The sequence below is a fragment of the Fictibacillus fluitans genome, assembly GCF_030418125.1.
Taxonomy (GTDB): domain Bacteria; phylum Bacillota; class Bacilli; order Bacillales; family Fictibacillaceae; genus Fictibacillus_C; species Fictibacillus_C fluitans.
On record NZ_JAUHTR010000023.1, the window covers coordinates 1 to 54094 of the forward strand.

58 protein-coding genes and 2 tRNA genes are annotated in these 54094 nt (G+C 46.1%); 57 read left to right on the forward strand and 3 right to left on the reverse strand.

Annotated features, from left to right (window positions below; all coding sequences use genetic code 11):
• The first annotated feature begins 533 nt into the window (after positions 1 to 533).
• The 9 genes from QYB97_RS23355 (at position 534) to rsmI (ending at position 7279) form a co-directional block, all read left to right on the forward strand.
• On the forward strand, positions 534 to 731 hold the full coding sequence (locus QYB97_RS23355) for a sigma factor G inhibitor Gin (RefSeq protein ID WP_301168410.1): 198 nt from the start codon (positions 534 to 536) through the stop codon (positions 729 to 731).
• Positions 732 to 835: 104 nt separating this feature from the next.
• Positions 836 to 2275 (forward strand): aminotransferase class I/II-fold pyridoxal phosphate-dependent enzyme, encoded by a 1440-nt coding sequence (locus QYB97_RS23360; RefSeq protein WP_301168411.1) that lies wholly within the window; start codon positions 836 to 838, stop codon positions 2273 to 2275.
• Positions 2275 to 2916, forward strand: a complete 642-nt coding sequence (gene tmk, locus QYB97_RS23365; protein WP_301168412.1) for a dTMP kinase — start codon at positions 2275 to 2277, stop codon at positions 2914 to 2916. The genes QYB97_RS23360 and tmk overlap by 1 nt, the downstream gene beginning before the upstream one ends.
• A gap of 24 nt (positions 2917 to 2940) precedes the next feature.
• On the forward strand, positions 2941 to 3270 hold the full coding sequence (locus QYB97_RS23370; RefSeq protein ID WP_301168413.1) for a cyclic-di-AMP receptor: 330 nt from the start codon (positions 2941 to 2943) through the stop codon (positions 3268 to 3270).
• Between the two features lie 101 nt (positions 3271 to 3371).
• Positions 3372 to 4358 (forward strand): DNA polymerase III subunit delta', encoded by a 987-nt coding sequence (gene holB, locus QYB97_RS23375; protein WP_301168414.1) that lies wholly within the window; start codon positions 3372 to 3374, stop codon positions 4356 to 4358.
• 6 nt (positions 4359 to 4364) lie between these two features.
• Positions 4365 to 5192: a PSP1 domain-containing protein gene (locus QYB97_RS23380; protein WP_301168415.1), complete on the forward strand. Its 828-nt coding sequence runs from the start codon at positions 4365 to 4367 to the stop codon at positions 5190 to 5192.
• Positions 5193 to 5207: 15 nt separating this feature from the next.
• On the forward strand, positions 5208 to 5561 hold the full coding sequence (gene yabA / locus QYB97_RS23385; protein WP_301168416.1) for a DNA replication initiation control protein YabA: 354 nt from the start codon (positions 5208 to 5210) through the stop codon (positions 5559 to 5561).
• Positions 5562 to 5625: 64 nt separating this feature from the next.
• A complete protein-coding gene (locus QYB97_RS23390; RefSeq protein WP_301168417.1) occupies positions 5626 to 6369 on the forward strand; it encodes a tRNA1(Val) (adenine(37)-N6)-methyltransferase in 744 nt (247 codons plus the stop codon).
• Between the two features lie 22 nt (positions 6370 to 6391).
• Positions 6392 to 7279 (forward strand): 16S rRNA (cytidine(1402)-2'-O)-methyltransferase, encoded by an 888-nt coding sequence (gene rsmI / locus QYB97_RS23395; RefSeq protein ID WP_301168418.1) that lies wholly within the window; start codon positions 6392 to 6394, stop codon positions 7277 to 7279.
• Positions 7280 to 7323: 44 nt separating this feature from the next.
• Here rsmI and abrB read toward each other — a convergent pair whose 3' ends face one another.
• Together abrB and QYB97_RS23405 are read right to left on the reverse strand one after the other, a co-directional pair.
• Positions 7324 to 7608 (reverse strand): transition state genes transcriptional regulator AbrB, encoded by a 285-nt coding sequence (gene abrB / locus QYB97_RS23400; protein WP_061975985.1) that lies wholly within the window; start codon positions 7606 to 7608, stop codon positions 7324 to 7326.
• Between the two features lie 224 nt (positions 7609 to 7832).
• Positions 7833 to 8138 (reverse strand): hypothetical protein, encoded by a 306-nt coding sequence (locus QYB97_RS23405; RefSeq protein WP_301168419.1) that lies wholly within the window; start codon positions 8136 to 8138, stop codon positions 7833 to 7835.
• Positions 8139 to 8201: 63 nt separating this feature from the next.
• On the opposite strand from QYB97_RS23405, the gene metG reads away from it, so the two are divergent.
• From metG to spoVT, 19 genes are all read left to right on the forward strand, one after another.
• The gene (metG, locus tag QYB97_RS23410; protein WP_301168420.1) at positions 8202 to 10166 is read left to right on the forward strand and encodes a methionine--tRNA ligase; all 1965 of its coding nucleotides are present in this window, start codon (positions 8202 to 8204) and stop codon (positions 10164 to 10166) included.
• 206 nt (positions 10167 to 10372) lie between these two features.
• Positions 10373 to 11140: a TatD family hydrolase gene (locus QYB97_RS23415; RefSeq protein WP_301168421.1), complete on the forward strand. Its 768-nt coding sequence runs from the start codon at positions 10373 to 10375 to the stop codon at positions 11138 to 11140.
• Between the two features lie 197 nt (positions 11141 to 11337).
• On the forward strand, positions 11338 to 12594 hold the full coding sequence (locus QYB97_RS23420; protein WP_301168422.1) for a resuscitation-promoting factor: 1257 nt from the start codon (positions 11338 to 11340) through the stop codon (positions 12592 to 12594).
• A gap of 129 nt (positions 12595 to 12723) precedes the next feature.
• Entirely contained in the window at positions 12724 to 13281 is a 558-nt protein-coding gene (rnmV, locus tag QYB97_RS23425; RefSeq protein ID WP_301168423.1) for a ribonuclease M5, read from the forward strand.
• Positions 13278 to 14153, forward strand: coding sequence for a 16S rRNA (adenine(1518)-N(6)/adenine(1519)-N(6))-dimethyltransferase RsmA (gene rsmA, locus QYB97_RS23430; protein ID WP_301168461.1), 876 nt, complete (start codon positions 13278 to 13280; stop codon positions 14151 to 14153). The genes rnmV and rsmA overlap by 4 nt, the downstream gene beginning before the upstream one ends.
• A gap of 85 nt (positions 14154 to 14238) precedes the next feature.
• Positions 14239 to 15114 (forward strand): sporulation peptidase YabG, encoded by an 876-nt coding sequence (gene yabG / locus QYB97_RS23435; RefSeq protein ID WP_301168424.1) that lies wholly within the window; start codon positions 14239 to 14241, stop codon positions 15112 to 15114.
• A gap of 241 nt (positions 15115 to 15355) precedes the next feature.
• On the forward strand, positions 15356 to 15616 hold the full coding sequence (gene veg / locus QYB97_RS23440) for a biofilm formation stimulator Veg (protein WP_061975971.1): 261 nt from the start codon (positions 15356 to 15358) through the stop codon (positions 15614 to 15616).
• Between the two features lie 126 nt (positions 15617 to 15742).
• A complete protein-coding gene (locus QYB97_RS23445; RefSeq protein WP_301168425.1) occupies positions 15743 to 15919 on the forward strand; it encodes a small, acid-soluble spore protein, alpha/beta type in 177 nt (58 codons plus the stop codon).
• Between the two features lie 129 nt (positions 15920 to 16048).
• Positions 16049 to 16951, forward strand: a complete 903-nt coding sequence (ispE, locus tag QYB97_RS23450; protein WP_301168426.1) for a 4-(cytidine 5'-diphospho)-2-C-methyl-D-erythritol kinase — start codon at positions 16049 to 16051, stop codon at positions 16949 to 16951.
• A gap of 101 nt (positions 16952 to 17052) precedes the next feature.
• Positions 17053 to 17889 (forward strand): pur operon repressor, encoded by an 837-nt coding sequence (purR, locus tag QYB97_RS23455; RefSeq protein ID WP_301168427.1) that lies wholly within the window; start codon positions 17053 to 17055, stop codon positions 17887 to 17889.
• Positions 17886 to 18263, forward strand: coding sequence for a RidA family protein (locus QYB97_RS23460; protein WP_301168428.1), 378 nt, complete (start codon positions 17886 to 17888; stop codon positions 18261 to 18263). Before purR ends, QYB97_RS23460 begins: the two co-directional genes overlap by 4 nt.
• Positions 18264 to 18429: 166 nt before the next feature.
• Entirely contained in the window at positions 18430 to 18720 is a 291-nt protein-coding gene (gene spoVG / locus QYB97_RS23465; RefSeq protein ID WP_053356264.1) for a septation regulator SpoVG, read from the forward strand.
• A 470-nt stretch (positions 18721 to 19190) separates the two neighbouring features.
• On the forward strand, positions 19191 to 20567 hold the full coding sequence (gene glmU / locus QYB97_RS23470) for a bifunctional UDP-N-acetylglucosamine diphosphorylase/glucosamine-1-phosphate N-acetyltransferase GlmU (RefSeq protein ID WP_301168429.1): 1377 nt from the start codon (positions 19191 to 19193) through the stop codon (positions 20565 to 20567).
• A gap of 53 nt (positions 20568 to 20620) precedes the next feature.
• Positions 20621 to 21574: a ribose-phosphate diphosphokinase gene (locus tag QYB97_RS23475; RefSeq protein WP_301168430.1), complete on the forward strand. Its 954-nt coding sequence runs from the start codon at positions 20621 to 20623 to the stop codon at positions 21572 to 21574.
• 86 nt (positions 21575 to 21660) lie between these two features.
• Positions 21661 to 22329, forward strand: a complete 669-nt coding sequence (locus QYB97_RS23480) for a 50S ribosomal protein L25/general stress protein Ctc (protein WP_301168431.1) — start codon at positions 21661 to 21663, stop codon at positions 22327 to 22329.
• A gap of 146 nt (positions 22330 to 22475) precedes the next feature.
• Entirely contained in the window at positions 22476 to 23036 is a 561-nt protein-coding gene (gene pth / locus QYB97_RS23485) for an aminoacyl-tRNA hydrolase (RefSeq protein WP_301168432.1), read from the forward strand.
• 74 nt (positions 23037 to 23110) lie between these two features.
• Positions 23111 to 23341, forward strand: a complete 231-nt coding sequence (gene fin / locus QYB97_RS23490; protein ID WP_301168433.1) for an anti-sigma-F factor Fin — start codon at positions 23111 to 23113, stop codon at positions 23339 to 23341.
• Between the two features lie 163 nt (positions 23342 to 23504).
• A complete protein-coding gene (gene mfd / locus QYB97_RS23495) occupies positions 23505 to 27038 on the forward strand; it encodes a transcription-repair coupling factor (RefSeq protein WP_301168434.1) in 3534 nt (1177 codons plus the stop codon).
• A gap of 159 nt (positions 27039 to 27197) precedes the next feature.
• On the forward strand, positions 27198 to 27734 hold the full coding sequence (gene spoVT / locus QYB97_RS23500; RefSeq protein WP_301168435.1) for a stage V sporulation protein T: 537 nt from the start codon (positions 27198 to 27200) through the stop codon (positions 27732 to 27734).
• Here the strand turns inward: spoVT and QYB97_RS23505 are convergent.
• On the reverse strand, positions 27731 to 28039 hold the full coding sequence (locus QYB97_RS23505) for a hypothetical protein (protein ID WP_301168436.1): 309 nt from the start codon (positions 28037 to 28039) through the stop codon (positions 27731 to 27733). The genes spoVT and QYB97_RS23505 overlap by 4 nt on opposite strands.
• Positions 28040 to 28120: 81 nt before the next feature.
• Here QYB97_RS23505 and QYB97_RS23510 point away from each other — a divergent pair, with 81 nt between their 5' ends.
• From QYB97_RS23510 to lysS, 29 genes are all read left to right on the forward strand, one after another.
• Positions 28121 to 29710, forward strand: a complete 1590-nt coding sequence (locus QYB97_RS23510; RefSeq protein WP_301168437.1) for a putative polysaccharide biosynthesis protein — start codon at positions 28121 to 28123, stop codon at positions 29708 to 29710.
• A 2-nt stretch (positions 29711 to 29712) separates the two neighbouring features.
• Positions 29713 to 31164 carry a bifunctional methyltransferase/pyrophosphohydrolase YabN gene (yabN, locus tag QYB97_RS23515; RefSeq protein WP_301168438.1) on the forward strand — a complete coding sequence of 484 codons (1452 nt, stop codon included), beginning with the start codon at positions 29713 to 29715 and terminating at the stop codon, positions 31162 to 31164.
• Between the two features lie 113 nt (positions 31165 to 31277).
• Positions 31278 to 31550, forward strand: a complete 273-nt coding sequence (locus QYB97_RS23520; protein WP_061975945.1) for an HU family DNA-binding protein — start codon at positions 31278 to 31280, stop codon at positions 31548 to 31550.
• The gene (locus tag QYB97_RS23525) at positions 31551 to 31832 is read left to right on the forward strand and encodes an RNA-binding S4 domain-containing protein (protein WP_301168439.1); all 282 of its coding nucleotides are present in this window, start codon (positions 31551 to 31553) and stop codon (positions 31830 to 31832) included. It abuts the gene before it with no gap.
• A gap of 87 nt (positions 31833 to 31919) precedes the next feature.
• Positions 31920 to 32225, forward strand: coding sequence for a sporulation protein YabP (gene yabP, locus QYB97_RS23530; protein ID WP_301168440.1), 306 nt, complete (start codon positions 31920 to 31922; stop codon positions 32223 to 32225).
• A complete protein-coding gene (gene yabQ, locus QYB97_RS23535; RefSeq protein ID WP_301168441.1) occupies positions 32222 to 32824 on the forward strand; it encodes a spore cortex biosynthesis protein YabQ in 603 nt (200 codons plus the stop codon). The genes yabP and yabQ overlap by 4 nt, the downstream gene beginning before the upstream one ends.
• A gap of 10 nt (positions 32825 to 32834) precedes the next feature.
• Positions 32835 to 33215: an FtsB family cell division protein gene (locus QYB97_RS23540; RefSeq protein ID WP_301168442.1), complete on the forward strand. Its 381-nt coding sequence runs from the start codon at positions 32835 to 32837 to the stop codon at positions 33213 to 33215.
• A gap of 73 nt (positions 33216 to 33288) precedes the next feature.
• Positions 33289 to 33780: a S1 domain-containing RNA-binding protein gene (locus QYB97_RS23545; protein WP_301168443.1), complete on the forward strand. Its 492-nt coding sequence runs from the start codon at positions 33289 to 33291 to the stop codon at positions 33778 to 33780.
• 433 nt (positions 33781 to 34213) lie between these two features.
• Positions 34214 to 34290, forward strand: a tRNA-Met gene (locus tag QYB97_RS23550).
• A gap of 24 nt (positions 34291 to 34314) precedes the next feature.
• Positions 34315 to 34389, forward strand: a tRNA-Glu gene (locus QYB97_RS23555).
• A 270-nt stretch (positions 34390 to 34659) separates the two neighbouring features.
• A complete protein-coding gene (gene spoIIE / locus QYB97_RS23560) occupies positions 34660 to 37155 on the forward strand; it encodes a stage II sporulation protein E (RefSeq protein WP_301168444.1) in 2496 nt (831 codons plus the stop codon).
• An 83-nt stretch (positions 37156 to 37238) separates the two neighbouring features.
• Positions 37239 to 37985, forward strand: coding sequence for a vWA domain-containing protein (locus QYB97_RS23565; protein ID WP_301168462.1), 747 nt, complete (start codon positions 37239 to 37241; stop codon positions 37983 to 37985).
• Positions 37951 to 38925: a serine/threonine protein kinase gene (locus QYB97_RS23570; RefSeq protein ID WP_301168445.1), complete on the forward strand. Its 975-nt coding sequence runs from the start codon at positions 37951 to 37953 to the stop codon at positions 38923 to 38925. Before QYB97_RS23565 ends, QYB97_RS23570 begins: the two co-directional genes overlap by 35 nt.
• Positions 38926 to 39039: 114 nt before the next feature.
• Complete coding sequence (tilS, locus tag QYB97_RS23575) at positions 39040 to 40440, forward strand: tRNA lysidine(34) synthetase TilS (RefSeq protein ID WP_301168446.1); 1401 nt, start codon at positions 39040 to 39042, stop codon at positions 40438 to 40440.
• A 14-nt stretch (positions 40441 to 40454) separates the two neighbouring features.
• The gene (hpt, locus tag QYB97_RS23580) at positions 40455 to 40994 is read left to right on the forward strand and encodes a hypoxanthine phosphoribosyltransferase (RefSeq protein WP_301168447.1); all 540 of its coding nucleotides are present in this window, start codon (positions 40455 to 40457) and stop codon (positions 40992 to 40994) included.
• A gap of 69 nt (positions 40995 to 41063) precedes the next feature.
• Positions 41064 to 42971 (forward strand): ATP-dependent zinc metalloprotease FtsH, encoded by a 1908-nt coding sequence (gene ftsH / locus QYB97_RS23585; RefSeq protein WP_301168448.1) that lies wholly within the window; start codon positions 41064 to 41066, stop codon positions 42969 to 42971.
• A gap of 62 nt (positions 42972 to 43033) precedes the next feature.
• Positions 43034 to 43810, forward strand: coding sequence for a type III pantothenate kinase (locus QYB97_RS23590; protein ID WP_301168449.1), 777 nt, complete (start codon positions 43034 to 43036; stop codon positions 43808 to 43810).
• Between the two features lie 37 nt (positions 43811 to 43847).
• Positions 43848 to 44729 (forward strand): Hsp33 family molecular chaperone HslO, encoded by an 882-nt coding sequence (gene hslO / locus QYB97_RS23595; RefSeq protein ID WP_301168450.1) that lies wholly within the window; start codon positions 43848 to 43850, stop codon positions 44727 to 44729.
• Positions 44730 to 44838: 109 nt separating this feature from the next.
• Positions 44839 to 45768 carry a cysteine synthase A gene (cysK, locus tag QYB97_RS23600; RefSeq protein WP_301168451.1) on the forward strand — a complete coding sequence of 310 codons (930 nt, stop codon included), beginning with the start codon at positions 44839 to 44841 and terminating at the stop codon, positions 45766 to 45768.
• Positions 45769 to 45971: 203 nt separating this feature from the next.
• Positions 45972 to 47357, forward strand: coding sequence for an anthranilate synthase component I (gene trpE, locus QYB97_RS23605; protein ID WP_301168463.1), 1386 nt, complete (start codon positions 45972 to 45974; stop codon positions 47355 to 47357).
• A gap of 26 nt (positions 47358 to 47383) precedes the next feature.
• The gene (pabA, locus tag QYB97_RS23610; protein ID WP_301168452.1) at positions 47384 to 47980 is read left to right on the forward strand and encodes an aminodeoxychorismate/anthranilate synthase component II; all 597 of its coding nucleotides are present in this window, start codon (positions 47384 to 47386) and stop codon (positions 47978 to 47980) included.
• Positions 47968 to 48828, forward strand: a complete 861-nt coding sequence (gene pabC, locus QYB97_RS23615; RefSeq protein WP_301168453.1) for an aminodeoxychorismate lyase — start codon at positions 47968 to 47970, stop codon at positions 48826 to 48828. The genes pabA and pabC overlap by 13 nt, the downstream gene beginning before the upstream one ends.
• A 14-nt stretch (positions 48829 to 48842) precedes the next feature.
• Entirely contained in the window at positions 48843 to 49706 is an 864-nt protein-coding gene (gene folP / locus QYB97_RS23620) for a dihydropteroate synthase (RefSeq protein WP_301168454.1), read from the forward strand.
• Positions 49699 to 50061, forward strand: coding sequence for a dihydroneopterin aldolase (folB, locus tag QYB97_RS23625; protein ID WP_301168455.1), 363 nt, complete (start codon positions 49699 to 49701; stop codon positions 50059 to 50061). The genes folP and folB overlap by 8 nt, the downstream gene beginning before the upstream one ends.
• The gene (gene folK, locus QYB97_RS23630) at positions 50058 to 50588 is read left to right on the forward strand and encodes a 2-amino-4-hydroxy-6-hydroxymethyldihydropteridine diphosphokinase (RefSeq protein ID WP_301168456.1); all 531 of its coding nucleotides are present in this window, start codon (positions 50058 to 50060) and stop codon (positions 50586 to 50588) included. Before folB ends, folK begins: the two co-directional genes overlap by 4 nt.
• Positions 50540 to 50755, forward strand: coding sequence for a helix-turn-helix domain-containing protein (locus tag QYB97_RS23635; RefSeq protein ID WP_301168457.1), 216 nt, complete (start codon positions 50540 to 50542; stop codon positions 50753 to 50755). The genes folK and QYB97_RS23635 overlap by 49 nt, the downstream gene beginning before the upstream one ends.
• A 15-nt stretch (positions 50756 to 50770) precedes the next feature.
• Positions 50771 to 51766 carry a tRNA dihydrouridine synthase DusB gene (gene dusB / locus QYB97_RS23640; protein WP_301168458.1) on the forward strand — a complete coding sequence of 332 codons (996 nt, stop codon included), beginning with the start codon at positions 50771 to 50773 and terminating at the stop codon, positions 51764 to 51766.
• Between the two features lie 128 nt (positions 51767 to 51894).
• On the forward strand, positions 51895 to 52317 hold the full coding sequence (locus QYB97_RS23645; RefSeq protein WP_301168459.1) for a GreA/GreB family elongation factor: 423 nt from the start codon (positions 51895 to 51897) through the stop codon (positions 52315 to 52317).
• 9 nt (positions 52318 to 52326) lie between these two features.
• On the forward strand, positions 52327 to 53820 hold the full coding sequence (lysS, locus tag QYB97_RS23650; protein ID WP_301168460.1) for a lysine--tRNA ligase: 1494 nt from the start codon (positions 52327 to 52329) through the stop codon (positions 53818 to 53820).
• Positions 53821 to 54094 lie beyond the last annotated feature (274 nt).

Consider the following 54094-nt stretch of genomic DNA (forward strand, 5'->3'; position numbering starts at 1 on the left):
TGAAGCACTGCTGAGAAATCAGCGGTGCTTTTTTGTGTTGCCGAAACGATGAAAATGTCGTGATCTGCAAGTAAATCGTGTCGAACCGCAAGTAATGGAGATAACATCGCAACTATTCGTTGTCGAACCGCAAGTATTCAAGCCTGTACCGCAACTAAACGGTGTCGAACCGCAAGTAACGCAGCGCCAGAGAGATCAAAAAGGCCACGAAGAACCGAATCAGCCCACTCCCCAGCTCCGCCCACACCAAAAACCCCTAATTAGTCCTTTTCCTCTTCGCAAAACCCAAAAAAACTCTCCTCAAAGATCACTACTTATCCCCTTTCTTTCCAAACATCCTAATTCCTCAAAAAAGAACTGATTTTTCAGCTCAACACGAGATATAGGCTTTTATTTTCGAGACAGACACGAACAAATTCTGCTTTACATACATTGAACTAGAGCCCAAGAAGAAAAAAACAAGTTTAGTAAGGTACGAGAGTATAGAGGAACTGCACGTTGGGAAGAATGGAAGTAACGGAGGTGGATGAATAATGGAATCATCAAAACAGCAAGCAGGGGAAATATGCTTGGTTTGTGAAGAAAAGAAACAAACCGGCATTCATATTTTACATCAGTACATTTGTATGGATTGTGAAGAAAAAATAGTTTCTGCGGAGACCAATGATGAATATTATAAACACTATCTGAATCAATTAAGAAAATTGAAACTGGTTAATTCCTCTGTCTAAACAGGCCCCCGCGGGCCTGTTTTCTCTTTGTGGGTAAAGCAGTGGGTATCAAGTTATGCTAAAATAAAGGAAAGTAAACTATTTAAGGATTAAAGGATTAACAGATGGGACAACAACAAACACCATTGTACGATGCCCTCGTGCGGCATCGTCAGCATGCAAAATGGTCTTTTCATGTACCGGGCCACAAGAATGGAACGATTGGATATGAGCGAAATGAGACGTTCTCATCGATGCTACCTTTTGATGTGACAGAACTGACGGGGCTGGATGATCTTCATGAACCGGCAGAAGCGATTCATGAGGCGCAGCAGCTGACCGCTGATTTTTATAATGTGAGGCACAGTTACTTCCTTGTTGGCGGAAGTACAGCAGGGAACCTTGTTATGCTGTTTTCCGCTTTTAAGGAAGGGGATGTTGTCCTCATTCAGCGCAATTGCCATAAGTCTGTGTTAAACGGGCTTGAGCTGGCAGGATTGAAGCCTGTTTTTTTGCCGCCGGAAGTGGATCCGGCAGGGCAATTTGCGACGGGTCTTTCCCTTTCAAGTGTCAAAAAGGCATTGGACAAGTATCCCGATGCTAAAGGAATTCTCCTTACTTCTCCAAATTACTATGGCATGGTTCTGGGGCTCGCAGAGATTATTGAGTATATGCATCAGAAAGAATTGGTCGTGCTGGTGGATGAGGCACATGGTGCTCATTTGGGACACAGCCCATATTTTCCGGATGGTGCCATAAAAGCCGGAGCAGATATGGTTGTGCACTCTGCCCATAAGACTCTGCCTGCCATGACAATGGGCGCTTATCTGCACTCAAACAGTTTTCGAATTGACGAAAACAGGGTAAGACATTATTTACAAGCCCTGCAGTCAAGTTCACCTTCCTATCCCATAATGGCCTCTCTTGATTTGGCCAGAGCATATACCGCAAATCTTTCTTCTAATGATTTTAAACAAATCAAGCTGGATTCAGATCACTTCCGCAATTCATTAAATGAACTTGTCGAACTTTGTGTGCTGGAAGCTTCACCAGGCTGCGAACTGGATCCATTGAAAGTAACTGTGCAGAGTACCAGGGGATTATCAGGATACGAACTTCAGCATATATTTGAGAAAAAAGGAATTTATACCGAGCTTTCCGATCCATCCAATGTATTGTTTGTTCTTCCATTGGGAAAGATTCCGGACTTGGCTGAAATCATTGAAAAGATAAAAGAAGCCGTTTCGGAAGGAATGTTTCACGAGGAACAATTTCGACAAATTTCGTTATCTGTCCCGCCGGGGGAAATAAGCGCTCTTGAGAAAAGTTACAAGGAATTGGCGCAAATGGAGACCGATCTTGTGTTTCTTAAAGAAGCAGAGGGATTGATAGCGGCAGAAGCGATTATTCCGTACCCGCCAGGCATTCCTTTAATTGCCAAAGGGGAACGGATCACAGCAGACATGATTAAAGAATATCAGTACTTGTCCTGCCAGGGAGCCAGATTCCATGGAGGACAGGAACATAAAATATACGTATTTGCAGAACAGAAGGAAGAGTGCTAGTGAACGGATTATTTATAACCATTGAAGGCCCTGATGGATCAGGCAAATCCACTCAGATTAAAAAGTTGGCGGAGTTTTTAAAGGAACGTTCAATTCCTTTTATTTTAACCCGGGAACCGGGAGGAACTGCGGTCAGTGACAGAATCCGGTCATTAATCCTGGACCCCGCCCATCCCGAAATGGCGGATGAGACAGAGGTATTGCTTTATGCCGCGTCGCGTGCACAGCACGTAAAGGAGAAAATTGTCCCCGCTTTAAAGGAAGGGAAATTGGTCCTGTGCGACCGGTTTGTGGACGCTTCTGTCGCCTACCAGGCATATGGCCTTGGTATTCCCGTAGAAGATGTAACCCGCATCAACACGTTTGCAACCGGAGGCTTGAAGCCGGACCGCAGCTACCTTATTGATGTGTCCCCCGAGATCGGGAGACAGCGCATGGTGAGCCGGTACTCCGGAGAAGGGCTTGACCGTATTGAGCAGAAAGAGCTTGATTACCATGAACGGGTCAGATCGGGCTTCCAAAAAATTTATGAAGAGAACAGGGAACGTTTCCTGCTTGTTGATGGAAATCAGGGCATGGATGAAGTTTTTGATGAAATCATAAAGGATATTAAATTACTTCTAGCGAACCGATATAAATAATAAAAAGCAGGAGGGATACAAAGGATGAAGATGATCATTGCAGTTGTACAGGACAAAGACAGCAACCGGCTGGCAGATGCTCTTGTCAAACATGAATTTCGTGCAACCAAGCTTGCCACGACAGGAGGTTTCCTGAAGGCTGGCAACACGACATTTATGATTGGTGTGGAAGATCACCAGGTGGATCGCGTCATGGAAATCATCAAAGAAAACTGCAAGAGCCGCAATCAGCTGGTTGCCCCTGTATCTCCTATGGGCGGCAATGCAGATGCTTACGTCCCTTATCCTGTTGAAGTTGAAGTTGGAGGCGCAACTGTATTTGTTCTTCCGATTGAAAGTTTTCAGCAGTTTTGAATATAAAAATGATGATATAGAAGGAAGATCTATAGGTCCTTCCTGATCAGGTTGGCGAAACGAAGGGGCTGTTGATTAATCTGTAGATGTAGGTGGAAAAAATGAGCTGGGAACAATTAACTAAGCGTCAGCCACGGGTGGTTAAAACGTTAACAAACACTGTCAGGAAAGAACGTCTTGCTCATGCTTATGTTTTTGAGGGAGGCCATGGCACCGGCAAGATGGACGTGGCCCTGCAGCTTGCAAAAACATTTTTATGCCGGGAGAAAACAGATGTTGAACCTTGCGGAGAATGCAAGGATTGCAGACGCATCGATTCAGGCAATCATCCCGATGTTCATGTCGTTCAGCCGGACGGACAATCCATTAAGATCGATCAAATACGCGGTCTGCAAAAGGAATTTGCCTATCATGGCATGGAGTCTGAGAAGAAGGTTTATATTGTCGAACATGCTGACCGAATGACTGTACAGGCTGCCAACAGTCTGCTGAAATTTCTGGAAGAGCCTTCTTCTTCCACCATCGCCATTTTGCTGACTGAGCAGGTGCACCGGTTGCTTGAGACTATTATGTCACGCTCACAGGTGCTTTCTTTTTCACCGCTTCCCTCTGATCAGCTGATCGGAGTGCTTCAGGATGAGGGAATTTCTCTGCCCATGGCTTCAATGGCAGCAGCTTTGACGAGTGATAAGTCAGAAGCGGTCGAAATTTGTAGGGAAGAGTGGTTTGCACAAGCACGAGACAAAGTGATACAATTAACTGAAGAGTTGAGAAGTCGTCCCAATCAGGCTCTTGTTTCATTACAGGAAAACTGGTTGTCGTTTTTTAAGGAAAGAGATCAACTCGACAACGCATTAAGCCTTTTATTGATCTGGTACAAAGATCTTTTATTTATACAGCTTTCAGAGCCGGAGCACCTGGTATTTGTCGATCAGCGGCAGGCGTTGGAGCAACAAGCTCTACATACCTCACAGAAACGAATCAGTGAGAACATGCTGGCGGTATTAACTGCCAAGCAACGTCTAGGTGCAAACGTAAATCCACAGCTCCTCATGGAGCAGCTGGTTTTACGATTACGGGAGGGATAAAAGCCTGTGTATGAAGTAGTTGGTGTCCGTTTTAAAAAAGCGGGAAAAATATACTATTTCGATCCTGGCGACCTTGAAATCATAAAAGATTCTTTCGTAATTGTCGAAACAGCACGCGGTATTGAGTACGGAAAAGTCGTTATAGATAAGAAGCAGGTTGGGGAGAATGATGTTGTACTTCCTCTGAAGAAAGTCGTAAGAACCGCAAACGAAAAAGATACACTTGCGGTTGACGAAAACAAAAAAGCTGCCCAACAAGCTTTTCATCTTTGCACTGAGAAAATCACCGAGCATAAGCTGGATATGAAATTGGTGGATGTTGAATATACATTTGACCGGAATAAGGTTATTTTTTATTTTACAGCGGATGGACGCATCGATTTCCGTGAACTCGTTAAGGATCTTGCTTCTATTTTCCGAACACGGATTGAACTTCGTCAAATCGGTGTTCGTGATGAAGCCAAGATGCTTGGCGGAATCGGTCCATGCGGCAGAATGCTGTGCTGTTCAACTTTTCTTGGTGACTTTGAACCCGTCTCAATCAAGATGGCTAAAGATCAGAATCTCTCGCTGAATCCGGCGAAAATTTCTGGGCTTTGCGGCCGTTTAATGTGCTGTTTGAAATACGAAAATGACTATTATGAAGAAGTCAAAAAAGAGCTTCCGGATGTTGGCGAGTACATTGCCACTCCTGATGGAAGAGGTCGCGTAGTAGGATTGAATATGCTCGAGAAACTTGTGCAGGTCAATCTGCCTGAACTTGAAAAAGTAACAGAATACACAATTGATGAGCTCATGAAAGAAAAGGAATTATTTACGCAAGCTACAGAATAATGAGGTGGAAAGCACGTGGAGAAAGATCAAATTTTTTCCCGGGTGACCCATATGGAGCAGCAATTGGCAGCTTTAACGGAGCAAATTGGAGACTTAAAAGCAGACCTAGTCGCTTTATTGGAACAGAATCACAACCTGCAAATGGAAAATTACAATTTGCGAAGTGCTCTGAAACCACTGGAAAAAAAGGGATCCAAATCCTCTGTTAAAAAGCGGTCACTGTCACAAGAATCGGCAGATATCGGGGAAGGCTATGACAACCTGGCCAGGCTGTATCAAGAAGGATTTCATATTTGCAATCTGCATTACGGAAGTGTACGGACAGAGGGCGACTGCCTGTTTTGTCTTTCATTCCTTAATAAAAAATAAGAGTCTTTCCATTGGGGAAGACTCTTTTCTGTTGTAAGGGCAAAAATTCGAAAAGAGTGATGAAATGGAAAGCCGGTTACAAGGTGACGAACGTCTGGATTACCTGGTGGACGAGTCCCTGAAAATTATACAAAGCCCCAGCGTTTTTTCTTTTTCCCTGGATGCTGTATTGCTCAGCAGGTTTGCCTATATTCCTATCCAAAAGGGAAAAATTATTGATCTTTGCAGCGGAAACGGTGCTGTGGCACTGCTGTTAACCCAGCGCTCCAACGCTCAAATTACAGGCGTGGAGATTCAGGAGCGGCTGAGCGATATGGCGAGAAGGAGCATTGTTCTGAACGGTCTGGAGGATCAGGTGAGCATGGTGACGGACAATATTGTGAATGTCCCTGAGAAATTGGGGCACGGCCGATTTGATGCGGTCTTATGCAATCCCCCCTACTTTCCCTCAGCTAACCGGAAAGACCATAATGAAAATGAGCATCTTGCTGTGGCGAGGCATGAAATTTACTGTACGCTGGAAGACGTCGTCTCGGTAAGCAGCAAGCTCGTTAAACAGGGCGGAAAGGTTACCTTTGTCCACCGGCCCCAGCGTTTGATGGATATTTTAAGCACCATGAGAGCATACCGCCTCGAGCCAAAGCGGCTGCAATTTATCCATCCGAAAAAGGGCAGTGAAGCCAACATGCTGCTGATTGAAGGCATGAAGGATGGCAAGCCGGATCTTCATATTCTTCCGCCGCTTACCGTATATGGAGAAGACGGGCAGTACACAGAAGAATTGAAGACCGTTTTTTACGCAAAATAAGAAGTGGAAGGAGGAATGAGCCATGTGGCAGCAAAGCAGCTATCAGGGGCAGCATGAAACAGGCGTGCTCTATCTGGTTCCTACACCGATCGGCAATCTGGAGGATATGACCTACCGGGCGATACGAATCATGAAGGAAGCGGATTACATAGGGGCGGAAGATACGCGGCAGACCAAAAAGCTCTGCAATTACTTTGAAATACAGACACCGCTTCTCAGCTATCATGAGCACAATAAAGAAACAAGCGGAATGAAGCTGATGGACCGGTTAAAAGAAGGAAAGACGATCGCCCTCGTATCCGATGCAGGAACTCCCGCCATCTCGGATCCTGGGTATGAGCTGGTTGTCAGTGCCTTAGCGGAAAACATTCCTGTAATCCCTTTGCCTGGAGCCAATGCGGCCCTGTCCTCATTGATTGCTTCGGGTCTTGATACAAAGGACTTTTACTTTTATGGATTTCTTCCCCGGGGAAAAAAAGAGAAGCGGGAACAGCTGGAGCGGATGAAGTTCTATCCGTTTACGATGATCTTTTATGAATCTCCCCACCGCTTAAAGGAAACGCTATCGCTTATGCATGAAGTGCTGGGGGACCGGCAGCTTTCGATGGCCAGGGAATTAACGAAGAAATATGAAGAGTTTATAAGAGGCTCTTTAACGGAAGTTCAGGAGTGGGCAAAAAGCACAGAGATCAGAGGAGAATTTTGCCTCATTGTAGAAGGATCGGAACATGGACTGGATGAAGAGAATGCGGGGGCAGAATGGTGGGAGCCGTTTACCGTCGTTGAACATGTACAGCATTACATGGACCAGGAACAGTTAAAAAGCAAAGAGGCGATAAAACGCGCTGCAACAGACCGAAACGTATCCAAGCGGGAAGTCTACCAGGCCTATCACATCGAACAAGAATAAAATAGTATAAAAAAAGCCTCCTGGTTTACAGGAGGCCGTTTTTATTATTTTGAAGTTTGAAGCTGTTTTTGAAGTTCGTTCATGATTTCTTTTGCGCCTTCTGGGCTAAGAATGATCTTTCCGCCAGCTAGTGAGTAGTTGTCATCAGAAACTTCACCAGTTACAGCACATGTCATGTTAGGCTTGTACTTTTTAAGGATGATGCGGTCATCATCAACATAAATTTCCAATGCGTCCTTTTCTGCAATTCCAAGAGTACGGCGTAATTCGATTGGAATTACCACACGTCCTAGCTCATCAACTTTACGAACAATACCTGTAGATTTCATTTTAGTAATCTCCTCCCGAATAGTGGAATATCTAAACCTGATTTTTTATCTATATTTATATAATCGTCAGAATTCGACAAAATCTTACGGATTCATCATAACAATATTTCCAGATTAGGTCAACTATTTTGTAAATAAAAATTTCTTTATCTATTTACCCTGTTTCCTCTGAATTCAATCATATCAGAATGTTAAAGGAATAAGGTAAAAATAGGCTTAGAATTTTATTCTTTATTTTCAAATTTATTACTGGAAATTACGCTTGATAAATTCGTCAATTTTCGACAAAACTGACTTTTAAAAAATACCCTCTTAGCCTGTTCTTCCCTGTTCATCCTGTTTACCTTGACATCACTTTGTGGTATTAGGTATATTTTGAGTGAAGAAAAGAGCATAATGAAAGTATTTACATAAAGTGATTTCGCACCTGCTTTGTATTTTATGTCCCAGAAGAAACATTTTTTTACACTTTTTCTTTTTACCCAAATCGAATAGGTGCCAGTTGTTTTCACTTTTCCTGTAAATAACATGTCCCTCCTTATGCAGGGGCTTTTTTCATAGTTTATTAAATTTTTATACCGGAGGAATTTATTATGGGAGAAAAAACATTTTATATTACAACGCCTATATATTACCCCAGCGGAAAACTCCATATCGGCCACGCGTATACAACCGTTGCGGGTGATGCGCTTGCGCGCTACAAGCGCTTGAAGGGCTACGATGTGATGTATTTGACAGGAACCGATGAACACGGCCAGAAGATTCAGCAAAAAGCGGAAGAAAACAATGTGAGCCCACAGCAGTATGTGGATGAGATTGTTACCGGAATCAAGGAACTTTGGGAAAAGCTTGACATTTCATACGATGATTTCATTCGCACCACAGAGGACCGTCATAAGGAAAGTGTTGAAAAAATCTTTAAACAGCTGCTGGATCAGGGTGATATTTACCTTGGCGAATATGAAGGCTGGTACTGTACGCCGTGTGAGTCCTTTTTTACGGAGACTCAGCTTGTTGACGGCAAATGCCCGGATTGCGGACGGGAAGTTAAGCGTGTTAAAGAAGAAAGCTATTTCTTTAAAATGAGCAAATATGCCGACCGTCTCCTGCAGTTTTATGAGGAGAACCCTGACTTTATCCAGCCAGAGTCCCGAAAAAACGAAATGATCAATAACTTCATTAAGCCGGGTCTGGAAGATTTGGCGGTTTCCCGTACGTCGTTCGACTGGGGCGTGAAGGTACCGGGCAATCCGAAGCATGTGATCTACGTGTGGATTGATGCGTTGTCCAATTACATCACAGCTCTTGGATACGGCTCTGACAATGATGATGAGAAGTATAAAAAATTCTGGCCGGCCAATGTTCATTTGGTAGGTAAAGAGATTGTCCGTTTCCATACGATTTACTGGCCGATCATGCTGATGGCGCTTGAGCTTCCGCTTCCGAAAAAGGTGTTCGCGCACGGATGGCTGTTAATGAAAGACGGCAAAATGTCCAAATCCAAAGGAAACGTGGTGGATCCGGTTACGTTGATCAACCGCTATGGCCTGGATGCGCTTCGCTATTATCTGCTTCGTGAAGTTCCATTTGGTTCTGACGGCGTATTCACACCGGAAAGCTTCGTCGACAGAGTCAACCATGACCTGGCCAATGACCTTGGAAACCTGGTCAATCGGACGGTTGCCATGATCAACAAGTATTTTGACGGCGCCCTTCCTGCTTACCAGGGGAATGTAACGGATTATGACCAGAGCCTGGTTGAATTTGCTCAGGAGGCCATCAAGAAAACGGAAGAATCTCTTGAAAACATGGAATTCTCAGTAGCATTGAGCAGCATTTGGCAGCTTGTCAGCCGCACGAATAAATATATTGATGAAACACAGCCTTGGATTTTGGCCAAGAACGAAGAAGACAAGCAAGCCCTGGGTTCTGTTATGTATCACCTGGCTGAATCCATCCGAGTGGTCTCCATCCTGATTCAGCCATTTTTGACCAATGCGCCAGCAAAGATCTGGAACCAGCTGGGCATCAAGGAAGGCGAGCTGACCGATTGGAATACAGTGTATGAATTCGGCAAGCTTCCTGAAGGAACAAAGGTCCAAAAAGGAAACCCGATCTTCCCTCGTCTGGAAACAGAGGAAGAGGTAAGCTACATTAAAGAATCAATGGGCGGTGCTCCTGCAGCGAAAGAGGAAGAAAAACCACAGCAGCCCGTTGTTGAAAAAGAAGAATCAGATGAGATTTCAATTGATGATTTCATGAAAGTTGATCTTCGGGTGGCACAGGTCATTGAAGCAGAACCGGTAAAGAAAGCGGACAAGCTTTTGAAGCTTCAGCTGGATCTGGGCTATGAAAAAAGACAGGTTGTTTCAGGGATTGCAAAGTTCTACCGCCCCGAAGACCTTGTCGGACAAAAAGTGATTTGTGTAACGAATCTCAAACCGGTTAAATTGCGCGGGGAACTGTCAGAAGGCATGATCCTTGCCGGTTCAGCCGGCGATCAGCTCACATTGGCAACCGTAGATCAAAGTTTGCCGAATGGTGCGAAAGTAAAATAGAACAGCGTCGAATGGGAAGCCTAAAAGGGCTTCCTTTTTTTGTATAAAAAAGAAGAAAAAGAGGGAATTCGATCAAAAAATCCCTATATTTACCGCTGATTTTCCAGTATGTAATAATTCTGTAATGCAATTGTTATACGGACGACTTGGTGTTATAGGACAAAGGTATGATAAACTGTGAAAGTGTTAATAGGAGGGTAATCTTCATGTTTGATACACACGCACATTTAAATGCAATTCAGTTTGAAGAAGATCTTGAAGACGTGATTCAAAGAGCTTTGGATGAAGGAATTTCACATATTGTGGTTGTTGGTTTTGACCAGCCGACAATCAAAGGCGCTCTAAAATTGGCTGATACATATGATTTTATCTATGCAGCTGTAGGATGGCACCCTGTGGATGCGGTGGATATGACACCGGAGGATCTGCAATGGATTGAAGAACTTGCGGACCACCCGAAAGTCGTGGCCATTGGCGAGATGGGGTTGGACTATCATTGGGACAAGTCACCGAAGGACGTGCAAAAGCGCGTGTTCCGGCAGCAGATTCAACTGGCGAAAAAGGTAAGGCTCCCGATTATTATTCATAATCGCGATGCGACACAGGACGTCGTTGATATTCTGAGAGAAGAAGGAGCCGAAGAAGTCGGCGGAATTATGCATTGCTACAGCGGAAGCCTTGAAGTGGCGAAGGAATGCATGGATATGAACTTTTATATTTCATTTGGCGGCCCCGTGACCTTTAAAAACGCGAAAAAGCCGAAGGAAGTAGCAAAAGAGATTCCGATTGACCGGCTTTTAATTGAAACGGACTGTCCTTATTTAAGTCCTCACCCGCTCAGGGGAAAACGAAATGAACCATCATATGTAAAATATGTGGCTGAGGCCATAGCAGAATTAAGAGAAATGCCGTTGGAAGCTTTAGTTAAAAAAACGACCGAAAATGCGAAGCGCTTGTATCAGATCAGCGACTGAGTGCTCGGTCAAACCGTTGTGAAAAACCCGGCAATAGCAAGGGATGAGTGGGGAAATGATAGGGGTGTCTCCCCGTTCATTCCACCCGGCTTCAAGTGTAAATCGGCCATGTTCCAATCATTTGAAAACAAGGGGGGATTTGACAACAGAGAAATCTGCGATTATACTTCAATCTTTGTGAAGGGGGAATAGGTGAAATGAACAGGAGCAAAGCAAAGCTTTTTTATAATTTTATGACGAAAAAGCTCATATTGGCTGCTTCGGCTATCATCGTTCTGGCTGTGACAACAGGTTTCGTAGGCTATGAAACTTCGAAAACAGATGTTTCCATCATGGTTGACGGAAAGAAGAAATCGTTTAGTTCGCACGCTGAAAATGTTAGGGATGCACTTTCTGATTATGGAATTAAACTAAACCGCCATGATGCAGTAACGCCAGGATTAAATGAGCCGCTTAAAGACGGCATGCAGATACAATACACGCCTGCACACCGCTTGAACTTTACGGTGGACGGGGAAAAGCAGACCGTGTGGACAACTGCCGGTACAGTAAAAGAATTTCTGGGTGAACGCGATATCAGCGTAAACCAGCACGATAAATTACAGCCTGCATTAAATACACCAATCGAAGACAAGCAGGAAATCAACCTGCAGCAAGCTGTCTCTGTAGACCTTGTTGTCGGGGGCAAGAAAAAGCAAGTCTGGACCACTTCGACTACGGTCGCTGACCTTTTAAAGCAAGACAAAGTGAAATTGGGAGATCTTGATCGCGTAAAACCAGCGAAAAAGACCGAACTAAAAGACGGAATGAAAGTTAACATAACCCGGGTGAAAAAGGTCACCGATGTAGTTGAGGAAGATACACCGTTTGCCACTGTTAAGCATAAAGACGGGGAATTGGCAAAGGGCAAGGAGAAAGTAGTAAAAGAAGGCTCAAAAGGCCGGCTTTCTAAAAAGTATGTGGTCGTACTTGAAAACGGGAAGGAAGTATCCCGCAAGCTTAAAAGTAAAAAAACGCTTAAAGAAAGTAAGGATAAGGTGATTGCTGTGGGAACCAAGGCAGCGCCAAAACCGCAGCCAAAAGCACAGCCAAAAGCACAGCCGAAACCGAAAGCAAAGCCGGTTGTTGTGTCCCGCGGAAAGAGCAGTCCATCCTCATCCGGAGATAAAGAACTGTATGTAACAAGCACCGCATATACAGCTAACTGCGAAGGATGCACCGGTAAAACCGCTCTAGGCGTGAACCTGCATGCAAACCCGAACGCAAAAGTGATCGCCGTTGACCCGAGCGTCATTCCGCTTGGCAGCAAAGTATATGTTGAAGGCTACGGATACGCGGTTGCAGCCGATACAGGCGGAGCAATCGACGGAAACCGCATCGATGTATTCTTCTCCTCTCAGTCTAAAGCTGAGCAATGGGGAAGGAAATCTGTAAAAGTAAAAGTGATTAAATAGATCAAAGCTTCAGGAAGCAGGGGAGAGGCGTCCAATCCGAATTGGCGGCGATCCCCTGCTTTTTATTTTCCTAAAAGGAAAGTAAGGGTATACTAGAAAGTAGTTTTTTGCATCATCTGGGAGGAAATTATGAAAATTAAAGAAATAATCGTGGTAGAAGGAAAAAGTGATACCACTGTGATACAGCATGCAGTCAATGCGGATACCATTGAAACAAACGGCTCGGAAATCAGCGAGGAGACGATTGAACAAATCCGCCTTGCCCAGGAAAAGCGGGGGGTTATTATTTTTACCGATCCCGATTATCCCGGTGAACGCATCAGGAAAATCATCTCAAGCAAAGTGCCAGGCTGCAAGCATGCCTTTCTTCCGAAGCAGGAGGCCATCGCAAAAAATAAAAGAGGACTCGGTGTGGAGCATGCTTCCCGGGAATCGATTTTGGAGGCGCTCGGCAACGTAAAAGAAGAATATATTGAAGAAGTGGAACGGATTACGTGGAATGATCTGGTTTCGGCCGGCCTGATCGGCGGCCCGAAGGCAAAGGCAAGAAGAGAAAAATTGGGAAGACTATTACGGATTGGGTATATGAACGGCAAGCAGCTCCACAAGCGCCTGATGATGTTTCAGATCACGGAAGAGCAGTTTGCTGATGCCATACTTGAACTACAACAGGAGGAGCGGGAATAATGAAGGACATCTCGAATCCGCAAAGCATGAAAGCCATTTTGAAGAAGCATGGCTTTACATTTAAGAAAAGCCTCGGTCAAAACTTCTTGATCGACCGCAATATATTGAATAACATCGTTGCCCAGGCAGACCTAACGGAAAACTCAGGGGCCATTGAAATCGGACCGGGAATTGGTTCGCTCACAGAGCACATCGCCCGTCAGTCAAAAAAGGTGGTGGCGTTTGAAATCGACCAGAGGCTGCTGCCTATTTTAAATGAGACGCTCGCACCATATCCTCACGTTAAAGTCATTCATTCTGATATTCTTGAAGCTGACGTGAAGAAAGTGATTCAGGAAGAGTTTTCAGGAATTGAGGATATCATGGTGGTCGCCAACCTTCCTTATTATGTGACCACACCGATTATCATGAAGCTGCTTACCGAAAAGCTTCCCATCCGCGGGATTGTCTGCATGATCCAAAAGGAAGTAGCGGACAGGCTTGCGGCAAAACCGGGAACGAAAGAGTACAACTCCCTTTCCATCGCTGTCCAGTATTATGCGGAAGCCCAGACCGTCCTCAAGGTGCCGAAAACCGTTTTCGTGCCGGCTCCGAATGTGGACTCGGCCGTCATCCGCCTGACACTTCGGAAAGAGCCGCCGGTTCAGGTGGAGGATGAAGATTTCTTATTTGAAGTGATTCGTTCTTCATTTGCACAGCGAAGAAAAACACTCTGGAACAACCTGCTCAATAACCTTCCATTAAAAGAGAAGCGGGAAGAGCTTGAGAATGTGTTCCGGCAAATTGAGATTGATCCTAAACGAAGAGGAGAGACACTGACCATCCAGGAGTTTGCCAAACTATCTGAAGCATTGGCCCCTCTTCTAAAATAGACTCATGTTTCGAATCCCGGTTACATATCTTTAATAAGAATATGGTAACTGGGATTTGTATTTTTTCCCAAACAGGGGGAGTTTGATGAAACTTGAGGTTGGTTCCGTAGTTGGCCGAACATCCTATAATTGTGATTTGCTGTTCCGCATCGTAGGTTTTAATGAAGATAAAACTGTTGCTGACCTGGCGGGTGAGGAAATGCGACTCCTGGCCGATTCTCCTGTCGCTGATCTTGTGGCCATGTCGCAGCAGCAGCAGCACGAAAGGCGTCAGGAAGGCCAGGCAAAGGAAGAGTCTTCTTATAAGCTGTTCCGGCAGGATTACTATTTGCTCCGGCAAAAAAGGGAGTATCTCTCAACGAACGGTTACGAATATGACCAATCTTATTTTGAACTGCCGGGAAGGGTGCTGCACGTGGACGGTGACCCTCTTTACCTCAGCAAATGCCTGGAATTATATAAACGGCTTGGTGTCCCGGTTTACGGGATTCATATCAAAGAGACGGAAATGCCCGAAAAGGTTCCGGCCCTGGTCGATGAGGTCCGTCCGGATATTCTTGTCATTACCGGACATGATGCGTATATGAAAAGCAAAGGCTCCATCGAGGATATGCAGGCATACCGCCACACCAAGTTTTTTGTCAGGACGGTAAGGGAGATCCGCAGGAAATATCCGCAGCTCGACCATCTCATGATATTTGCCGGCGCCTGCCAGTCCCATTTTGAATCGCTGATCAAGGCGGGCAGCAATTTTGCAAGTTCACCCGCGCGAATTAATATTCATGCACTGGACCCTGTCTATATTGTTTCGAAGATCAGTCTTACGTCATTTATGGAGCATGTGAATGTGATGGACGTCCTGAGAAACACCCTTACGGGAAGGGAAGGATTGGGCGGGGTCGAAACGAAAGGGTTCTTGCGGACTGGCATGCCGATTAAATCCCAGACGTATATTCAATAAAAAGGCTTCCAGCCTGGAATGAGCAGCACGGTTTTCGCTGCTCCCTGCTGGGGGCTTTTTTGTGTTTTTATAAAGTTTTTTGGTTCCCATACATAAATTTTACATTTGTCCACATAATAAAAGTGTAAAAAAGGATAATTTTTCATTGACATCTGAACTTCAAAATTGCTATAATTTTAGTTTTAATTTGACAAAAAGTAGCGATTTATGTTACAATTTGTCTAAGTGAGGTGGAGCCGATATGGGTAAAACAATAGTGGACATTAGACGAATTTTGGAGTCTAACGTGGGTAAAAGACTTTCTCTGAGAGCTAATGGAGGCCGTCGCAAAACGATTGAACGACTTGGTACCTTGGAAGAAACATACCCTGCCGTATTTATTATTAAACTGGATCAGGACACCAACGCTTTTGAACGTGTTTCTTACAGCTACGCTGACGTATTAACAGAAACCGTTGAACTTACTTTCTTAGAAGAATCCCAGGTGGTTAGCGGGCAGTAAGAATTCTTACTGCTTTTTTTTTATGCTTTTTTTTTGAAACCGCCATATCACCTATTCATACATAACCATACCCCAAACGTAAAATACTAATCCATATCGCTATTTAAATTGAGAGGGGTTTGCATCATGAGCAGAAGACGAGGAATGATGTCTGAGCAATTCAAGATGGAGCTAGCCAGGGACCTTGGATTTTATGATACAGTCCAGCAGGAAGGCTGGGGCGGCATAAAGGCCAAGGATGCAGGCAACATGGTGAAGCGTGCCATTGAAATCGCGCAGCAGAACCTGTCCCGACAGCAATAAATATGCGAGCGCCGGAGCCATGCTCCGGTTTTTTTGTGGGCCATTAGCCGGCAGTTTCTTTTCCATATAGAGGCTGCACGGGATTTGTGATAGTATCAAATTAAATATTAATGATATAGGGGAATCTTTATGAATGATAAAAAGATATCCATTAAAGCTCCGGCAAAAATCAATTTGTCGCTTGATGTTCTCGGTAAGCGTAAAGATGGGTACCATGAAGTTAAGATGATTATGACCACAGTGGATTTGGCGGACCGTGTGGAACTGACCCTCCTTGAGGAAAATAAAATCACCATTGAATCCACAGGCGGATTTGTGCCCCTCGACCAGCGCAATTTAGCGTATCAGGCGGCCATGCTGCTGAAAGAGACGTTTGGGGTAAAAAAAGGTGTCGGAATACATATTTCCAAAAATATTCCGGTTGCCGCAGGCCTGGCGGGCGGGAGCAGTGATGCTGCCGCAACCCTGAAGGGCCTGAATGAACTCTGGGAGCTCGGGCTGTCGATTGATGAAGTGGCTGTTCTCGGGGCGAAAATCGGCTCTGATGTTTCTTTTTGCGTGTATGGAGGTACAGCCATAGCTACCGGAAGAGGAGAGCATATCGAGCATATTAAACCGCCGCCTCCTTGCTGGGTACTTCTGGCGAAGCCGCCGATCGGTGTCTCCACAGCCGAGGTCTACCGCAAGCTCGATGTTCAGAATATTGAACATCCTGATATTGATGCGATGGTAAGGGCGATTGATACTTATGATTATGAGGCCGTCTGCAGCCAGCTCGGTAACGTTCTTGAAACGGTCACTCTTCCGCTTTACCCCGAAGTGAAACAGATTAAGGACCAGATGAGCAGGCTTGGAGCTGACGGAGTATTGATGAGCGGCAGCGGTCCTACTGTGTTTGGACTGTTTCAGCATGAATCCCGTGTAAATCGTGTGTACAACGGGTTGAGGGGCTTCTGTACTGAAGTGTATGCCGTACGCCTTTTGGGTGAGGGGCAGGACGACTTTAAGGACTATAATCGAGAAAAATTGTAAAACAGTAACCGCTTAATTTGAATGATTTCCATTTCCTTGTTGATAAAAACCGTATGAAAATGGTATATTAACTTCAAATATTCGGTTTTTGGAGGAAAAGGATGAAATTAAAAAGAAGCGGAAGAATGGTCGACCTCACCACCTATTTATTACAGCATCCGCATCAGTTAATTCCACTGTCTTATTTTGTAGAGCGGTATCAATCAGCCAAATCATCCATCAGCGAGGATCTGGCCATCATCAAGGAAAATTTTGAGTTCCAGGGAATTGGCTCTATCATTACGGTTGCCGGAGCGGCCGGCGGAGTAAAGTATATTCCGTCCATTTCAAAGGAAGAAGCAACGGGCGTGATCCGGGAAATCACCGATATGCTTGAAGACCCGGAGCGGCTGCTGCCCGGAGGGTATTTATATTTAACAGATATTATTGGAAATCCGAGCCTGGTCAATCAAGTCGGGCGTCTGTTTTCCTCTGTCTTTTCCCGCCAAAAGATTGATGCTGTCATGACGGTGGCGACCAAGGGAATACCCCTCGCCTATGCAGTGGCTTCGCAGCTTAATGTTCCTGTTGTGATCGTTAGAAGCAACAGCAGGGTCACAGAGGGCTCCACGGTAAGCATTAATTATGTTTCCGGTTCCACAAAGCGCATCCAGACGATGGCGCTGGCGAGAAGAAGTATCCAAAAAGGCGCCAATGTCCTTATCATTGATGATTTCATGAAGGCAGGCGGAACCATTCGCGGCATGATCAGTCTGATTAAAGAGTTTCAGGCTGAAGTCGCGGGAATCGGCGTGCTCGTGGAAGCCCAGGACGGGGCCGAACGATTGGTGGATGATTATGTGTCACTCACCAGACTGGCAAGCGTAAATGAAAAAGAACAGCGAATAGAGGTCGAAGAAGGAAATTACTTCAACCAAAAGGAGACGAACGGACAATGAACAAGGTACAGACTGAAAAAGCACCTGCGGCCATTGGCCCTTATGTACAGGGAATGGTTGTGAATAATCTTTTCTACAGTTCGGGTCAAATTCCATTAACCGCAGAGGGGGAAATGGCAGAGGGAGGTATAGACGTCCAAACTCACCAGGTATTCAAAAATCTGGCTGCTGTGCTGGAAGCGGCGGGCTCTTCCTTTGACCAGGTTGTGAAAACGACCGTATTTATCAAAAACATGGATGATTTCGGACAAATCAATGAAATCTACGGAGAATATTTCTCGGACCATAAGCCTGCCCGTTCTTGCGTGGAAGTGGCACGCCTGCCTAAGGATGCCCAGATTGAAATCGAAGTGGTTGCACTCGTCAGGTCCTGAAAAATATGGTCTCAAAGATAGGAAGATAGCACCTTTTCATTTGGAAAGGTGCTATTTTTTATTTCACAAAATTTTTTAAAAATTTTTATATTAATAGAAGGATTTTACCCGGAAATGAAGAAATGTTGTTATACGTTCTTATTTATGGAAAAAGGTGGTGTCTGGAATGGAAGTGACTGATGTACGACTTAGAAGGGTGAACACTGAGGGCCGAATGAAAGCGATCGCTTCAATTACAATTGATCATGAGTTTGTTATTCATGATATACGTGTGATTGATGGAAACAACGGAATGTTTGTTGCTATGCCTAGCAAAAGAACGCCGGATGGGGAATTTAGAGATATTGCTCACCCAATCACGTCGAGTACACGCGAGAAGATTCAAAACGCGGTATTGACGGAGTATCACAGAATGGGTGAAATGGAATCTGCTTTTGAAGAAGCAGGAGCATCCTGATCTTAATTATTTAGAGAACTCCTTACCAAAATGGGGGTTCTTTTTTTTAGCGTTCTTTCCTTCCCTTTGCAGCCTGCCCAAAGTCACTTCCGCTTTTTACCAAGGCGCCTCCGCTTTTTAATGAATCCAGCTCCGGCGGCCAAAGCCTTTGCCGTTTCGGACTCACAATACAACACAAAGAGCGTGTTGATGTGTGAGCCCTCCAACGTCTATCGGCTTTAAACGGTCGCCTCCGCTTTTTTATGAATCCAGCTCCGGCGCCTAAAAGCTCTGCCGTTTCGTTTTCTCACAAAATACAAAAAACGTATTGTGTTCGAAAACTCCAACGTCTGCCGCTTTTGAGCAAGGCGCCTCCGCTTTTTAACAATCCCTTGACAACTTCTTCACATTCCTTGAAATGACTGTGATTATGAGATATATTCGTAATGGAATATTACCAGAATAATAGTAAATACTAGTGGAGGTCATTTATGAGTAATCGCTATGCAGTAGTGTTAGCTGCAGGTCAAGGAACAAGAATGAAATCCAGTCTATATAAAGTACTTCATCCTGTCTGCGGCAAGCCGATGGTACAACATGTGGTCGATCAGATCTCTCAGTTAGGCATGAAGAAGATCGTAACAGTGGTTGGCCACGGAGCTGAAAAAGTAAAAGACCAGCTAGGAGACGCTTCCGAATATGTTCTTCAGGAAGAGCAGCTCGGAACAGCGCATGCCGTGATTCAAGCGGAAGAAACATTGTCCAATGAGGAAGGCATTACGCTGGTGGTATGCGGAGACACACCTCTGATTACTGCGCAGACCATGCAAAAACTCATTGATGAGCATCAGGCTGCTGATGCAAAAGTCACCATTTTGACAGCAAAAGCGGAAGATCCAACAGGCTACGGCCGGGTGCTTCGCAATGAAAGCGGAACGGTTGAACGTATCGTTGAGCAAAAAGACGCATCAGACGAAGAGAAACTGGTGCAGGAAATTAATACAGGAACATACTGCTTCGATAACAAGTCCTTATTTGAGGCTCTTTCTTCTGTGAATAATGACAATTCCCAAGGTGAATATTACCTGCCGGATGTTATTGAAATCATTCAGAAGCATGGAGAAACGGTAGCGGCTTACCAAACGCCTTCTTTTGACGAGACGCTCGGGGTTAATGACCGTGTCGCGCTTTCGCAGGCTGAGAAAACGATGAAAAAGCGAATCAATGAAATACACATGAGAAATGGTGTTACCATCGTGGATCCGGACCAGACTTATATTTCTGCGGATGCCGTTATTGGACGGGATACAGTTATTTATCCCGGTACCATGATTACAGGCACCTCCCGTATTGGCGATGACAACATCATCGGGCCTAACAGCGAGATCAAGGACAGTACGATTGGGAATGGCAATACCATTAAGCAATCTGTCGTTCATGACAGTGAAGTGGGCAATGAAGTTAATATCGGACCTTTCGCGCATGTGCGTCCCGCTTCCTCCATTGAAGACCAGGTGAAAATCGGGAATTTTGTGGAAGTGAAGAAATCTGTAATGGCTCAAGGCAGCAAAGCATCCCATCTTACCTATGTGGGAGATGCAGAAATTGGCAGAGATGTTAACCTCGGCTGCGGAACAATTATGGTAAACTATGATGGAGAGAACAAACATCTTACCAAGGTGGAAGACGGTGCATTCATTGGCTGTAATTCGAATTTGATTGCCCCTGTCACGGTTGGCAAAAATGCGTATGTCGCAGCTGGATCCACCATTACGGAGGATGTTCCTGCTGAAGCACTTTCGATTGCAAGAAGCCGGCAGACAAACAAAGAAAATTATGTTTCCAACAGAAATAACAATAAAGCATAATGCTTTCAAAATAATTGAGCAAGCAGTTTAAAAAACGGAAGGAATAGGTGTTAATGGCTACTAGTTATGTTGATTCTACGTTAAAGGTTTTTACGTTAAACTCCAATATCGAACTCGCCCAGGAGATTGCAAAGCATATCGGTATTGATCTTGGAAAAAGCTCCGTCACTTCCTTCAGTGACGGCGAAATTCAAATTAATATTGAAGAAAGCATTCGCGGCAGTGAGGTTTATATTATCCAATCGACAAGCGACCCGGTGAACGAGCATCTGATGGAACTTCTTATCATGATTGATGCACTCAAGCGAGCTTCTGCGAAAACGATCAATGTGGTTATTCCGTATTACGGATATGCACGCCAGGACCGCAAAGCACGCGCCCGTGAACCCATTACAGCAAAACTAGTAGCAAACCTTCTTGAAACCGCTGGTGCGACAAGATTGATTACGATCGATCTTCATGCTACTCAGATCCAGGGCTTTTTCGATATTCCGGTGGACCAGCTTCTTGGTGTTCCGATTCTTGCCAATTATTTTGAAGATAAAAAACTTGAAGATATCGTCGTCGTTTCACCGGATCACGGTGGTGTGACACGTGCCCGCAAATTGGCGGACCGACTGAAAACACCGATTGCCATCATCGACAAGCGCCGTCCGCGCCCGAATGTGGTAGAGGTTATGAATATTGTAGGTAACATTGAAGGCAAAACAGCCATCTTGATTGACGACATTATTGATACTGCCGGCACCATAACGCTTGCTGCCAATGCACTTGTGGAAAACGGGGCGAAGGAAGTATATGCCTGCTGTACCCACCCGGTGCTTTCCGGTCCGGCCATTGAGCGTATTCAAAATTCGCGCATTAAAGAGCTTGTAGTCACCAACACCATCGTCTTGCCGGAAGAAAAACGCACAGACAAAGTGACTCAGCTGTCTGTTGCACCATTGCTTGGTGAAGCGATTATTCGCGTGCATGAGCAGCTTTCAGTGTCCAAATTGTTTGATTAAAGCCAGGTTTTTTGCTTGCTTGTTTTAAACTTCATTAAATTGGGTAATTCTTTATAGAGACTTATATTTAGGAAGGGTGAAATAATATGGCAACAGAACTCAAAGCCAATCAACGGAATACCACAAAGCGTTCTTATATCACTCAACTAAGGCAATCAGGAAATGTGCCTGCAGTAGTGTATGGAAGCAGCACAGAACCCCAGTCAGTAGCGGTTACTGGAACCGAATTTATAAAAATATTAAAAGATAATGGACTGAACGGAGTAATTTCCCTCAATCTGGATGGCAAGAAACAGTCCGTCATGGTTCAGGAAATCCAACGTGACCATTTGAAAAACGAAGTTACACACGTTGACTTCATCGTTGTTGACCTTAAAAAGGAAATCGAATCCGATGTTCCTCTTACGGTAACAGGTGAATCACCGGGAGTGAAAGAAGGCGGCGTGTTACAGCGTATCCTTCATACGGTAACGGTTAAAGCCAAGCCGAATGACTTCCCGGATCACATCGAAGTCAATGCTGAAAATCTTAACATCGGGGATTCTCTCCTCGTGAAAGACATCCCAACTTCATCTGCATACGAAGTTATGGATGATGAAGAAGAAGTGGTTCTTACTGTAACACCTCCGACCGTTGCTGAAACAGAGGATGAAGACGCAGAAGATGCGGAAGAAGCCGAAGCGGATGCAGGCGGAGATGCAGAAGGTGCAGCCGTGGATGAAGAAGACAAAGATAACGGCGAAACAAAGGAATAAGATTGCCTTAACCATACTCCAACGGTGCAGCTTACAGGCTGCGCCGTTTGTTTATGAGGACAGGCGTCTTTATTAATGAGTGAGAGAGTTTCGTGTATAATAAAAGTAGCAGAAAGGCTTTTTTTTGAGAAAGTGAGGATTTCATAGTGAAATGGTTTGTAGGCCTCGGCAATCCGGGCAGAGAATATGAAAAAACCCGCCATAATGTCGGGTTTTGGGTAATTGACGAACTGTCACGGCGTTTCAATATTCCGTTAAACCAGTCAAAGTTCAGAGGAATATATGGAACGGGTGTTATTAACGGAGAAAAGGTGTACTTGTTGAAGCCTTTAACATATATGAATTTATCGGGTGAATGCGTTCGTCCTTTTATGGATTACTTTAAATTGTCGGTCGAGGATATGGTTGTGATTTACGATGACCTGGATACTCCGGCAGGAAAGCTCAGGTTAAGAGAAAAAGGAAGCGCCGGCGGGCATAACGGGATGAAGTCGATCATCGCCCATATCGGCACGCAAGAGTACAACAGGGTCAGGTTCGGCATCGGCCGTCCGAAAAATGCCCAGCCCGTCCCCGACTATGTACTGAGCCCTTTTTCAAAGGAAGATGTTCCATTTGCCGAGAAGACTGTGGAACGCTCCGCAGACGCCTGTGAAGCCTTTCTTTCCATGCCGTTTACACGCGTCATGAATAAGTATAACGGCTGAATAGAAACCCCTTGTTCCGTTCATAATGGTAGTAACATATCCTATGCTAGTGAACCGGATAAGGGGGCTGAAAAATGGCTATTCATTACGAGTGCCGCCATTGCAAAAAGCACGTCGGGCGTTTGGAACAAAACACTCTGACCGCCGAACAGCTTGGTTTTCATGAGCTGTCCGCCGAAGACAGGCAAACGATGATCGAGTATGACAAGCAAGGTGAAATTCACGTCAAAACCATTTGCGAGGATTGTCATGAAGCGCTCGAAAGAAACCCGGATTATTATGCGCTCCAATCTTTTATTCAATAAGAAAGACGCTTTGGCAGCAAGCCAAGGCCTTTTTCTATTTGCAGGCTGCGTGGGAATAATTGGCGTGTAAAAGGGGAAAAAAGCAAGAAATACGAAAAAGCAGCATATACAACATAGTACTGAGGAATACGGAGAATAGTATTTCATCAGGGGGGAGGTTTACATGTTAGGACTGAAGCAGCATTATCGCCAGGGCGATGATTTTCAGGCGGTATTAACCGGCCTGCAGGAGAATTTGAAGGAACAGCTTGTGGCGGGGCTTTCCGGGTCAGCAAGAACACTGCTGATTGCCTCTTTGTATGAAGAGACCGGCAAAACCCAATTTGTGATTACCCATAACTTATACCAGGCACAAAAGCTGTATGAAGATCTTTGCAGTCTTCTTCCGGAAGAAGACGTTCTTCTCTATCCCGTCAATGATTTGATTTCTTCTGAAATTGCCATTGCGAGCCCGGAATTAAAGGCACAGCGCCTGGAAGTACTGAACTTTTTAACCTCACGTGACAAAGGCGTTGTCATCGCTCCGATCGCCGGGGTGCGCCGCTTTTTGCCGCCAAAAGAGGTTTGGAAAAAGTCCCAGCTTCGTTTTGAAACCGGAATGGATATAGACGTTGAACACGTTTTAAATACATTGGTGGCCATCGGCTATGAGCGGGTAAGCATGGTTTCTGCACCAGGGGAGTTCAGCATGCGCGGCGGCATCCTCGATATTTATTCATTAACCGAACGGATGCCTGTCCGGATTGAGCTCTTTGATACAGAGATCGATTCCATCCGCTATTTCGAAGCGGATACACAGCGGTCGGATGAAAAGGCAGAAAATATCACCATTGGACCGGCACAGGAAATTCTCTTGTATGATGAACAATTCGATGGTGTGGTTAAGAAGATGGAAGCGGGCCTCGCTGCCACGCTGAAAAAGGTGAGAGACAAGCAGGTAAAGGAATCGCTTGTTGAACACATGAATTATGAAATGGGACAATTCAAGGAAAAGCAGCGGTTTCAAGGGATGTATAAATATATTTCCCTGTTTTATGATGAGCACGCCTGTCTCTTGGATTATGTGCCGGGTAACAGCATCATTGTGATGGATGAAGTGAGCCGTGTGGAAGAAATGTCCAATCAGCTTGAAAAGGAAGAAGCCGAATGGCACACGTCCATGCTCATGCAAGGTGAAATCCTGACCGATATCCGCCTGTCTCAGGACCGGGATATTCTTCAGAATTCACCTTTTCAAAAAATCTATCTTTCTCTTTTCCTTCGCCATGTTCCGCATACAAGCCCACAAAATATCCTGAATGTGGAAAGTAAAAGCATGCAGAATTTCCATGGACAGCTTAATGTGCTGAAGGGTGAGCTGGAACGATGGAAAAAGACGAACTACACGATTGTCTTTCTTGCGGCAAATGAGGAGCGTGCGAAACGTCTGGAGCGGGTGCTTGCAGATTACGATATGGACGCGAGCCTGCTTTCGGGCGACAAAGCGCTGAAGCCGAAAGTAAACCAGATTTTAATTGGAGACCTTTCCAGCGGATTCGAATCGCCGAAGCAAAAGCTTGCGGTGATTACGGAAGAGGAAGTTTTCACTAAAAAAGCCAGGCGTCCCGTCCGCTCCCAAAAGATGTCCAATGCCGAGCGGATCAAGAGCTACTCCGAGCTTAAGGTCGGAGATTATGTTGTCCACGTAAACCACGGGATCGGGAAATATCTCGGTATTGAAACCCTTGAGATCAAAGGGGTTCATAAAGATTATCTGCATATCCGGTATGCGGGCAACGACAAACTTTACGTGCCGGTTGAACAAATCGACCAGGTGCAGAAATTCGTCGGTTCCGAAGCAAAAGAGCCGAAAATCTATGCACTTGGCGGCAGTGACTGGAAAAAGGTCAAGAACAAGGTTAAGTCGTCGGTACAGGATATTGCGGATGACTTGATCAAGCTGTATGCCGAGCGGGAAGCAAGTATCGGCTACGCCTTTGGAAAAGATGGAGCGGAACAGCAGGAATTCGAGTCTTCCTTCCCGTACCAGGAAACAGACGACCAGATCCGTGCCATCGATGAAATCAAAACCGATATGGAACGGACCCGGCCGATGGACCGCCTTTTGTGCGGAGATGTGGGCTATGGAAAAACAGAGGTTGCCATCCGTGCCGCGTTTAAAGCGGTGATGGATGGCAAACAGGTTGCCTTTTTGGTGCCGACCACGATCCTCGCGCAGCAGCATTACGAGACCTTTCGTGAACGGTTTGCCGAATTCCCGATAACGATCGGATCACTGAGCCGGTTCCGTTCCAAAAAGGAACAAAATGAAGTGACAAAAGGACTGAAGAACGGGACGGTTGATATTGTAATTGGTACACACCGCCTTCTTTCCAAGGATGTCCAATACCATGACCTCGGCCTGCTGATCATTGATGAAGAGCAGCGGTTCGGTGTGACTCATAAGGAAAAAATTAAACGGTTAAAATCGAATGTTGATGTACTGACGTTAACGGCGACACCGATTCCGAGAACCCTTCATATGTCGATGCTCGGTGTCAGGGACCTTTCCGTTATTGAAACTCCGCCGGAAAACCGATTCCCGGTCCAGACGTATGTGGTGGAATACAATGCGTCACTCGTAAGGGAAGCCATTGAACGGGAGCTTGGGCGCGGCGGACAGGTTTACTTTTTATATAACCGCGTGGATTCCATTGACCGTATGGCTGAGCAGATTTCGTCTCTCGTGCCGGATGTTAAAGTAGGTGTTGCCCATGGCCAGATGTCGGAAAATGAGCTGGAATCGGTCATGCTCGAGTTCCTCGAAGGCAACACGGATGTTCTCGTATCAACGACCATCATTGAAACCGGGGTGGATATTCCCAACGTTAACACCTTGATTGTTTATGATGCTGATAAAATGGGGCTTTCCCAGCTCTATCAGTTAAGAGGACGTGTCGGCCGTTCCAATCGTGTCGCTTATTCCTACTTTACCTACCAGCGGGATAAAGTGCTGACGGAAGTAGCCGAAAAAAGGCTTCAGGCAATCAAAGAATTTACCGAACTTGGTTCCGGGTTCAAAATTGCCATGAGGGATTTAACCATCCGCGGAGCAGGTAACCTGCTTGGAGCGCAGCAGCACGGGTTTATTGATTCTGTCGGTTTCGACCTTTATTCCCAAATGCTGCAGGAAGCCATCGAAGAACGAAAAGGCGGCACACCGAAGCCGGCTGCGCCCGTTATCGACATTAACGTGGAAGTGGACGCGTACATTCCTGCCTTCTATATTGAAGACAGCAAACAAAAGATTGATATGTATAAGCAATTTAAAGCAGCAAGCTCCCTGCAGGATGTGGATGAGCTCCACGACTCCCTGATCGACCGTTTTGGCGACTATCCGGTGGAAGTGGAATGCCTGCTTCTCATCGCACGCATTAAAGAGCTCGCCAAGCGCGAAAAAGCTGACAGCATCGAACAAAAGGGCGATACGGTGACCATCCTGCTGTCAGAGGAAGCAACAGAAAAAGTAGATGGAGCCAAGCTGTTTGACATCGTCAATAAAATCGGCCGCTTCATTAACCTCGGTGTGGAAAAAGAGAAGCTGAAGATTGTATTTAATAAAAAACGTATTTCAGACAAAGAACTGCTTCAGGCAATGGAGCAAGTATTAAAAAAGCTGAAAAGCGCCAAAAAAGATAAAGCGAAGGCAAGATCGTAAATTAGAAAACCCCGGCTAAAAAAACAATAATGCTTTTCATGAATAGAACTCGCAAGGTAACAGATAATAACAGGAGAGAATGGAACAATCTTCAAAAGAAGGTTTCATTTATGCAATACATCCAGTGATTACATCTTATGAAAGCGAGGGCATTATTCAATGAAAGCAACAGGCATAGTACGCCGTATTGATGACCTTGGCCGGGTTGTTATTCCAAAAGAGATTCGCCGCACACTTCGCATCAGAGAAGGCGATCCTCTTGAGATTTTTGTGGACCGGGACGGGGAAGTCATTCTTAAGAAATATTCGCCCATTAATGAGCTTGGCGATTTTGCGAAAGAATATGCAGAATCCCTGGCTGACAGCTCCGGACATGTTGTCCTTATCGCTGACCGCGATACATATATTGCGGTAGCAGGAGGATCCAAGAAGGATTACTTGAACAAAGGAATCGGGAAAGTCGTAGAGACCTCCATGAACGACCGCAAATCGGTGCTTGAGGCCAACAGCACAGACGTTGAAATGGTCGACGGAAGTACAGAGTCTTCATCTTACGTTATTGCCCCAATCGTAGCCAGCGGCGACCCTATTGGCGTCGTCACTCTTCTCTCCAAAGAAGGCAAAAAAATGACAGAGCTTGAGCAAAAGCTTGCAGAAACAGCAGCCGGCTTTCTTGCCCGGCAAATGGAACACTAAAAGAGGGATGCTTCTGCTCCTTCTTTTTTTTCGTCCTGATGAAGAAGATTTTGAGTAAAATAGGATTTATTTTGCGCCGTGGCGTGCTGTTTTTTACTACTTTGGCGGAATTCTTGGCCGCAGGCGGTCTTTTTGGTACTTTTATGGGTCGTTTGCACGGTCGTTTCTGGATTTACCGGCCAAAATTTGTCGAATACGCGCCACTTTTTGTCGATTACACGCCACTTTTGATCAAATACGCGCCATTTTTCACTATTTACAAGCCAAACGCCCGTTATGTAAACTAGCTGGACTTCCCACTCCAATGCCTGCCGTCTCTGAACAGCGGCTTCAGCTTTTCCGTGCTATAATACGTGGTATTATGTTATTTTTTTCTAGGAGAAGGTATGGACGATCAATCGAAACGGATATGGCAGGGTGCGGTTGTGCTGGCGCTTGCCATGATTATTGTAAAAGTCTTGAGTGTGGTTTACCGCATTCCTTATCAGAATATAACGGGGGATACCGGGTTTTATGTGTTCCAGCAGGTATACCCTTTTTACGGAATAGCTTCAACGTTTGCTTTGGCGGGGTTTCCGGTTGCGCTTTCCCGGATCTTGTCTGAGTCCGGGGAGGTTGCAGAACATCGGAATAAGAGGATTCAGGAGGCGTTTACTACATTTATGGCTGTGGGCGTCATACTGTTTGTTCTTCTGTTTTTCGGCTCCTCCCTCATTGCCGGATGGATGGGTGATTCCCGTCTGCAGCCGCCGATTCAAGCTACATCCTTTATCTACTTATTCGTGCCGTTTGTGGCCGTGTTCAGAGGAATTTTCCAGGGTGCGGAACAAATGAAGCCGACCGCCTATTCCCAGGTGGTTGAGCAGTCGGTCCGAGTTGTGTGCATCATTGGATTTTCCTACTACTTTATGTCGCGGGGATACAGCGTGTATACAGCGGGCGCGGCTGCGACTTCGGGTTCAGTTGTCGGGGCAATGGCAGGGCTTGTCGTCCTGTTCCTCTTTTTCCGCAAAGAACAGAAGGAACGAAGGGGGATTCAGCCTCGTCTGACCCTGCCGGGAAAAGGCAGTGTTCAGCTGCTGTCTGCCGGACTGCTGCTGTCACTTTGCTCGATGATTTTGCTGCTGTTCCAGCTTGCTGACGCATTTACATTTGTTAATTTTCTCAGTAAAAGCGGCATTGCTATTGAGCATGCACGAAAAATAAAAGGAATCTTTGACAGGGCGCAGCCGCTTCTTCAGCTCGGAACGGTCATTGCCACGTCGCTTTCCCTTGCCGCTGTTCCGGCTGTGGCTGCAGCAAAAAGGCGGGGAGATGCTGCCGGCCTTCGCAAAATCTGCGGCCTGTCAATCAAGGTTGTTTTTATTATCGGACTCGCAGCCGCTGCCGGTCTTGCCGTAATTATTGAGCCGGTCAACACCATGCTTTTTGAAAATAAAGAGGGATCTCTGGAGATTGCCGTGCTCGGCCTGTCGATCCTGCCGGTTTCCATGTTTTTAACCTCAACCGGCTTGCTGCAGGGACTTGGAATGACCGCCTATCCTGTCGTCAGTGTAGTGTTGGCGTTTATCAGTAAAATTGCAGGAAACGCTGTGCTTATGCCTGCCTTTCACGAAATTGGGGCAAGTACAGCTACCGTTCTTGCATCTTCCTTGGCGGCTGGCGTAAATCTTGTTTTTCTTGAAAAAAGGACAAGGTTTGCCGCAGAGGAAAGGTTTTATGGCATGCGCATCGGAAGTGCAGTTGCTCTTATGGCATTGGCCGCCTGGCTCGTCAAGTCAGGCCTTGCTGCAGCGCTGCCTGAAACCCGCACGGCAAGCGCCATGGTTTCCCTTGGCGCAAGTGCAGTCGGGGGAATCGTGCTGTTGGCCGCCTTGCTGCTGGCGAGGGTGTTTAACATGGATGACCTCATGCGCATTCCCAAATTACAAAAAATCCGGCATGTGATGAGCCGGTGGAAAGAAAGAAGGAGTTAAACGTGTCTCATACGATTACGATCGTTGGTTTAGGAGCAGGGGACCTGGAACAGCTCACACTGGGAGCGTACCGCCTCCTGCAGAAGACGGATCATGTGTATGTCCGCACAAAAGATCACCCGGCGGTAGAGGAGCTGCAAAAAGAAAACATCAGCATGACGTTTTTTGATGATATCTATGAAAAGCATGACGGGTTTGAAGCGGTTTACAGAGAGATTACCTCTATCCTTTTTGAAAAAGCCGCTGAAGAAGACATCGTCTATGCAGTGCCGGGGCATCCGCTTGTTGCAGAGCAAACCGTCCAAATTCTGCTTAAGGAAGCAGAGGGCAAGGGGATCCCGGTAAAAGTAGCCGGGGGCAAAAGCTTTCTGGATGAAATGTATACCGCATTGAAAATCGATCCCATCGAAGGGTGCCAGATCCTCGATGGAACCAGTTTGAAGAAGGAACAGATTCAGGTACGCAACCATCTTATTATTGTTCAGGTGTATGATGGGTTTATTGCGTCTGAAGTTAAACTGACGCTCATGGACAAATATCCTGACGATTTCGAAGTTGCTGTTGTCACGGCCGCAGGAAGTGCCAGCGAGTCCGTTCAATATGTTCCGCTTCACGATTTGGACCATTCCGTGGAACTCAACAATCTGACCGCGGTCTATGTTCCGCCTGTACGCGACAACACCATGCTGTTCAGGGACTTTGAACATTTGCGGGGCGTTATTGCCACATTGCGCGGTCCTGACGGCTGTCCATGGGATAAAAAACAGACACATGAGTCGCTCAAACGATATTTAATAGAAGAAGCATATGAAGTCATCGAAGCCATCGATGAAGAAGATGATGAGCATTTGGTCGAAGAGCTGGGAGATGTGCTGCTTCAGGTCCTGCTGCACGCCCAAATTGGAGAAGATGACGGCTATTTTTCCATGGATGATGTAATTACTGTCCTGGCTGATAAAATGATCCGGCGCCACCCCCATGTTTTTGGGGATGTTGAGGCAGAGACCGCCGACCAGGTATTGCAAAATTGGGAGGAAATCAAGTCAGCTGAAAAGGGCAATGCCCACCGGACCTCTCTTTTGGACGGCGTGGCCAAAGGACTTCCCTCCCTCCATAAAGCCTATGATTATCAAAAAAAGGCAGCGAAGGCCGGCTTTGACTGGGACGAGGTTACACCGGTCGTAAACAAGCTACGAGAAGAATTTGACGAATGGAAAAGCGCTGAGACGGATGAGGAACGCGAAAAAGAGTTTGGGGACATGCTGTTTACGATGGTCAACCTTGGCCGCTTTTACGGCATCCACCCGGAAGAAGCACTGTCCTTAACGAACCAAAAATTCTACAAGCGGTTCCGCTACATAGAGACAGAGCTCGCGAAGGAGGGGCTGACTCCTCAGGATACAACGCTTGAGAAGATGGATAAACTCTGGGATCAGGCCAAAGAAAATTTATAAAACCTGGAAGGAATCTCTTTTTTCTTAGAGAATATTGTTCAAAGCAGGCAGAACCCTTAAGTTTTCTGGACTTTATCCGAATCTTTTGAAAGAATGCCAAGGAGGTTGTTAAAATGAACAGAAATGAATTGGTTACCAATATTGCCGAAAAATCAGGATTAACAAAGAAAGACGTTGAAGTGGTTGTAAGTGGACTCGTTGATGAGATTACAGAAGCGCTGAAGAGCGGAGATAAAGTACAATTTGTCGGGTTTGGAACGTTTGAAACGAGGGAGCGCTCAAGCCGTACAGGACGCAATCCCCAAACAGGCGAAGAAATCAGCATCCCGGCATCAACGGTTCCTGCTTTCCGTCCCGGAAATAAGCTTAAGGAAGCTGTAAAGTAAATGAGACTGGATAAATTTCTTAAAGTCTCCCGACTGATCAAACGCAGGACGGTGGCCAAAGAAATTTCCGATCAAGGGCGAATTGCCGTTAACGGCAAACAGGCAAAATCCTCTTCGGTACTGAAAGCCGGAGATGAACTCAAGATCCGCTTTGGCCAGAAGCTTGTTACTGTCCGTGTGGATGAGCTGAAAGAGTTCACGAAAAAAGAGGATGCTGCCCAGATGTATACCATCATCAACGAAGAATCACTTCAATCAACGGAAGAAGGGCCTAAATTTTAGGCCTTTTTTTGTTGGGCAGTTAAATAAGGCGCCTGTTCTAAAGTTGTCCCCCTTTTCATAAACATATAGCGAAAGAGGGGGATGTAAATGGACCAATTCTATGATTATGGCTCCTTAAATAAAAACACGAACCCGGATCATGATGTGAAGATGGTGGGCCGCAAAAAGCTGGAGATCACAGGCGTGAAACAGGTGGAGAGCTTTGATAACGAAGAGTTTCTTCTTGAGACAACGATGGGGTTTCTGGCCATCCGGGGTACAAATTTGAAAATGAAAAACCTGGATGTGGAATCCGGCATGGTATCCATTGAGGGTAAAGTGTTCGATCTGGTTTATCTGGATCAGCAGGGCGGAGAAAAAACTAAAGGATTTTTTGGCAAGCTCTTCAAATGACGCTTTCTGTACAGTTTCAAACCATGCTGGCCATGGCAGCCATGGGAATCTGGATCGGAATGGCCATTGATACTTATGGCCGCTTCGTCCATGAGCGCCGGAAGTGGTACTGGCTGCATTTCATCAATGACACCATCTTTTGGCTGCTTCAGGCTCTGATTGTTTTTTATGTGCTGCTTCAGGTAAACCATGCCAATCTCCGTTTGTATATTTTTATTGCCCTTCTATGCGGCTTCAGTATGTACAAGGCCCTTTTTCAAGCAGGCTATAAAAAATTGCTTGAAGTGATTATTACATTTATAAGCAATTTGTATCGTTTTTTTGTGCGGCTGCTCCTTGCTCTTATCATTCATCCGGTAAAATGGGTCATCTCGATTATTTTTGCACTCGTTCTATTGGCTGGCCGCTGGGTCTGGGCCCTCGTCATAATCGTTTTTAAACTCATTTTTTTTCCGCTAAAATGGTTATTTAGCCTGATTTTACGTTTCATTCCCAAGCAAACATGGTATAATTTAAAAGGTAAATGGCTAAAAAAAGCAGGGATTCTTATTTCTCTGAAGAATACAGTCAAAAATTGGTTCCGCAAGAAGGAGAAATAGGAGGTTGTACATGGTCCAGTTTAATAAAGAGAATATCACTGAATTAAATACGGGCTACGTGAAGGAACATCATCTCCAGCAAAAGATTGACGCAAAAAGGAAACGTGGTTTATACCGCAGGCTGGCAGCTTTCCTGGTCATTTTTTCAGTTCTCGCGTTTGCCATGCTTTCAACGATCACATCACAAATGTCTACCCTTGCAGAAAAAGGGAAGCAGGAAAAGCAGCTAAAGTCCAAGTTGGCGCAAACCAAGGAAAAGAAAGCACAACTTAAAGAGGAAGCGCATAAACTAAAAGACGTTGATTATATCGGGGAAATCGCGCGGCGTGATTTATTCATGTCCAAGAAGGGGGAGATCGTGTTTAAAACACAAGGATCTTCGTCGGATTGACATCCCGAATTTTACACATGTATAATGTATAATAAAGTAAACTTATGAATACCTAAGGAGGAGCATTTTCTTCATGTCAATTGAAGTAGGCAGCAAGTTGCAAGGTAAGGTTACAGGGATTACTCATTTTGGAGCGTTTGTCGAGCTGCCAGGGGGAACAACCGGACTTGTGCACATTAGCGAAGTTGCAGACAACTATGTTAAGGACATTAACGACCACCTGAAAGTTGGAGACGAAGTCGAAGTTAAAGTCATGAATATCGAAAAAGATGGCAAAATCGGCTTATCCATCAAGAAAGCAAAAGATAATCCGGCACCGGTGAGAAGTAACTACGGAGCGAACAAAGGAAGTTATGGCGCCCCGAAAAGCGGTGGTTTTGGACCGTCAAAAGGCGGATTCAACAAACAGCGCAAAGGTTCACCTCGCGGCAATGGTGGTTTTAACACGGCTGTAACATTTGAAGATAAAATGAGTAAATTCTTAAAAGACAGTGAAGACCGTCTGGCAACTTTAAAACGCCAAACTGAGTCAAAACGTGGCGGACGCGGAGCTCGCCGAGGCTAACAAGCTGCTGATTTGAATGCTCAAGCTTCACGACCTTATACTATATATCCAAGGCTTCTCTTCTAAAAGAGAGGCCTTTTCTTTTTTTTGCAAAAAACCTTTTTAAAAGATTTGCATTGTAAGACCTTTTTAAACTTCATTGACCGGTTGGTTGTAGTGCAAGGTGCGAGACTCCAGTGGGGAAAGCGGGACAGATGAGACCAGGAGGGCGTTTCGCCGATCCTTAGCACCAAGAGACGAGGAAGTAGGCGATTACGCCGGCCAGGCTCAGCGCCCGCCCACGGAAAGCGAGCATCCTGGAACGGAAATCAACCTCTATCAAGAGCAACAAAGCTTACGAATACACCTCTGCCAAACTTTTTCCTTATTACTTTTAAAAAAGCGTTGACAGGGGGCATGCCTTCTTGTAATATACTAGTTGTGTCTTTAACATGGCGGTGTAGCTCAGCTGGCTAGAGCGTACGGTTCATACCCGTGAGGTCGGGGGTTCGATCCCCTCCGCCGCTACCATTTTTTCTACAAAAAAAGCACATTGGCCCGTTGGTCAAGCGGTTAAGACACCGCCCTTTCACGGCGGTAACACGGGTTCGAATCCCGTACGGGTCACCAAGTTTTTTCGAAGAAAAGAACCATTTTTTTTTTTGAAAAAAACCAATACATAGAATGATACACCCTGCATTTTCCGGAGAAACACTTCTCCCGCAAATGCAGGGTTTTTTTGTGTCTGTTTATGTATTTTGTATTTGTTCAAGGCAATTACAGTTTTTTTGTATTTGTTCGTCGAGAAGTTTTTGGGAGATGCTCTAACCGTTTGACAAAAAATGTGAATCGCCTGTGGTTATAATGGGACACACAAAACTAAACGGGGTGGTGTGGAGGATGTATCAGAAGGCGGACAGGAATGTGATGGAACCCATGCGGGCAATGGTTTGGCTAGAGAAAACACAAAGTGTGTCAAACGGTATAGGCAAGCGCTTCATGAGTAAAGTTGAAGGTGTACTGTTGAATTGGAGACTGTTGTTGTTTGCGATCGGCTTCTTGCTTGGACGAGCCATGATTTTGTCAGAAATTACTCCTTTTGCTCTGCCGTTGATTGCTTCTGTTTTTATTTTACGCAAAGAGCGGACGGGATTTGCTCTGTTGGCGCTTGTAGCCGGAGCGCTGTCTCATGTGCCCATGAACGCACTTTACATACTCGCGGGCGTTGTTGTATATGCCATCTATCAGAAAGCGGCAGACATATTTACAAAGAACCGTATGAGATGGGTGCCGGCTGTCGTATTCCTGAGCAGCTTCACGGCAAGGGCCGGAACGATCTTCTTCACTTCAGGGCCACCCCAGATCAGCCAATATATGATGGGTGCGGTTGAGGCGGGCCTTTCCCTTGTGCTGACCCTTATCTTTTTACAAAGTATTCCATTATTGAATTTAAAACGGATCCCTCAGTCCTTAAAGAACGAGGAAATTATTTGCTTTATGATTCTGCTGGCTTCTGTCATGACCGGGACCATCGGCTGGGAAATCCATCATTATTCTGTGGAGCATATCGTCTCCAGATATTTGGTACTGATGTTCGCGTTTGTAGGCGGAGCCGCCATTGGTTCAACCGTTGGGGTGGTAACAGGTTTAATTCTGAGCCTGGCAAATGTGGGCAGTCTTTATCAGATGAGCCTTTTGGCCTTTTCGGGATTGCTGGGCGGTCTGCTGAAGGAAGGAAAGCGGTTTGGTGTGGGGATCGGTCTGCTGATTGGAACCTTGCTGATCGGCCTCTATGGAGAAGGGAACGTTGCCATAGCCAAAACGCTGATTGAATCTGTCATTGCGATCGGACTTTTCCTGCTGACGCCACAGGCGGTGATTCACAGTATAGCGCGCTATGTTCCGGGAACAAGGGAGCATTCCAATGAACAACAGCAATATGTAAAAAAAATCAGGGATGTCACGGCTAACCGGGTGGAGCAATTCTCCAGCATGTTTCAGGCTCTTTCCCATTCCTTCGCTTCATACAATGAAAGTGCTTATGATGAATATCAGGAGCATGAGGTGGATTTATTCTTAAGCAATGTGACCGAAAAAACCTGCCAGACGTGCTTCAAAAAAGAGCAGTGCTGGGCGGTGAATTTTACTAAAACCTATGAAATGATGACCCAGATTATGACTGAGCAGGAACAATATCAGGAAATTAAGGACCGAAGGCTGAAGCTGGAGTGGGAAAAGCACTGTGTCAAACCGCAAAAAATTACAGAAGCCATCTCCAAGGAGCTGTCACAATACCAGGCGAGCCAGCAGCTCAAGCAGCAGGTTCAGGAAAGCCGGAAGCTGGTGGCCAACCAGCTGCTCGGCGTATCACAGGTGATGGGGGACTTCGCCAAAGAAATCCAGCGGGAGCACATTAACCACCAGGTGCAGGAAGAGCAGATAAAAGAGGCGATTCAGAGTGCGGGAATTGAACTCGGACATATTGATGTCTACAGTCTGGAAGCTTCGAATGTAGATATTGAGATGAGCCTGCCCAACTGCAATGGCAGCGGGGAGTGCGAAAAAATCATTGCTCCCCTTCTGTCTGACATTCTGCAGGAAAACATTGTGGTGAAAAAAGAGGATTGCGGTTATTATCCGAATGGCTACTGTCATGCGGCGTTTGGTTCAGCACGTGAATTTGTGATCGAAACCGGCATCGCGTCCGCAGCAAAGGGAGGAGCCTGGCTTTCCGGAGACAGCCATTCCACCATGGAGCTTGGCGGAGGGAAGTATGCGGTGGCGATTTCCGATGGAATGGGCAACGGCGAGCGGGCGAACAGGGAAAGCAATGAGACGCTGGAGCTTCTGCAAAAGATTCTAAAATCGGGAATTGATGAAGAGGTGGCTATCAAATCGGTTAATTCAGTGCTTTCCCTCCGAACGACCGATGAGATTTTTTCAACGCTTGACCTCGCCATGATTGACCTGCAGGACGCCTCGCTGAAATTTTTAAAAATAGGTTCTTCGCCGAGTTTTGTCAAACGGGGGGACCAGGTGCGGGTGATCGAGGCGAGCAACCTTCCGATAGGCATTATTGAAGAATTTGATGTGGATGTCGTAAGCGAGCAGCTAAAAGCAGGCGATTTGCTCATCATGATGAGTGACGGCATTTATGAAGGGCCAAAGCATGTAGAGAACATCGACGCCTGGATGAAGCGTAAAATCAAAGAAATCGGCACGGACGATCCACAGGCAGTCGCAGACCTGCTGATGGAGGAGGTGATCCGCACCGGCTCCAACACGATAGAAGACGACATGACCGTTGTCGTGACCAAAATCAACCGGAACATTCCGAAATGGGCCTCCATCCCCCATTTCCCAAAAATCAACCTCAAACGTCCAAAAGCTCAATAATTTTCATAGATCAAAAGTATATTTCCTCTCATCGATGACAAGGATGATAACAGCATTCGATGAGAGGAGTTTTTTTAATGGAAATGAAAAAAGGTACCCTGCGTCAAGTGTTGCTGATTACCGATGGCTGCTCCAATCACGGAGAGGATCCCATCGCCATGGCGGCGCTGGCGCGTGAGCATGGCATTACGATAAATGTAATAGGAATATTGGAAGAGAACAGTCCGGAATACCATCAGAAAGGCCTTCGGGAGGTCGAGGAGATTGCGCTGTCCGGAGGCGGCGTCAGCCAGATTGTGTATACCACCCAGCTGTCGCAGACCGTGCAGATGGTCACTAAAAAGGGAATGACCCAGACGATTCATGGCGTCATTAACAGTGAGCTTCAGCAGATACTCGGCAAAGAGACGACCATTGAAGACCTGCCTCCTGAGAAGCGGGGAGAGGTGATGGAAGTGGTGGATGATCTTGGTGAAACAATGGATCTGGAGCTGATTATTCTCGTGGATGCGTCCGGCAGCATGGAAAAGAAGCTCGCCACGGTTCAGGAATCGCTGATTGACCTTTCCATCTCGGTTAACTCGAGAATCGGCTACAATCAATTTGCACTTTTTGCGTTTCCCGGTAAAAGAGATGATACCGAGCTTTTGATCGATTGGACACCCCGCCTGAATTCATTGACCCAGGCCTTTACAAAAATTTCGTCGGGAGGCATTACACCGACTGGTCCGGCCATTAAGGCCGCGATCAATGAGTTTACGAACAGGCGTGAAAAAAGGAGATTGATTACAGGTGATGAAGAAGAATACTCAGAAGGGTCAGGTTTTTAAACTTCATCCCGGTGATGTGATCTCCGGGAAATGGCACCGTAATGAGTATTCCATCATCAGAGAGCTTGGTTCAGGTGCTACAGGCACGGTATATCTTGCTTCAGGACAAGCTGGAAAAGTGGCGGTTAAAGCCGGTCATGACAGCATGGCGATCATCTCAGAAGTGAATGTGCTAAAGCATTTTTCGAGGGTCCAGGGCAAAATCCTTGGGCCTTCTTTAATCGATGTGGATGACTATGTGGTAAATGGCGGTCAGGTTCCTTTTTATGTAATGGAATACCTGAAAGGAGAATCGCTCTTTCAGTTTATGAAAAACCACAATGAGGAATGGGCAGGGATTCTCCTCGTTCAGCTGCTGACCGATTTGAGTATGCTTCACCGCGCAGGCTGGGTGTTTGGTGACCTTAAACCGGATAATCTGCTGGTGGTGGGCCCTCCGTCACGCATCCGCTGGATTGATGTTGGGGGAACAACGCAGATCGGACGGTCGATCAAAGAGTATACGGAATTTTTCGACAGAGGCTATTGGGGTCTGGGCACACGAAAGGCAGAGCCCTCCTACGATTTGTTTTCAGCCTGTATGATCATGGTCAATCTGGCGGTTCCCAGCCGCTTTGAAAAGAAGAAAGAAGGGCGGCAGCAGCTGAAGGACGTTGTGCGCAGCAGCCCGCTACTTTCAAACTATCAGACGATATTGCTCAAAGGGCTGTACGGCAAATATCAAAGTGCCGAAGAGATGCGCAATGAACTGGTTTCTTCCCTGAACAATAAGGGAAGAGGCAAAGTGTCAGGTGCCTCCCAGACGTCCGTCGGAAGCCGGCGGTCAACCCATAAAAAAGTAATAAAGAAGAACAAAAGAGCATTTATGTTTGAAACCGTTCTTTTAGGCTCATTCCTGTTTATTGTTTATCTGTTTTATCTGATCAGCCAAACCATGTGATGCAAAATGGCAAATCCTTTCAGCACCGGTCTCCTTTTGTTATACTTACGGAAGGTTTACAGTAAAAAAATGGACAAAGCATCTCAGGCTGCGCCAGATAAGGAGAGAAAGGAAATGCTGCAGGCCGTCGATCAATTCATTAAAAAACATCAGCTCATCGAGCAGGGTCAGACGATAGCCGTTGGCGTTTCCGGCGGTCCGGATTCCATGGCGCTGCTTCATTATCTATGGAACAGGGGAAAGGGGGAGAGCCTGAAGATCGTTGCCGTGCATGTGGATCATATGCTGAGAGGCGATGAATCCTATGAAGACCTTCTGTATGTCCAGGCTTATTGCGAAAGGAACGGCATTCCGTTCGAAAGCACCCGTGTGGACGTAGCTGCCTACAAAAAGGAGCATGGCCTGTCCAGTACACAATCAGCAGCAAGAGAATGCAGGTATGCTTTTTATGCAGAGGCCGTTTCACGGTATCATGCAGATTCACTTGCTCTTGCCCATCATGGCGATGACCAGACGGAAACTGTCCTGATGCGGATGACAAGAGGAGGTTCAGGGACCGCTCTGGGTGGGATGCGGGCCAGCCGGCCATTTGGAGACTTACGCATTATTCGGCCTTTTTTAGGAATAACAAAGACCGAAATAGAGCATTATTGTAGAGTACATAAGATTTTCCCAAGAAGGGATCCGAGCAACGAAACGGACGATTATGTCAGAAACCGGTTCAGGCATCATGTTCTTCCCTTTTTAAAAAAAGAAAATCCAAATGTTCATCTTCGCTTTCAGCAAATAAGTGAAACTTTTTATGAGGATGAAACGTATTTAACGGAGCAGGCCGCAAAAGGTCTGGAAGCGATTATTTCAGAGAAAAATGCCTCCTTGGTCGAGGTCTCTGTAAGCAAATTTCTGGGCATGCCAATTCCTTTACAAAAAAGGGCGATTACACTAATATTAAACTATCTATATAAGCAAACACCTTCATCTCTTTCCTCCATACATAAGGAAAGCTTTTTAACTTTACTCAGGAGTGACCATCCTTCGGGCCGACTTCATTTTCCGCGGGATTTACACGTCATCCGTTCCTATGACCGTTGCAGGCTCGTCTTTGGCCCGTCCGAAAGACAAGCCGGCTATCAGCTGGAATTGAATATCCCGGGAAAGCTGGAACTTCCTGTTGGAGTGATTGCCTCTGTGTATAAAGAAGAGTATCCGAATGAGAAAAGGGGAAAAGATGTTTTTGTATGTGATGTAAAAAGTGTAAGTCTGCCAATCATTGCGAGAACGCGCAAACCCGGTGACCGAATGGCCCTGCCGGGGGAGGGTGGGACTCGGAAGGTAAAAGATATTTTTATTGACCAGAAGCTTGAGAGGGAGAAACGCGATGTATGGCCCATCCTGCAAGACGGGGAAGGAAACATTATTTGGATTCCGGGTATAAAGCATGGCGATGTTCCACCATCAGGCGATCCCGAGCAATGGTTAGTCTTACAGTTTCAAAATTTCTGCCAGGACGTCTAGGAGGCCAAAGCAGCATGCATGATGAAATTAAAGAAGTATTAATTTCCGAGGAAGCGCTTCAGGAAAAGATTCAGGATCTCGGAAAGCAGTTATCAGAGGATTACCAGGATCGGTTTCCGCTTGTAGTCGGGGTGTTAAAGGGTGCCCTCCCTTTTATGGCCGATCTGATCAAACGGATGGATATTCATCTTGAGATTGATCTCATGGCGGTATCCAGCTACGGGGCATCCACTGTTTCTTCCGGTGAGGTCAAAATAATTAAGGACCTGGATACATCCCTGGAAGGACGCGATGTCATCATTGTCGAAGATATTATAGACAGCGGCCTTACGCTGAGCTATCTTGTCCAGCTCTTTAAACACCGCAATGCCAATTCAGTTAAGATTGTAACTCTGTTGGATAAACCGACAGGCAGAAAAGTGGATATTAAACCGGATCTTACCGGTTTTATCGTGCCTGATGCCTTTGTAGTAGGTTACGGACTCGACTATATCGAGCGCTACCGCAACCTGCCATATATCGGGGTTTTAAAACCTGAAGTATATGAAAAGTAATTCTGTGTATTATTTAACATGCATTAATAAATGTAATGGATCGTCTCATTGTCGTTGAGGAGGTAAGGAATGAATCGGATCTTCCGGAACACCATATTCTATTTGTTGATCTTTTTAGTTGTAGTTGGTGTCGTCAGCTTTTTTAACGGAACCAACAATGAAGTAAAGAAAATTCGGTATGACCAGTTAACGCAGTACATTCAGGGTGGACGTGTCGACAGTATCGAATACCAGCCTGAAGGCGGCGTTTATGTCGTCAGAGGTAAGCTCGACAATTACAAACAGGGAGAGGTTTTCGAAACCTATACCCCGGATTCTGATGAATCCATGAAACAGCTTGCCGCGCTTTCGAAAGAAGCGAAAGTTGATTTTAAACCAGAAGAACAAACAAGCGGGTGGGTAACGTTCTTCACCTCCATCATCCCGTTTGTCATCATCTTCATCCTGTTTTTCTTCCTGCTCAACCAGGCTCAGGGCGGCGGCAGCCGTGTAATGAACTTCGGTAAAAGCAAAGCGAAACTGTACAATGAAGAAAAGAAAAAAGTAACGTTCAAAGATGTTGCCGGAGCAGATGAGGAGAAACAGGAACTGGTTGAGGTAGTAGAGTTTCTGAAAGATCCGCGCAAGTTCGCCGCTCTGGGCGCACGAATTCCTAAAGGGGTTCTCCTAGTGGGGCCTCCGGGAACAGGTAAAACATTGCTTGCCCGTGCAGTTGCAGGGGAAGCAGGCGTTCCTTTCTTCTCCATTTCAGGTTCTGATTTTGTTGAAATGTTTGTCGGGGTCGGTGCATCCCGTGTGCGTGACTTGTTTGAAAATGCCAAAAAGAATGCTCCTTGTATCATCTTCATCGATGAAATTGATGCAGTAGGACGCCAGCGTGGCGCTGGTCTTGGCGGCGGACACGATGAGCGTGAACAAACGCTTAACCAGTTGCTTGTTGAAATGGATGGCTTCGGTGCCAATGAAGGAATCATCATTATCGCCGCAACCAACCGTCCGGATATCCTGGACCCTGCCCTTCTTCGTCCGGGACGCTTTGACCGTCAGATTACGGTTAACCGCCCAGATGTAAAAGGACGCGAAGAAGTGCTTGCCGTGCATGCACGCAACAAGCCTCTAAGCGAAGAAGTGAACTTGAAAACCATCGCGATGCGCACACCTGGCTTCTCCGGAGCGGATCTCGAGAACTTGCTGAATGAAGCGGCACTCGTCGCAGCAAGGGTGAATAAAAAGAGAATTGATATGGAGGACGTCGATGAGGCGATTGATCGTGTTATCGCAGGTCCTGCAAAGAAAAGCCGTGTTATTTCCCAAAAAGAGAAAAATATTGTGGCCTACCATGAAGCCGGACATACTGTTATAGGCCTTGTGCTTGAAGGCGCAGACACGGTTCATAAAGTAACCGTAGTTCCCCGGGGTCAGGCGGGCGGTTATACCGTTATGCTTCCGAAAGAGGATCGCTACTTTATGACAAAACCAGAGCTGCTTGATAAGATTGTTGGTCTCCTTGGCGGACGTGTAGCAGAGGAAATCACATTTAATGAAGTCAGCACAGGCGCACATAACGACTTCCAGCGTGCGACAGGCATTGCCCGCCGCATGGTAACAGAATTCGGTATGAGTGACCGTTTGGGGCCAATGCAGTTTGGTTCCACCTCGGGCGGACAGGTATTCCTTGGCCGCGATTTCAACAACGAGGCAAACTACAGTGATGCAATCGCTCATGAGATTGATATGGAAATCCAGACTATTATCAAGGATTCTTATAAGCGTTGTAAGGACATTCTTACAGAGCATAACGATAAGCTCGAAATCATTGCCCAAACATTGCTTAACGTAGAAACTCTCGACGAAGAGCAAATCAAGGAGCTTGTGAAAACCGGCAAGCTTCCAGATCGAAAAGTGATCTCTTCTCCGGAAAATGATGTGAAAGTAACCATCCACAAGAAGGACGAAGAAGAAAATAAAGAAGTTTAAAATCACAAAAAGGATGTCTCTCATGCAGAGGCATCCTTTTTGAAAGTTAGCGGGGACTTTTCATGATCTTGTGTTTTGATGTAGGAAATACGAATATCGTGCTCGGCATGTATGAAGGAAACGAATTGAAGCACCATTGGCGCATCAGCACCTCCCGGGGAAAAACAGAGGATGAATATGGAGTTCTGATTCTGAACCTCTTTCGCCATGCTGAACTTGAACGAGAAGCAGTGGAGGGCATTATTATTTCTTCGGTGGTGCCCCATATTATGGCGACGCTGGAGCGGATGTGCATCAAGTTTTTTTATAAAAAGCCGCTGGTTATCGGTCCGGGCATCAAGACAGGTCTGAACATCAAATACGAAAACCCAAGAGAAGTGGGAGCGGACCGGATTGTCAATGCGGTGGCAGCGATCCATGATTACGGATCACCGCTTGTTATCGTGGATTTCGGCACGGCCACCACCTATTGCTACATCAATGAGCGAAAAGAATACATGGGCGGCGCCATTGCCCCGGGAATCAATGTGGCTACAGAAGGCCTTTATAAAAATGCGGCCAAGCTTCCAAGAATTGAATTCGCCAAGCCTGATAATATTATTGGAAAAAATACGGTCAGTGCCATGCAGTCAGGACTTTTGTTTGGATATGTTGGCCAGGTTGAGGGTATTGTTAAAAGAATAAAAGCTCAGGAAAAAAGCAATCCAAAGGTAGTGGCTACCGGAGGAATGGCTGGTCTTATTGCTGAGGAATGCCAGCAAATCGATATTGTGGACCCCTATTTGACGTTAAAAGGACTTCAACTTATCTATACAAAAAACCGCAGAACGTGGTTTTGACACTTCCGGAGCGAAAACATAAGGACAGGTGATAAACATGCAGGATTATTTAATTAAGGCTCTCGCATTTGACGGGCAGATTCGTGCCTATGCAATGAGAGGAACAGACATGGTCGGGGAAGCACAGCGCAGGCATCAAACATGGCCGACCGCGTCAGCGGCACTGGGCCGTACGATGATGGCAAGCACAATGATGGCCTCCATGCTGAAAAGCGACAAACACAAAATTACGGTGAAGATCGAAGCGGGAGGCCCCATCGGAGCGATTATTGTGGATGCCCACCCTAACGGACAGACGAGAGGATATGTTACAAACCCTCAGGTCCATTTTGATTTAAACCAGCATGGCAAACTGGATGTTGCCCGTGCGGTAGGGAAAGATGGCTTTCTTTCCGTCGTTAAGGATTTGGGGCTGCGCGATAACTTTACCGGGCAGGTGCCTTTGGTTTCCGGTGAAATCGGGGATGACTTTACGTACTATTTCGTTGCCTCCGAACAGGTGCCTTCCTCTGTAGGAGTGGGTGTCCTTGTTAACCCGGACAACAGCATTCTCGCAGCCGGCGGATTTGTTATTCAGGTAATGCCGGATGCGTCAGATACAATTATTGATCTCTTGGAAGAGCGGATTGCAGCGATTCCACCGATCTCAAAGCTGGTGGAAAAAGGACTTACTCCGGAAGAAATCCTGTTTGAGCTCCTTGGAGAAGAAAATGTGAAGCTGCTTGATAAGATGCCAGTGTCGTTTCAATGCACCTGTTCGCGTGACCGCATTGCCAATGCGCTCATATCATTAGGTAAAGAGGAAATCCGGGCAATGATTGAAGAAGACGGCCAGGCAGAAGCTCACTGCCAATTTTGCAATGAAACGTATTTGTTCTCTGCTGAAGATCTTGAAGAGCTTTATACCGAAAGCAAATAAATCAAAAATTATAGGTCTAAAGATGGGCAGAAGAATTGACAGACGATTCGTATTATTGGTAGACTTAATCCAATGAAATTACTCGGAATTATTTAGGAGCGTGATTAAGTTGGCAAGAATAGCAAATTCAATTACAGAACTAATCGGAGAAACGCCTGTTGTCAAACTGAACCGTTTGGCAGATGAAGAAGCTGCAGATATTTATCTGAAGCTGGAATTCATGAACCCGGGAAGCAGTGTAAAGGACCGAATTGCTCTCGCCATGATTGAAAAAGCCGAAGAAGAAGGTGCGGTAAAGCCTGGAGATACATTAATTGAACCAACAAGCGGCAATACAGGAATCGGTCTTGCCATGGTAGCGGCAGCCAAAGGATATAAAGCGGTAATTGTTATGCCGGATACGATGAGCATGGAACGCAGAAATCTTCTTCGCGCCTTTGGAGCAGAGCTGGTTCTGACTCCGGGAGCTGAAGGAATGGGAGGAGCCATCCGCAAGGCGGAGGCACTAGCCCAGGAAAACGGATACTTTCTGGCTCAGCAGTTTAAAAACCAGGCGAACCCGGAAATTCACCGCAAAACAACAGGTAAAGAGATTGTTGCTCAATTTCCTGATGGTCTTGACGGATTTATTTCAGGGATCGGAACAGGCGGAACGATTACAGGTGCCGGTGAGGTCTTAAAAGAGACTTTCCCTGACATCAAACTATATGCCGTGGAACCAACCGATTCCCCTGTCCTTTCAGGCGGAAAGCCGGGGCCACATAAAATCCAGGGCATCGGTGCCGGATTTGTACCGGATACGTTAAATACATCCGTGTATGACGAAGTAATTCAGATTACCAATGATGAAGCGTTTGAATATGCACGCCGCGCTGCCCGTGAAGAAGGAATCCTCGGAGGAATTTCCTCGGGAGCAGCGATCGCAGCCGCTCTTAAAGTGGCGAAAAAGCTTGGCAAAGGCAAAAAAGTGCTCGCCATTATTCCGAGTAACGGTGAACGTTATTTGAGCACACCTTTGTACCAATTTGACGAAGAGTAAAGAGTAAATTACCTAAAAGCCGACTGGATGTCGGCTTTTTTCATGAGCAAATTTCTGTCACTCTTCCATAAAATTGCAAGATTTTTATCACCACTTTCATGACTGCATCAGTTACAATAGTATCCATAAGAATGATCAGGAGAGTGAAGGGTTTGCCTAATCAAAGCAAGTCGGATCGGCACGTTATTTTTGATACTTTGGCCATGCCGAAACATGAATGGTTTAAACGATATAAAGCACTTTCGGCTGAGGAACCGCATCACGTGTTTCTCGAAAGCGGCAGAAGCGGCAGATACAGCATTGCCGGCCTGTCGCCAGTGGCTTTTATTACTGGGAAAGACAATAAGGTGAGCATGACCTATAAAGGGAATACCGTCACAAAGAAAGGCAATATGCTCCCTGTCATTAAAGAATGGATGTCCTCGTTCCATACTGATGCTCCAGCCGGTCTTCCTGATTTTAAAGGAGGAGCTATCGGATATTTCAGCTATGACGTCGCGCGTGAAATCGAAAAGCTTCCGGAACAGGCGGAGGACGACCTGAATCTGCCTGATGTTTCGCTTATGGTATTTGAAGATGTGTTTGTTTATGACCATGAAAAAGAACAGCTTTTTATTATGGTTCATTTTAAGGAAAAGGACCGTAGCAGTGCAGAAGGCAAATTGAGAAACTATGTGCAGCTATGGACGGCGCCGCACTCGCCCGAGCAAAAAAAAGCGGTGGAAAAAGTGCATTTTCCGTTTCTGCATGAATCTGTTTCGATGTCAGAGGAACGTTTTGTCGAAGCGGTAAAAGCGGTAAAAGAATACATTGCTGCCGGCGATGTATTTCAGGTCAACCTTTCTGTCCGACAGTCCAAGCCCTTAATGTCACAGCCCTTTGAGATTTATGAAGAACTCCGCCGTTTCAATCCCTCTCCTTATATGGGATATCTTCATACTCCCGACTTTCAGCTGGTGAGCGGTTCACCTGAGTTGCTGGTCAAAAAAAGAGGAGAAGAGATCAGCACTCGTCCGATTGCAGGCACTCGCTCCAGAGGGAAGACGGAAGAAGAGGACCGCCAGCTCGCGATGACCCTGATTGAAAATGAAAAAGAACGTGCGGAACATGTGATGCTTGTTGATCTGGAACGAAATGATCTCGGAAAAGTAAGTACCTATGGCAGTGTTGAAGTGGATGAGTTCATGACGATTGAAAAGTACTCGCATGTCATGCATATTGTTTCTAATGTAAAAGGCAGGCTGCGCGAGGAATGTGACGCGTTTGATTTAATTGAGGCAACCTTTCCCGGAGGAACAATTACCGGTGCTCCGAAAATTAGGACGATGGAAATTATTGAAGAGCTTGAGCCCGTGCGGCGAGGGGTATATACTGGCTCTATCGGATGGATTGGATTTGATGGAGATGCCGAATTGAACATCGCGATCCGGACGATGGTCTGCAAGGACGGTATGGCCCATGTTCAGGCTGGAGCCGGCATTGTCATTGACTCCGATCCAAAAGCGGAATATAAAGAGTCCTTGAAAAAAGCGGCTGCGCTTTGGCGGGCCAAGGAATTAAGCGAAGAAAAAAGTTGCGAATTAGTTTAGCAGAGCTTAGAGGAGGAAGATGAGTAATGATTTTAATGATCGATAACTATGATTCATTTACGTACAACCTGGTGCAATATTTGGGAGAGCTTGGAGAAGAATTGGTCGTCAAGAGAAACGATGAAATTACCCTTGAAGAGATCGAAATGCTAAAACCGGATTATCTGATGATTTCTCCCGGACCTTGCTCACCGAATGAAGCGGGCGTCAGCATGGATGTCATCAAGCGGTTTTCAGGGGAAATTCCTATATTCGGTGTTTGTCTTGGCCATCAGTCCATTGCACAGGTGTTCGGAGGAGATGTAATCCGCTCGGAGCGTCTGATGCACGGCAAAACATCTGCGATTCTTCATGATGGAAATACGATCTTCAGCGGTGTGGAAAACGGGTTTACAGCAACCCGATATCATTCCCTAACCGTAAAAAAAGAGACGCTTCCTGACTGTTTTGATATTTCGGCATGGACGGCGGACGATGAAATCATGGCCATCAGGCATAAGACCCTGCCGGTGGAAGGCGTGCAGTTTCACCCCGAATCCATTATGACTGGAGCGGGCAAGCAGCTGCTCCGTAATTTTATCGATCAATACAAAAATAAAGGGAACAAGGTATGTACCTCTTAATAGATGGAAAACTTGTAAGTAAAAATGAAGCTTCGATCTCTCCATTTGACCACGGCTACATGTATGGGCTTGGAGCTTTTGAAACCGTCCGGGTCTATAACGGCCATCCGTTTCTGTGGGAAGACCACATGGAACGTCTCCGGCAGGCGCTCGTTGAGCTCAACATCAAATATGAGCTGGACAGCGCAGCTGCCTGGATGGAGACCAAGCGGTTAATGCGGCGCAATAAATGGAAGAATGCCTATATACGATTTAATATCTCGGCGGGAACCGGTGAAATTGGTCTTCAAACAGAGCCCTACATGGAGCCGACCATTATCATTTACGGAAAACCGCTTCCTGAACAAGGGCCGTTTCTCGAAAAAGAACTGGTGGTGCTACAGACGAGGAGAAATACACCAGAAGGCAGTGTCCGCTTAAAATCCCATCACTACCTGAACAGCATCCTGGGAAAAAGGGAGCTGAGCAGGCCGGTTGAACAGGAAGGTCTTTTTTTGACAGAGGACGGATTTGCCAGTGAGGGGACAGTCTCCAATGTGTTTTGGGTGAAGGATGGAAAATTGTTTACTCCTTCACTCGGCACAGGCATATTGAACGGTATTACAAGGCAATTTATCCTGGCAGCAGCTGCCAAGCTTGATATGGATGCCGAGGAAGGGTTTTATACACCAAAGGACCTGTTGTCTGCTGATGAAATTTTCCTAACCAACTCCATTCAGGAAATGGTGCCGGTTAAAACGTTTGAAGGGAAAAACTTTCCCGGTGCCGGCGGACAGGTGTTGCATTCACTATTGTTTTTGTACCATTCATGCAGCAAGGATTTATGGAGTATTGATGAATTAGCATAAAGGGGGAGCCTTTAATGGGACAAGCTACCACAACAAAGAGTTTTAACCATCTCATTTCCTGCGGCCCGTATACACTGGATCTGTCGAAAAAGACGCATGTGATGGGGATTTTGAATGTAACTCCTGATTCGTTTTCTGATGGAGGAAAATTCAATTCGATTGAAACGGCCATACAGCACGCCAGGCAAATGGTGGCTGACGGAGCGGATATTATTGATATCGGTGGTGAATCGACCCGCCCTGGCGGTGAAAAGATCGGAGCGGAAGAAGAATTGCACCGTGTCATCCCTGTGATTGAAGCGGTGTCCAAGGAAGTTCCGGTTCCACTATCCATTGACACCTATAAAGCGGAGGTGGCGGAGAAGGCGATCCTTGCAGGAGCCCACATTATTAATGATGTGTGGGGAGCGAAAGCAGATGACAAGATGGCTGGGACTGCGGCCCGCCTGAATGTGCCAATCATCCTTATGCATAACCGTCCCGACCGTGATTATGATGAGCTGATGCCGGACATCATTGCGGACTTGAATAAGAGTATAGCCATCTGTGCGAAAGAAGGCGTCACCTCGGAGAATATCATCCTGGATCCCGGAATCGGATTTGCCAAAACTTATGAGCAAAACCTGGAGACGATGCGCAATCTGAATCAGATTGTGGATATGGGCTATCCGGTTCTTCTCGCCACGTCGAGAAAGACCATGATCGGCAATGCCCTCGATCTTCCTGTCAATGAGCGGATGGAAGGGACGGGCGCCACGGTCTGTCTCGGAATTGAGCGCGGCTGTACCATCGTCCGGGTTCACGATGTAAAAGAAATGAGCCGCATGGCCAGGATGATGGATGCCATGCTTGGAAAAGGAATGAATCCACTTGGATAAAATATATATGAACGGTCTTTCATTTTATGGGTATCATGGCGTTTTTCCTGAAGAAAACAAGCTTGGGCAGCGGTTTAAGGTGGATCTCATCATGGAGATGGATCTTCACCCCGCAGGCGCGACAGATGATCTGCAGCAAACGGTCAACTATGGAGAGGTTTATGCAACGGTAAAGGAGATTGTGGAAGGCGAACCGAAAAAGCTCGTTGAAACGGTGGCTGAAACGATCGCCACCACCCTTCTTTCCAGTTATCCGCTCGTTCAGCAGTGCACCGTAAAAGTAGTCAAACCCGATCCGCCCATTCCCGGCCATTATGATTCGGTTGCCATTGAAATAACAAGGAGCCGGACATGAAGAACATGGTCTATCTTTCACTCGGTTCCAATCTTGGCAACCGGGAGGAATACATCCGGCAGGCGGTACAAGAACTGGAAGCCCATCCGGACATGGAAGTCCGCATGGTTTCGTCCCTGTATGAAACCGACCCTGTGGGCTATACCGACCAGCCTCCTTTCCTGAATGCTGCGGTTCGGGTGCAAACAAGCCTCTCTGCAGAAGAACTGCTGAGCATAACCCAGAAAATTGAAAACAAACTGGAAAGAATCAGGGAAATCAGGTGGGGACCCCGGACAATAGACCTTGACATTTTGTTGTATAATAGTGAACGTATACATTCAGACACATTGCACATTCCGCATCCGCGTATGCTGGAACGTGCTTTTGTACTGATTCCGTTGCTTGAGATTGCTCCAGATCTCACGTTCCCCGGTACTGAAGAAGTACCACTGGGGATTCTCTTCAAACAGCTGCAGAATAAAGAAGGTGTACACAGATGGAAGAAGAAAAGTGGGGCAGAAGAATCCGGGCTTTTCGAAAGTTAAAAGGCTTTACACAGGAAGGTCTTGCGAGGGAATTGGGCATTTCCGTTTCCGTACTTGGAGAAATTGAGCGCGGAAACCGGAAGCCGAAGGAAGAACTGATGTCAAAGATTGCTGCGATCTTTCAGATTCCTATAGATGAACTAACGCAAGAGTATGTCCGAAAGTAAAGAGAGGTGATATAGATGTTAGAAATCGGCGGAATTCAAATGAAAAATCCTGTAGTGCTTGCGCCAATGGCAGGTGTCTGCAATCCAGCTTTCCGTTTAATTGCAAAGGATTTTGGCGCGGGACTTGTTTGCGCAGAGATGGTCAGCGACAAAGGGATTCTGCATGAAAACGAAAGATCGCTGAAGATGCTTTATGTCGATGAGCGGGAAAAACCCCTGAGCCTTCAAATTTTTGGAGGAGAGCGGGAATCGCTTGTTGCTGCTGCAAAGTATGTAGACAAGAACACAAATGCCGATATTATAGATATCAACATGGGCTGCCCTGTCCCTAAGATTACAAAGTGCGATGCAGGAGCAAGATGGCTGCTGGATCCGGATAAAATCTACGAGATGGTGGCTGCCACTGTTGATGCCGTACAAAAACCGGTGACCGTAAAAATGCGCGTCGGCTGGGATGAGGATCACATTTTTGCTGTTCAGAATGCACAGGCAGTGGAGCGTGCCGGCGGTGCCGCAGTAGCGGTTCACGGACGCACCCGTGTTCAGATGTATGAAGGAACAGCAAACTGGGATATCATTAAACAAGTGAAAGACAGTGTTTCCATTCCGGTAATCGGTAACGGAGACATTGCCACTCCGCACGACGCCAAGCATGCGCTTGAAACGTACGGCGTGGACGGGGTCATGATCGGCCGCGGGGCACTAGGTAATCCGTGGATGCTGTACCGGACTGTCAAGTTCCTTGAAACCGGAGAGATTCCCGAAGAACCAACACCACGAGAAAAAATCGACATCTGCATGCTGCACATGGACCGCCTGATCGACCTGAAAGGGGAGAATGTGGCGGTTCGCGAAATGCGCAAGCATGCCGCATGGTATCTTAAAGGACTTCCGCAAACCGGTACTGTCCGCAATGAAGTGAATACTAAAACAACAAGGGATGAAATGAGCAAGCTTCTATTTAACTATGTTGAAGAAGTAGAAGCAAGGCCGGTAAACAAGGTAAGCTGATCATTCACCCCGATAGGAAATAACACCGGCCAGAACTCTTTCTGGCTTTTGTTGCACTTATATTATCTAATCCTGCTTCCTGGTGTTTTCATAAGATATTATTTATTAATGATATGGAGGAAAAGCAAATGACCCAAGAAACGGTTTTGCTTACGAATGAAGGCACCAGGAAACTTAAGCATGAATTAAAAAGCTTGATCGATGAAAAGGAAACATGCACGGTAGAAGAAAAAGGACAATTTTTGGATAAGCGAATCAAGCAGCTCGAACACGTGCTTCTTCATGCCCGAATTCTTTCAAATCAGAAAGAGCCCGGCCATAAAGCTGAAGTCGGTTCTACCATTACATTGCTTGAGCTCGAATTTCAGGACGAAATGACGTATACCATTGTACATCCCTTTGAGGCCGATCCGAGACAATTCAAGATTGCCTCCGATTCCCCGGTAGCCAAGGCTGTTCTTGGCAAACCGCTGAACTCGAAAATATACATCTCCCTTCCCGGGGGACAAATATCATATGAAATCATTAATATACAAAACTGCAAAAGATAGGAGAATTCCATGAGCCAGGACTTAGAATTAAATGATTTGCTGCGGGTCCGCAGAGAAAAAATGAACAACCTCCGCGAAAGCGGTAAAGATCCGTTTGGTACAAAATATGTCCGTACGCACAATGCCAAGGACATTCTTGAGCAGTACCAGGACCTTTCTAAAGAAGAATTGGACGAGAAGAGCATCGAAGTAACGATCGCCGGCCGCATCATGACCAAGCGTGGAAAAGGAAAAGCCGGTTTTGCGCACGTTCAGGACCTTACAGGACAAATTCAAATCTACGTAAGAACCGATGCTGTCGGGGAAGAACAGTATGAACTGTTCAATACCATAGATATCGGAGACATTGTCGGCATTACAGGTACCGTCTTCAAAACTAAAGTAGGCGAGCTTTCCGTCAAAGCGAAGGAATTTCAGCTTCTTACCAAATCGCTCCGTCCGCTTCCTGACAAGTTCCATGGCCTGAAGGATGTTGAGCAGCGTTACCGCCAGCGCTATGTTGACCTGATCATGAACCCGGAAGTGAAAGATACTTTTATTGCCCGCAGTAAAATTATCCGTTCCATGAGACGCTACCTGGATGACCATGGCTATTTAGAAGTGGAAACACCAACCATGCACTCCATCCCGGGCGGAGCATCGGCTCGTCCGTTCATTACGCACCACAACGCGCTTGATATGGAACTCTACATGCGTATTGCTATAGAGCTTCACTTAAAAAGACTCATTGTGGGCGGCCTGGAAAAGGTTTATGAAATTGGCCGTGTATTCCGGAACGAGGGTGTATCTACACGCCATAACCCTGAGTTTACGATGATTGAGCTTTATGAAGCTTATGCTGATTATCATGACATTATGGAGCTTACTGAGAATCTGATCGCACACATTGCCAAGGATGTTCACGGAAGCACAACCGTAAAATACGGCGAGCATGAAGTGGACCTTGAGCCGCGCTGGAAAAGGGTTCATATGGTGGATGCGGTTAAAGAAGCGACAGGTGTCGATTTCTGGCCTCAAATGAGCAGGGAAGAAGCTCTTGCCCTTGCAAAAGAGCACAAAGTTCCGGTAAAGGACAATATGTCCTACGGGCACATTGTCAATGAGTTCTTTGAGCACTTTGTCGAGGAAACGCTGATTCAGCCTACCTTTGTATACGGACATCCGGTAGAAATCTCGCCGCTTGCCAAGAAAAATCCGGAGGACGAGCGGTTCACTGACCGATTTGAACTGTTTATCGTCGGCCGTGAGCATGCCAATGCCTTCTCCGAGCTCAATGATCCAATCGATCAGAGAGAGCGGTTTGAAGCACAGCTTCAAGAGCGTGCAGAAGGAAATGACGAAGCCCACATGATGGATGAGGATTTTGTAGAAGCACTTGAATACGGTATGCCTCCTACTGGAGGGCTTGGAATCGGGATTGACCGCCTGATCATGCTTTTAACCGACTCACCATCCATCCGTGACGTACTGTTATTCCCGCAAATGCGCCACAGCGAAAAGTAATAAGACTACGGGATCAGAACAGCCTGCCACGATGTGCAGGCTGTTTTTTCTCTGGTTTTAAAGAAAATCAAACTTTTTTCAGAAAAGGTATTGCAAGTGATTTAAATAGGTGGTATATTAGTATTCGTCGCTGAGGCACACGACAAAAACGTGCTCAACAAATTGATTTTAAAAAACCTTTTAAAAAAGATTGTTGACAAGCCTTGAACGACATGTTATGATAATAAAGTCGCCAATGAGCGACGGCGAACGACTTGAACAACGAAGTTGTTCG

Bases quoted from the DNA above. Each gene is read 5' to 3' on its own strand.
- QYB97_RS23355 (WP_301168410.1), top strand. From the start codon at position 534: ATGGAATCATCAAAACAGCAAGCAGGGGAAATATGCTTGGTTTGTGAA.
- QYB97_RS23360 (WP_301168411.1), top strand. From the start codon at position 836: ATGGGACAACAACAAACACCATTGTACGATGCCCTCGTGCGGCATCGT.
- QYB97_RS23370 (WP_301168413.1), top strand. From the start codon at position 2,941: ATGAAGATGATCATTGCAGTTGTACAGGACAAAGACAGCAACCGGCTG.
- holB (WP_301168414.1), top strand. From the start codon at position 3,372: ATGAGCTGGGAACAATTAACTAAGCGTCAGCCACGGGTGGTTAAAACG.
- QYB97_RS23390 (WP_301168417.1), top strand. From the start codon at position 5,626: ATGGAAAGCCGGTTACAAGGTGACGAACGTCTGGATTACCTGGTGGAC.
- rsmI (WP_301168418.1), top strand. From the start codon at position 6,392: ATGTGGCAGCAAAGCAGCTATCAGGGGCAGCATGAAACAGGCGTGCTC.
- abrB (WP_061975985.1), bottom strand. From the start codon at position 7,608: ATGAAATCTACAGGTATTGTTCGTAAAGTTGATGAGCTAGGACGTGTG.
- QYB97_RS23405 (WP_301168419.1), bottom strand. From the start codon at position 8,138: ATGTTATTTACAGGAAAAGTGAAAACAACTGGCACCTATTCGATTTGG.
- metG (WP_301168420.1), top strand. From the start codon at position 8,202: ATGGGAGAAAAAACATTTTATATTACAACGCCTATATATTACCCCAGC.
- QYB97_RS23415 (WP_301168421.1), top strand. From the start codon at position 10,373: ATGTTTGATACACACGCACATTTAAATGCAATTCAGTTTGAAGAAGAT.
- QYB97_RS23420 (WP_301168422.1), top strand. From the start codon at position 11,338: ATGAACAGGAGCAAAGCAAAGCTTTTTTATAATTTTATGACGAAAAAG.
- rnmV (WP_301168423.1), top strand. From the start codon at position 12,724: ATGAAAATTAAAGAAATAATCGTGGTAGAAGGAAAAAGTGATACCACT.
- yabG (WP_301168424.1), top strand. From the start codon at position 14,239: ATGAAACTTGAGGTTGGTTCCGTAGTTGGCCGAACATCCTATAATTGT.
- veg (WP_061975971.1), top strand. From the start codon at position 15,356: ATGGGTAAAACAATAGTGGACATTAGACGAATTTTGGAGTCTAACGTG.
- QYB97_RS23445 (WP_301168425.1), top strand. From the start codon at position 15,743: ATGAGCAGAAGACGAGGAATGATGTCTGAGCAATTCAAGATGGAGCTA.
- ispE (WP_301168426.1), top strand. From the start codon at position 16,049: ATGAATGATAAAAAGATATCCATTAAAGCTCCGGCAAAAATCAATTTG.
- purR (WP_301168427.1), top strand. From the start codon at position 17,053: ATGAAATTAAAAAGAAGCGGAAGAATGGTCGACCTCACCACCTATTTA.
- QYB97_RS23460 (WP_301168428.1), top strand. From the start codon at position 17,886: ATGAACAAGGTACAGACTGAAAAAGCACCTGCGGCCATTGGCCCTTAT.
- spoVG (WP_053356264.1), top strand. From the start codon at position 18,430: ATGGAAGTGACTGATGTACGACTTAGAAGGGTGAACACTGAGGGCCGA.
- glmU (WP_301168429.1), top strand. From the start codon at position 19,191: ATGAGTAATCGCTATGCAGTAGTGTTAGCTGCAGGTCAAGGAACAAGA.
- QYB97_RS23475 (WP_301168430.1), top strand. From the start codon at position 20,621: ATGGCTACTAGTTATGTTGATTCTACGTTAAAGGTTTTTACGTTAAAC.
- QYB97_RS23480 (WP_301168431.1), top strand. From the start codon at position 21,661: ATGGCAACAGAACTCAAAGCCAATCAACGGAATACCACAAAGCGTTCT.
- fin (WP_301168433.1), top strand. From the start codon at position 23,111: ATGGCTATTCATTACGAGTGCCGCCATTGCAAAAAGCACGTCGGGCGT.
- mfd (WP_301168434.1), top strand. From the start codon at position 23,505: ATGTTAGGACTGAAGCAGCATTATCGCCAGGGCGATGATTTTCAGGCG.
- spoVT (WP_301168435.1), top strand. From the start codon at position 27,198: ATGAAAGCAACAGGCATAGTACGCCGTATTGATGACCTTGGCCGGGTT.
- QYB97_RS23510 (WP_301168437.1), top strand. From the start codon at position 28,121: ATGGACGATCAATCGAAACGGATATGGCAGGGTGCGGTTGTGCTGGCG.
- QYB97_RS23520 (WP_061975945.1), top strand. From the start codon at position 31,278: ATGAACAGAAATGAATTGGTTACCAATATTGCCGAAAAATCAGGATTA.
- QYB97_RS23525 (WP_301168439.1), top strand. From the start codon at position 31,551: ATGAGACTGGATAAATTTCTTAAAGTCTCCCGACTGATCAAACGCAGG.
- yabP (WP_301168440.1), top strand. From the start codon at position 31,920: ATGGACCAATTCTATGATTATGGCTCCTTAAATAAAAACACGAACCCG.
- yabQ (WP_301168441.1), top strand. From the start codon at position 32,222: ATGACGCTTTCTGTACAGTTTCAAACCATGCTGGCCATGGCAGCCATG.
- QYB97_RS23540 (WP_301168442.1), top strand. From the start codon at position 32,835: ATGGTCCAGTTTAATAAAGAGAATATCACTGAATTAAATACGGGCTAC.
- QYB97_RS23545 (WP_301168443.1), top strand. From the start codon at position 33,289: ATGTCAATTGAAGTAGGCAGCAAGTTGCAAGGTAAGGTTACAGGGATT.
- spoIIE (WP_301168444.1), top strand. From the start codon at position 34,660: ATGTATCAGAAGGCGGACAGGAATGTGATGGAACCCATGCGGGCAATG.
- QYB97_RS23565 (WP_301168462.1), top strand. From the start codon at position 37,239: ATGAAAAAAGGTACCCTGCGTCAAGTGTTGCTGATTACCGATGGCTGC.
- QYB97_RS23570 (WP_301168445.1), top strand. From the start codon at position 37,951: ATGAAGAAGAATACTCAGAAGGGTCAGGTTTTTAAACTTCATCCCGGT.
- tilS (WP_301168446.1), top strand. From the start codon at position 39,040: ATGCTGCAGGCCGTCGATCAATTCATTAAAAAACATCAGCTCATCGAG.
- hpt (WP_301168447.1), top strand. From the start codon at position 40,455: ATGCATGATGAAATTAAAGAAGTATTAATTTCCGAGGAAGCGCTTCAG.
- ftsH (WP_301168448.1), top strand. From the start codon at position 41,064: ATGAATCGGATCTTCCGGAACACCATATTCTATTTGTTGATCTTTTTA.
- QYB97_RS23590 (WP_301168449.1), top strand. From the start codon at position 43,034: ATGATCTTGTGTTTTGATGTAGGAAATACGAATATCGTGCTCGGCATG.
- hslO (WP_301168450.1), top strand. From the start codon at position 43,848: ATGCAGGATTATTTAATTAAGGCTCTCGCATTTGACGGGCAGATTCGT.
- trpE (WP_301168463.1), top strand. From the start codon at position 45,972: ATGCCGAAACATGAATGGTTTAAACGATATAAAGCACTTTCGGCTGAG.
- pabA (WP_301168452.1), top strand. From the start codon at position 47,384: ATGATTTTAATGATCGATAACTATGATTCATTTACGTACAACCTGGTG.
- pabC (WP_301168453.1), top strand. From the start codon at position 47,968: ATGTACCTCTTAATAGATGGAAAACTTGTAAGTAAAAATGAAGCTTCG.
- folP (WP_301168454.1), top strand. From the start codon at position 48,843: ATGGGACAAGCTACCACAACAAAGAGTTTTAACCATCTCATTTCCTGC.
- folK (WP_301168456.1), top strand. From the start codon at position 50,058: ATGAAGAACATGGTCTATCTTTCACTCGGTTCCAATCTTGGCAACCGG.
- QYB97_RS23635 (WP_301168457.1), top strand. From the start codon at position 50,540: ATGGAAGAAGAAAAGTGGGGCAGAAGAATCCGGGCTTTTCGAAAGTTA.
- dusB (WP_301168458.1), top strand. From the start codon at position 50,771: ATGTTAGAAATCGGCGGAATTCAAATGAAAAATCCTGTAGTGCTTGCG.
- QYB97_RS23645 (WP_301168459.1), top strand. From the start codon at position 51,895: ATGACCCAAGAAACGGTTTTGCTTACGAATGAAGGCACCAGGAAACTT.
- lysS (WP_301168460.1), top strand. From the start codon at position 52,327: ATGAGCCAGGACTTAGAATTAAATGATTTGCTGCGGGTCCGCAGAGAA.